Source organism: Rhodococcus sp. NPDC056516, assembly GCF_042794655.1.
Lineage (GTDB): Bacteria > Actinomycetota > Actinomycetes > Mycobacteriales > Mycobacteriaceae > Rhodococcus_F.
This window is the reverse complement of record NZ_JBHTTG010000005.1, coordinates 230686-287874: the sequence shown is the minus strand read 5'-3', so window position 1 is coordinate 287874 and position 57189 is coordinate 230686. Positions and strand designations below refer to the sequence as shown.

The 57189-nt window shown below is 62.1% G+C and carries 53 protein-coding genes and 1 pseudogene (1 of these 54 only partly in view); 31 read left to right on the top strand and 23 right to left on the bottom strand.

Annotated features, from left to right (window positions below):
* From ACFQ6Y_RS17135 to ACFQ6Y_RS17120, 4 genes are all read left to right on the top strand, one after another.
* Positions 1-161, top strand: partial view of a hypothetical protein gene (locus ACFQ6Y_RS17135; RefSeq protein WP_029254615.1) — the final stretch only. It extends 370 nt beyond the left edge of the window; 161 of the gene's 531 nt are visible here — the last part of the coding sequence; its start codon lies off the left edge, out of view; it ends in the stop codon at positions 159-161.
* A gap of 109 nt (positions 162-270) precedes the next feature.
* Positions 271-1701 carry a PepSY-associated TM helix domain-containing protein gene (locus ACFQ6Y_RS17130; RefSeq protein ID WP_378634946.1) on the top strand — a complete coding sequence of 477 codons (1431 nt, stop codon included), beginning with the start codon at positions 271-273 and terminating at the stop codon, positions 1699-1701.
* Between the two features lie 25 nt (positions 1702-1726).
* A complete protein-coding gene (locus ACFQ6Y_RS17125) occupies positions 1727-2227 on the top strand; it encodes a copper chaperone PCu(A)C (protein ID WP_019747182.1) in 501 nt (166 codons plus the stop codon).
* Positions 2220-3437: a Dyp-type peroxidase gene (locus ACFQ6Y_RS17120; protein WP_378634941.1), complete on the top strand. Its 1218-nt coding sequence runs from the start codon at positions 2220-2222 to the stop codon at positions 3435-3437. The genes ACFQ6Y_RS17125 and ACFQ6Y_RS17120 overlap by 8 nt, the downstream gene beginning before the upstream one ends.
* An 86-nt stretch (positions 3438-3523) precedes the next feature.
* Here the strand turns inward: ACFQ6Y_RS17120 and ACFQ6Y_RS17115 are convergent, their stop codons facing one another.
* Together ACFQ6Y_RS17115 and ACFQ6Y_RS17110 are read right to left on the bottom strand one after the other, a co-directional pair.
* The gene (locus tag ACFQ6Y_RS17115) at positions 3524-4660 is read right to left on the bottom strand and encodes a GIY-YIG nuclease family protein (protein ID WP_378634936.1); all 1137 of its coding nucleotides are present in this window, start codon (positions 4658-4660) and stop codon (positions 3524-3526) included.
* A 45-nt stretch (positions 4661-4705) separates the two neighbouring features.
* Complete coding sequence (locus tag ACFQ6Y_RS17110; RefSeq protein ID WP_378547441.1) at positions 4706-5293, bottom strand: TetR family transcriptional regulator; 588 nt, start codon at positions 5291-5293, stop codon at positions 4706-4708.
* 180 nt (positions 5294-5473) lie between these two features.
* Here ACFQ6Y_RS17110 and ACFQ6Y_RS17105 point away from each other — a divergent pair, with 180 nt between their 5' ends.
* The 3 genes from ACFQ6Y_RS17105 to ACFQ6Y_RS17095 all read left to right on the top strand — a co-directional run bounded on the left by ACFQ6Y_RS17105 (position 5474) and on the right by ACFQ6Y_RS17095 (position 8714).
* Positions 5474-7039, top strand: a complete 1566-nt coding sequence (locus ACFQ6Y_RS17105) for an LVIVD repeat-containing protein (RefSeq protein WP_378535552.1) — start codon at positions 5474-5476, stop codon at positions 7037-7039.
* Positions 7036-7698, top strand: coding sequence for a DUF305 domain-containing protein (locus tag ACFQ6Y_RS17100; RefSeq protein ID WP_378634932.1), 663 nt, complete (start codon positions 7036-7038; stop codon positions 7696-7698). The genes ACFQ6Y_RS17105 and ACFQ6Y_RS17100 overlap by 4 nt, the downstream gene beginning before the upstream one ends.
* Positions 7699-7790: 92 nt before the next feature.
* On the top strand, positions 7791-8714 hold the full coding sequence (locus ACFQ6Y_RS17095) for a DUF2797 domain-containing protein (protein WP_378547447.1): 924 nt from the start codon (positions 7791-7793) through the stop codon (positions 8712-8714).
* A 7-nt stretch (positions 8715-8721) separates the two neighbouring features.
* On the opposite strand, the gene ACFQ6Y_RS17090 is transcribed toward ACFQ6Y_RS17095, so the two are convergent.
* Positions 8722-9192, bottom strand: a complete 471-nt coding sequence (locus ACFQ6Y_RS17090) for a hypothetical protein (RefSeq protein ID WP_378535545.1) — start codon at positions 9190-9192, stop codon at positions 8722-8724.
* A 704-nt stretch (positions 9193-9896) separates the two neighbouring features.
* Between ACFQ6Y_RS17090 and ACFQ6Y_RS17085 the strand changes: the two genes are divergently transcribed.
* The 3 genes and pseudogenes from ACFQ6Y_RS17085 to ACFQ6Y_RS17075 all read left to right on the top strand — a co-directional run.
* On the top strand, positions 9897-10265 hold the full coding sequence (locus ACFQ6Y_RS17085; RefSeq protein ID WP_378448756.1) for a hypothetical protein: 369 nt from the start codon (positions 9897-9899) through the stop codon (positions 10263-10265).
* Positions 10266-10375: 110 nt separating this feature from the next.
* Complete coding sequence (locus tag ACFQ6Y_RS17080; RefSeq protein WP_378634925.1) at positions 10376-10741, top strand: pyridoxamine 5'-phosphate oxidase family protein; 366 nt, start codon at positions 10376-10378, stop codon at positions 10739-10741.
* Positions 10742-10819: 78 nt separating this feature from the next.
* Positions 10820-11563, top strand: a pseudogene (locus tag ACFQ6Y_RS17075) (HNH endonuclease family protein); the annotation flags it as partial.
* A 45-nt stretch (positions 11564-11608) separates the two neighbouring features.
* Here the strand turns inward: ACFQ6Y_RS17075 and ACFQ6Y_RS17070 are convergent.
* From ACFQ6Y_RS17070 to ACFQ6Y_RS17055, 4 genes are all read right to left on the bottom strand, one after another.
* Positions 11609-11779, bottom strand: a complete 171-nt coding sequence (locus ACFQ6Y_RS17070; RefSeq protein ID WP_378535541.1) for a hypothetical protein — start codon at positions 11777-11779, stop codon at positions 11609-11611.
* 346 nt (positions 11780-12125) lie between these two features.
* The gene (locus tag ACFQ6Y_RS17065; RefSeq protein ID WP_378535539.1) at positions 12126-12494 is read right to left on the bottom strand and encodes a hypothetical protein; all 369 of its coding nucleotides are present in this window, start codon (positions 12492-12494) and stop codon (positions 12126-12128) included.
* Between the two features lie 288 nt (positions 12495-12782).
* A complete protein-coding gene (locus tag ACFQ6Y_RS17060; RefSeq protein ID WP_378634921.1) occupies positions 12783-13901 on the bottom strand; it encodes an Ig-like domain-containing protein in 1119 nt (372 codons plus the stop codon).
* 55 nt (positions 13902-13956) lie between these two features.
* Positions 13957-15171: an Ig-like domain-containing protein gene (locus tag ACFQ6Y_RS17055; RefSeq protein WP_378634916.1), complete on the bottom strand. Its 1215-nt coding sequence runs from the start codon at positions 15169-15171 to the stop codon at positions 13957-13959.
* A gap of 296 nt (positions 15172-15467) precedes the next feature.
* Between ACFQ6Y_RS17055 and ACFQ6Y_RS17050 the strand changes: the two genes are divergently transcribed.
* Genes ACFQ6Y_RS17050 through ACFQ6Y_RS17040 form a run of 3 tightly spaced genes read left to right on the top strand, consistent with a single transcriptional unit; the run spans position 15468 to position 18075 of the window.
* On the top strand, positions 15468-16967 hold the full coding sequence (locus tag ACFQ6Y_RS17050; RefSeq protein ID WP_378634911.1) for a SulP family inorganic anion transporter: 1500 nt from the start codon (positions 15468-15470) through the stop codon (positions 16965-16967).
* 35 nt (positions 16968-17002) lie between these two features.
* Complete coding sequence (locus ACFQ6Y_RS17045) at positions 17003-17428, top strand: MerR family transcriptional regulator (protein WP_378535530.1); 426 nt, start codon at positions 17003-17005, stop codon at positions 17426-17428.
* A gap of 26 nt (positions 17429-17454) precedes the next feature.
* Positions 17455-18075, top strand: coding sequence for an L-threonylcarbamoyladenylate synthase (locus ACFQ6Y_RS17040; protein ID WP_003945756.1), 621 nt, complete (start codon positions 17455-17457; stop codon positions 18073-18075).
* 33 nt (positions 18076-18108) lie between these two features.
* On the opposite strand, the gene ACFQ6Y_RS17035 is transcribed toward ACFQ6Y_RS17040, so the two are convergent.
* The 3 genes from ACFQ6Y_RS17035 to ACFQ6Y_RS17025 all read right to left on the bottom strand — a co-directional run bounded on the left by ACFQ6Y_RS17035 (position 18109) and on the right by ACFQ6Y_RS17025 (position 21917).
* Complete coding sequence (locus ACFQ6Y_RS17035) at positions 18109-20022, bottom strand: alkyl/aryl-sulfatase (protein WP_378634907.1); 1914 nt, start codon at positions 20020-20022, stop codon at positions 18109-18111.
* Positions 20023-20121: 99 nt separating this feature from the next.
* The gene (locus tag ACFQ6Y_RS17030; RefSeq protein WP_378634905.1) at positions 20122-20685 is read right to left on the bottom strand and encodes a TetR/AcrR family transcriptional regulator; all 564 of its coding nucleotides are present in this window, start codon (positions 20683-20685) and stop codon (positions 20122-20124) included.
* The gene (locus tag ACFQ6Y_RS17025) at positions 20682-21917 is read right to left on the bottom strand and encodes a cytochrome P450 (RefSeq protein ID WP_378634902.1); all 1236 of its coding nucleotides are present in this window, start codon (positions 21915-21917) and stop codon (positions 20682-20684) included. Before ACFQ6Y_RS17025 ends, ACFQ6Y_RS17030 begins: the two co-directional genes overlap by 4 nt.
* A 95-nt stretch (positions 21918-22012) precedes the next feature.
* Here ACFQ6Y_RS17025 and ACFQ6Y_RS17020 point away from each other — a divergent pair, with 95 nt between their 5' ends.
* On the top strand, positions 22013-22858 hold the full coding sequence (locus ACFQ6Y_RS17020) for a hypothetical protein (RefSeq protein WP_378634898.1): 846 nt from the start codon (positions 22013-22015) through the stop codon (positions 22856-22858).
* Positions 22859-22971: 113 nt separating this feature from the next.
* On the opposite strand, the gene ACFQ6Y_RS17015 is transcribed toward ACFQ6Y_RS17020, so the two are convergent.
* Complete coding sequence (locus ACFQ6Y_RS17015; RefSeq protein ID WP_019747160.1) at positions 22972-23130, bottom strand: hypothetical protein; 159 nt, start codon at positions 23128-23130, stop codon at positions 22972-22974.
* Positions 23131-23335: 205 nt separating this feature from the next.
* Here ACFQ6Y_RS17015 and ACFQ6Y_RS17010 point away from each other — a divergent pair, with 205 nt between their 5' ends.
* Positions 23336-24097, top strand: a complete 762-nt coding sequence (locus ACFQ6Y_RS17010) for an SDR family NAD(P)-dependent oxidoreductase (protein ID WP_378634895.1) — start codon at positions 23336-23338, stop codon at positions 24095-24097.
* On the opposite strand, the gene ACFQ6Y_RS17005 is transcribed toward ACFQ6Y_RS17010, so the two are convergent.
* A complete protein-coding gene (locus ACFQ6Y_RS17005; RefSeq protein WP_378535516.1) occupies positions 24079-24216 on the bottom strand; it encodes a hypothetical protein in 138 nt (45 codons plus the stop codon). The genes ACFQ6Y_RS17010 and ACFQ6Y_RS17005 overlap by 19 nt on opposite strands.
* A 219-nt stretch (positions 24217-24435) precedes the next feature.
* Here ACFQ6Y_RS17005 and ACFQ6Y_RS17000 point away from each other — a divergent pair, with 219 nt between their 5' ends.
* From ACFQ6Y_RS17000 to ACFQ6Y_RS16990, 3 genes are all read left to right on the top strand, one after another.
* Positions 24436-25380: an alpha/beta fold hydrolase gene (locus tag ACFQ6Y_RS17000; RefSeq protein WP_378634891.1), complete on the top strand. Its 945-nt coding sequence runs from the start codon at positions 24436-24438 to the stop codon at positions 25378-25380.
* 262 nt (positions 25381-25642) lie between these two features.
* Positions 25643-26416, top strand: coding sequence for a VOC family protein (locus ACFQ6Y_RS16995; RefSeq protein WP_378634888.1), 774 nt, complete (start codon positions 25643-25645; stop codon positions 26414-26416).
* 81 nt (positions 26417-26497) lie between these two features.
* Positions 26498-27652: an alkaline phosphatase family protein gene (locus ACFQ6Y_RS16990; RefSeq protein ID WP_378535510.1), complete on the top strand. Its 1155-nt coding sequence runs from the start codon at positions 26498-26500 to the stop codon at positions 27650-27652.
* Here ACFQ6Y_RS16990 and murJ read toward each other — a convergent pair.
* The 4 genes from murJ to ACFQ6Y_RS16970 form a co-directional block, all read right to left on the bottom strand.
* Entirely contained in the window at positions 27638-29254 is a 1617-nt protein-coding gene (gene murJ / locus ACFQ6Y_RS16985; protein WP_378634885.1) for a murein biosynthesis integral membrane protein MurJ, read from the bottom strand. The two genes, ACFQ6Y_RS16990 and murJ, sit on opposite strands and share 15 nt — an antisense overlap.
* Positions 29255-29372: 118 nt before the next feature.
* A complete protein-coding gene (locus ACFQ6Y_RS16980; RefSeq protein WP_003945837.1) occupies positions 29373-30401 on the bottom strand; it encodes a beta-ketoacyl-ACP synthase III in 1029 nt (342 codons plus the stop codon).
* A 161-nt stretch (positions 30402-30562) separates the two neighbouring features.
* Positions 30563-31204 carry a response regulator transcription factor gene (locus ACFQ6Y_RS16975; protein ID WP_283307679.1) on the bottom strand — a complete coding sequence of 214 codons (642 nt, stop codon included), beginning with the start codon at positions 31202-31204 and terminating at the stop codon, positions 30563-30565.
* On the bottom strand, positions 31192-32430 hold the full coding sequence (locus ACFQ6Y_RS16970) for a sensor histidine kinase (protein WP_378634881.1): 1239 nt from the start codon (positions 32428-32430) through the stop codon (positions 31192-31194). The genes ACFQ6Y_RS16975 and ACFQ6Y_RS16970 overlap by 13 nt, the downstream gene beginning before the upstream one ends.
* A 109-nt stretch (positions 32431-32539) precedes the next feature.
* Between ACFQ6Y_RS16970 and ACFQ6Y_RS16965 the strand changes: the two genes are divergently transcribed.
* From ACFQ6Y_RS16965 to ACFQ6Y_RS16950, 4 genes are all read left to right on the top strand, one after another.
* Positions 32540-33322, top strand: coding sequence for an ABC transporter ATP-binding protein (locus ACFQ6Y_RS16965; RefSeq protein WP_378634876.1), 783 nt, complete (start codon positions 32540-32542; stop codon positions 33320-33322).
* Entirely contained in the window at positions 33322-35805 is a 2484-nt protein-coding gene (locus ACFQ6Y_RS16960; protein WP_378634872.1) for an FtsX-like permease family protein, read from the top strand. The genes ACFQ6Y_RS16965 and ACFQ6Y_RS16960 overlap by 1 nt, the downstream gene beginning before the upstream one ends.
* 21 nt (positions 35806-35826) lie before the next feature.
* Positions 35827-36459 carry a class I SAM-dependent methyltransferase gene (locus ACFQ6Y_RS16955; RefSeq protein WP_378634868.1) on the top strand — a complete coding sequence of 211 codons (633 nt, stop codon included), beginning with the start codon at positions 35827-35829 and terminating at the stop codon, positions 36457-36459.
* Positions 36460-36548: 89 nt separating this feature from the next.
* Positions 36549-38384: an acyl-CoA dehydrogenase gene (locus ACFQ6Y_RS16950; protein ID WP_347871955.1), complete on the top strand. Its 1836-nt coding sequence runs from the start codon at positions 36549-36551 to the stop codon at positions 38382-38384.
* Between the two features lie 69 nt (positions 38385-38453).
* Here the strand turns inward: ACFQ6Y_RS16950 and ACFQ6Y_RS16945 are convergent, their stop codons facing one another.
* Complete coding sequence (locus ACFQ6Y_RS16945; RefSeq protein ID WP_378634863.1) at positions 38454-39074, bottom strand: hypothetical protein; 621 nt, start codon at positions 39072-39074, stop codon at positions 38454-38456.
* Positions 39075-39253: 179 nt separating this feature from the next.
* On the opposite strand from ACFQ6Y_RS16945, the gene ACFQ6Y_RS16940 reads away from it, so the two are divergent.
* Both ACFQ6Y_RS16940 and ACFQ6Y_RS16935 read left to right on the top strand, forming a co-directional pair.
* The gene (locus tag ACFQ6Y_RS16940) at positions 39254-39976 is read left to right on the top strand and encodes an ATP-binding cassette domain-containing protein (protein WP_378634858.1); all 723 of its coding nucleotides are present in this window, start codon (positions 39254-39256) and stop codon (positions 39974-39976) included.
* Positions 39977-39981: 5 nt separating this feature from the next.
* Positions 39982-41994 carry a YhgE/Pip family protein gene (locus ACFQ6Y_RS16935; protein WP_378535491.1) on the top strand — a complete coding sequence of 671 codons (2013 nt, stop codon included), beginning with the start codon at positions 39982-39984 and terminating at the stop codon, positions 41992-41994.
* A gap of 1434 nt (positions 41995-43428) precedes the next feature.
* Here ACFQ6Y_RS16935 and ACFQ6Y_RS16930 read toward each other — a convergent pair.
* Both ACFQ6Y_RS16930 and ACFQ6Y_RS16925 read right to left on the bottom strand, forming a co-directional pair.
* Positions 43429-43965: a hypothetical protein gene (locus ACFQ6Y_RS16930; RefSeq protein ID WP_054781872.1), complete on the bottom strand. Its 537-nt coding sequence runs from the start codon at positions 43963-43965 to the stop codon at positions 43429-43431.
* 869 nt (positions 43966-44834) lie between these two features.
* The gene (locus tag ACFQ6Y_RS16925) at positions 44835-45413 is read right to left on the bottom strand and encodes a nucleotidyltransferase family protein (protein ID WP_378634852.1); all 579 of its coding nucleotides are present in this window, start codon (positions 45411-45413) and stop codon (positions 44835-44837) included.
* 64 nt (positions 45414-45477) lie between these two features.
* Here ACFQ6Y_RS16925 and ACFQ6Y_RS16920 point away from each other — a divergent pair, with 64 nt between their 5' ends.
* The 3 genes from ACFQ6Y_RS16920 to ACFQ6Y_RS16910 all read left to right on the top strand — a co-directional run bounded on the left by ACFQ6Y_RS16920 (position 45478) and on the right by ACFQ6Y_RS16910 (position 47277).
* Positions 45478-45723 carry a helix-turn-helix transcriptional regulator gene (locus ACFQ6Y_RS16920; RefSeq protein WP_378634848.1) on the top strand — a complete coding sequence of 82 codons (246 nt, stop codon included), beginning with the start codon at positions 45478-45480 and terminating at the stop codon, positions 45721-45723.
* The gene (locus ACFQ6Y_RS16915; RefSeq protein WP_007734564.1) at positions 45720-46208 is read left to right on the top strand and encodes a hypothetical protein; all 489 of its coding nucleotides are present in this window, start codon (positions 45720-45722) and stop codon (positions 46206-46208) included. Before ACFQ6Y_RS16920 ends, ACFQ6Y_RS16915 begins: the two co-directional genes overlap by 4 nt.
* Before the next feature lie 85 nt (positions 46209-46293).
* Positions 46294-47277, top strand: a complete 984-nt coding sequence (locus ACFQ6Y_RS16910) for an LLM class F420-dependent oxidoreductase (protein ID WP_024487540.1) — start codon at positions 46294-46296, stop codon at positions 47275-47277.
* Positions 47278-47281: 4 nt separating this feature from the next.
* Here the strand turns inward: ACFQ6Y_RS16910 and ACFQ6Y_RS16905 are convergent, their stop codons facing one another.
* Together ACFQ6Y_RS16905 and ACFQ6Y_RS16900 are read right to left on the bottom strand one after the other, a co-directional pair.
* Positions 47282-49486: a VanW family protein gene (locus ACFQ6Y_RS16905; protein ID WP_378634843.1), complete on the bottom strand. Its 2205-nt coding sequence runs from the start codon at positions 49484-49486 to the stop codon at positions 47282-47284.
* A gap of 294 nt (positions 49487-49780) precedes the next feature.
* Positions 49781-51136, bottom strand: coding sequence for an acetyl-CoA C-acetyltransferase (locus ACFQ6Y_RS16900; RefSeq protein ID WP_021343064.1), 1356 nt, complete (start codon positions 51134-51136; stop codon positions 49781-49783).
* Between the two features lie 130 nt (positions 51137-51266).
* Between ACFQ6Y_RS16900 and ACFQ6Y_RS16895 the strand changes: the two genes are divergently transcribed.
* Both ACFQ6Y_RS16895 and ACFQ6Y_RS16890 read left to right on the top strand, forming a co-directional pair.
* Positions 51267-52613 carry a 3-oxoacyl-ACP reductase gene (locus ACFQ6Y_RS16895; RefSeq protein WP_378448785.1) on the top strand — a complete coding sequence of 449 codons (1347 nt, stop codon included), beginning with the start codon at positions 51267-51269 and terminating at the stop codon, positions 52611-52613.
* A complete protein-coding gene (locus ACFQ6Y_RS16890) occupies positions 52613-53476 on the top strand; it encodes a MaoC/PaaZ C-terminal domain-containing protein (protein WP_378635690.1) in 864 nt (287 codons plus the stop codon). Before ACFQ6Y_RS16895 ends, ACFQ6Y_RS16890 begins: the two co-directional genes overlap by 1 nt.
* A gap of 100 nt (positions 53477-53576) precedes the next feature.
* Here the strand turns inward: ACFQ6Y_RS16890 and ACFQ6Y_RS16885 are convergent, their stop codons facing one another.
* Both ACFQ6Y_RS16885 and ACFQ6Y_RS16880 read right to left on the bottom strand, forming a co-directional pair.
* Entirely contained in the window at positions 53577-54176 is a 600-nt protein-coding gene (locus tag ACFQ6Y_RS16885; RefSeq protein WP_003945885.1) for a TetR/AcrR family transcriptional regulator, read from the bottom strand.
* Positions 54177-54248: 72 nt separating this feature from the next.
* The gene (locus ACFQ6Y_RS16880; RefSeq protein ID WP_378448787.1) at positions 54249-55427 is read right to left on the bottom strand and encodes a glycoside hydrolase family 3 N-terminal domain-containing protein; all 1179 of its coding nucleotides are present in this window, start codon (positions 55425-55427) and stop codon (positions 54249-54251) included.
* A gap of 102 nt (positions 55428-55529) precedes the next feature.
* Between ACFQ6Y_RS16880 and ACFQ6Y_RS16875 the strand changes: the two genes are divergently transcribed.
* Positions 55530-55997, top strand: a complete 468-nt coding sequence (locus tag ACFQ6Y_RS16875) for a universal stress protein (RefSeq protein WP_230815001.1) — start codon at positions 55530-55532, stop codon at positions 55995-55997.
* Between the two features lie 45 nt (positions 55998-56042).
* Positions 56043-57131 (top strand): isochorismate synthase MenF, encoded by a 1089-nt coding sequence (locus ACFQ6Y_RS16870; RefSeq protein WP_378634838.1) that lies wholly within the window; start codon positions 56043-56045, stop codon positions 57129-57131.
* Positions 57132-57189: the final 58 nt, after the last annotated feature.

The following is a 57189-nucleotide window of genomic DNA, read 5'->3' as shown; positions in this document are numbered from 1 at the left end:
TGGCGGCGTCGACGGTGGCCGCCATCGTCGCAGTGCTTCTGCGCCCGTGGGCACCTGAGCCCTCGCCGTTCACTGCGCGGACTCGATACCGCGCCAAAGTTGTTCTGCGTCAACTTCTCACCTCCGGCCTGGGCACTCGCGGCCCACCGGCATTCGTGTAACTCACCTTCCCTTTTCACTTCACGCACGTGAATACGTGCGCCACTTTGCTGTGCGCCTTTATTAACCGCCCGCGGTTAATAAAGGCGCACGGCGGGATCGAGTACACGCATGTCCGCACCCGAATTGGAGCGCGCACAGACGCGCGCGTCCAACGACAGTTCTCCCCCGAAGAAACAGGTTGGCGGCGCCAGACCCCTGATCCTGCGCCTGCACTTCTACGCCGGCATCCTCATCGGACCGTTCATTCTCATCGCCGCGCTGAGCGGCGGTATCTACGCGATGGCGCCCACCATCGAGAAGTTCGTTTACGACGACTACCTCCAGACCGACACCACCGGACAGATCGCGTCTCTGAACGACCAGATCCGTTCCGCTCAGCAGTACCGCCCCGACTTGACTGTCTCGGCAGTACGTCCGTCGCCTGGCGCCGGCGAAACCACCCGGGTCCTGTTCACCGATCCGTCACTGGGCGAATCGGAGAGGCTCGCGGTCTTCGTCGATCCGGTGCTCGCACAGCCGGTCGGCGAGTTGGCGGTGTACGGAAGCAGTGGTTCGCTGCCACTACGAACCTGGATCTCCCAACTGCATCGCCACCTACATCTGGGCGAACCCGGCCGCCTCTACAGCGAATTGGCCGCGTCGTGGATGTGGGTGGTCGCCCTCGGCGGTGTCTACCTCTGGTTCCGTCGATACCGCACCGCCCGGAACGCTCGACTGCTCACGATCGATCGAGCGTCCACCGGACGAAGCCGGACCCTGAACTGGCACGGTGTCGTCGGCATCTGGATAGCAGTTGCATTGGTCTTTCTCTCGGCGACCGGCCTCACGTGGTCGACGTACGCCGGAGAGAACGTCAGCAATCTGAGAACCGCATTGAGTTGGACGACGCCCTCCGTCGTGAAGACTCTCGGCGACGCTCCCCCACCGGCAACGGGCGGGCACGAGGGTCACGACATGGCCCCCGCCGCCACCGGCACGCTGACAGACACCAACGTCGGACGCGTCGACACAATCCTCGGTATCGCAAGATACAACGGGATCACCGGTCCGGTCGAAGTATCGATACCGGCGAACGCCGAGACAGCGTTCACCGTCGCCCAGACACGTCAGCCCTGGGTGTACAGCAACAACACCATCGCAATCGACGGAGCGACGCAAAAGGTCACCGACGAGTTGTGGTTCTCGGATTGGCCACTCGCAGCCAAACTTTCGGCCTGGGGAATCCAGCTCCACATGGGTCTGCTGTTCGGCCTTGCCAACCAGATCGCACTCGCCGCATTGGCACTCGCGCTGGTCAGCGTCGTGATCCGCGGCTACATCATGTGGTGGCGCCGACGCCCCACCAGAAGCTCCGACTGGGCAGTCGGCCGGGTCCCCGCCCGTGGCGGAATCCGCAACCTCTCCCCGATCAGCATCGTTGCGCTCGTCGCGATCACGGCGTTGGTCGGCTGGTTCGTGCCGCTACTGGGCATCAGCCTGCTCGCCTTCCTGCTGATCGACGTGTGCATTGCGGCGTTCAAACGCCGTGCCACCACCTGACACTTCACGAAATACGGAGATACACATGACTGTTCGTACAAAGATATTCGCAGCTGTTGCACTCACCGCGGCTCTCGCTCTGACCGGCTGTTCTTCCAACTCCGACAAGGAAACCGAAGCTGCACAATCGATCACCGTTCAGGATCAATGGGTCAAGGCGGCGCCGGAAGGAATGAGCGCGGCATTCGCCGAACTCGTCAACTCCAGTGACAAGGACGTGCGCGTGGTCTCGGCAACCAGCCCCGCGTCGTCGCGACTGGAACTGCACGAAGTTGTGACCGGCGACGGCGGAACCATGACGATGCGCCCCAAGGACGGCGGTTTCCTGGTCCCCGCCAACGGTTCCGCCTCCCTGACGCCGGGCGGTGACCACTTGATGTTCATGGACCTGTCCGCGCCACTGCTCCCCGGCGCAGAAACCGACCTCACCTTGATCTACGACGACGGTTCCAGCACCACGTTCACGGCCCAGATTCGCGACTTCTCCGGTAATCAGGAGAACTACGACCCGAATCACGGTGGCTGAGAACACGAACCCGCCCAGCCGAGCTCTCAGCCGGCGGCGCCTTCTCGGAGGAGGCGCCGCCGCGCTCGGCGTCGCGGGAATAACCTGGGGCGCAACCACAGTGGTCGAGCGCAGCGAACACGAGCAGCAAGCAGGCAAGCTCATGGAACCGTTCTACGGAGTCCACCAAGCCGGCATCGACACCACGCCACAAGCGCACGGCACCTTCATCGGGTTCGACCTCTTGCCGGGAACCGATCGAGCTGTAGTCGTCGGAATCATGAAGATGTGGTCCGAGGACGCGTCACGGCTCACCGCCGGCAACCCGGCGCTGGCGGACACCGAACGGGAACTGGCTGTGGATCCGGCCCGCTTGACGGTGACCGTCGGCTACGGCCCTGGCCTGTTCTCCAAGCTGGGATTACAGGCACGTCAACCGGATTGGTTCGAACCGTTGCCGAGCTACGCGATCGATCGACTCGACGATCGATGGGGCGGCTCGGACCTGTTGTTGCAGATCTGCGGCGACGACCCGGTGACCATTGCTCACGCTGTGCGAGTCCTGACCAAGAACGTCCGATCATTGACGACCATCCGGTGGACGCAAAAGGGATTCCGCAATGCTCGCGGCACCATGCCTGAGGGAACCACGATGCGCAATCTCATGGGCCAGGTGGACGGGACGGTCAATCCTGCTCCGGGAACAGTGGATTTCGATTCACTGATCTGGCACGACGGCGCAGGTCAGTCGTGGCTGGCGGGTGGAACCTCGTTGGTACTGCGACGCATTCGTATGGAAATGGACACGTGGGACGAACTCGACCGCTCGGGGCGCGAACTCACCATGGGGCGCACCTTGTCCAATGGCGCTCCGCTCAACGGAACCAACGAATTCGACGAAGCGGACTTCACTCTCACGGACAAGTTCGGCATTCCGGTTATCCCGCCAGGATCACACATCGCCAGAGCCCACCGCACACACGAGAAGGAGCAGTTCTTCCGTCGGGCGTACAACTACGACGACGCACCCGAGATCGGGCAGACCTCGAACTCGGGATTGATCTTCGCAGCGTTCCAACGGGACATCGCCGAGCAGTATCTACCGGTCCAACAGCGGTTGAGTGACTTCGACGCACTCAACGAGTGGACAACGCCGATCGGTTCGGCGGTGTATCTCATTCCGCCGGGATGCAGCGAGAACGACTATCTGGGAAGCGGATTGCTCGGATAGCGACGCTGGCGAGGGCGTCAACAACACTGTGGGGCGGGATCCGGTCGGATCCCGCCCCACAGTGTTGCCTACCTGGAACTGTTGCCTTACTTGGACTTACGAGGTCCCGGCATAACCGCACCTGGGCGGGCGGTGGTCAACCGCGTGACCCAACCACTGACGGGCCACTTCTTCAGGCCGACGTTGTGGGGGGTGACTTCGGTTCCGACGTACTTGGCAGCAAGCTCGTCGTCGACGGTTCCGTTGAACCGCCACAGCTGGCTTCCGTCGGCGTTGCGCGTGGACACCTCCCACGACTGAGCGCGGAATGCACCACGAATGATGCTGTCCGCAAACACCAGAACCGGGATGCCGATCTCGGCGCGGACAGCCGCCCCGGCAGACCACTCGGCGCGCGCGAGTTCGTAGATCTCTTCCTGCGTTGCTCCCGGACGAGCCGATGCCGGTACATGAAGGACGATGCTCGGTGTCGGGAGTTCCGGCGCGGGGTCCGCCGAGTACCGCAAGGCGAGTTCCTCGACGTGGGTCGCACGGGTGTCCTTGTCCGACGTGTCGCCAGCGAGGTTGGTCAGCCCGTCTCCCGCGTCGGTGATCCGCAATGCTTCCGCGATTCCGCGAACGATCTCTCCCGTGGTGGCGGCCGAATCGGTAGCGGCAGAGACCGAGCGGAGAAGTACGAAGTGCTCCACCGCCGAACCTGCGTCGTAAATTTCGCGGATCCGAGCGATCTTGGCTGCGGTCACTGCAGTATTCGCCTCGGCCGGGCCGTCCGCACCTTCGAGGTTCGCGAGTTCACCGAGCGCTTCGAATACCGGCGCGAACACCTGATTTCCCGTGCCGTGTCCGACATGGAATACCTGGTCGTTGCGTGGGTCGCGCAGCGCAAAGACATACTGCCCCAGCCGCTTCCCGACCTTCTCGGTAAACGGCTGCGGAGCCGGCTTCCGGACCACGACCTCGGTGGACAGAGTGCGCATCACGGCCAGACGGAGTGCGTCGGGCACGCTACTGGAGCCGGCAGCACCGGAAAAGATTGCCGCCGAAGCAGCGCTGATCGAGGTGAACGTGCGACCGACTTGCTTCTCGAGAGAGGCAGAGACCGTACCGACCGCAGTCAGTTTTGCATCGAGGGTGCCGTCACCCTCGACAAGGAACTCCTTGATCAACGGAGCAACGAGCAGGGTGGAGCCGATAGCGCGAGGAACTGTCCAGACAATAGCCATGGCACGAGCCTAGGCGATCACTTCGAAGCGCGAGGCGAACGCGTCTCAGCCCGCCGCTGCCGGTCCGGCCAGTCCCTGCACAAGAAGGTTCCACGCCGAGTGCGCGACTTCTCTTCGCGAGCTCTCGGCGGTCCGTTCCATGATCGCGGCAAACATGGCGATCGCCAGGATCACGTCCTCAGCAGTGACGGACTCGCGTATCTTTCCAGCTCGACGCGCCTCCGCGAGGCGTCCTTCGAGGAGATCGGTCAGGCGGGTGCCTGCCGAATTCAGTCGAGAGTCGCCGAAGGAGACGGGCTTGATGACCTCCACGAACACGATGGAGGTGGTGATCTGGTCGACCAACAAACGAAAAAGATCGTCGAGAGTCGAATCCGGATCGGCAGCCAGGTCTTGCAGTTCGACGAGGTTCTCGTCGAACACCGCGAGGGCAAGGCTTTCGCGAGTGGGAAAGTGCCGGTAGAGGCTGCCCTGGCCGACGCCTGCCGTGCGGGCGATCAGGCTGAGCGGAGCAGCAAAACCATGAGTGGCGAACACCTCGCGAGCTGCCGAGATGAGCGCCGCACGATTGCGCGCCGCATCTCTCGGCCCTCTGTTGAGGGATCCGCTATTGACGCGGCCAGACGATGTCACGCACACTACGATACCAACCGGACAGCATTGTCCGGTTGGTTGCGGCCCGACACCGGTTCACACCCCGACCCGACCGTCGTGAGCGCTCGAACACGCGCCTGCCCTCCGTGCTGCCTGTCCGTGAGGCACGTCTGTCCGTGAGAGATACGAAAGGCAATCCCGCACCGGGAGTTGGACTCGATGAAATCGTTCACGACCATCAGAACCAGATCTGCCATCGCGCTCGTCGCATTGATCACCATCCTTCCGGTGTGTGTTGCCGCTGCCGAACCCGCCGCTGCCCCCGGCTCCATCCTCGAGGCTTCAGGCGTCGGCTCGAATGCAGCAAGTCGCGCGGAATGCGGGCCCGGTTCGATGCCCGAGACAGGATTGCAGGGCGATGTGCCCGCCGAGGACCGAAACAGCGGACGCAGCCGAGACGGATACAGCTGCAACATGTCTCAGATCGGCGGCTACTCGGGTCGCGGCGGCGGAATCACGTCCACCAACTTCGAACACTGCTCGTACGTCGGCAGCTTCTTCCCCGGAAACCTCCTGGGCCCCGCGCAGGGTGTCCAAGTTCTCGACGTATCGAATCCTGCCAACCCCGCACTCACCGCTACCCTGACCGAACCCGCGATGCTCGCCGGAACGTGGGAGAGTCTCAAAGTCAACACCGCACGAAAGCTGCTGGTGGGCACGGGCGTTCCGCTCTTGACCGGCGTCGGCCTGATGTCGGTCTACGACATCTCCGATTGCGCGCACCCGAAACTACTCAACCCCGGCCCCGGAACCGATCTGGGAATGTTGCTGCCCATCACCAATCACGAAGGCGGATTCTCACCGGACGGCAACACATACTGGTCTTCCGGCACCGCGCCCGGTGTTGTGAGTGCCGTCGATCTCACCGATCCCGCCAACCCCCGCGTCATCTGGCAGGACCTCATCGGGTTGTCGACCCACGGCTTCGGCATCAGTCCCGACGGAAATCGCATGTACCTGTCGAACAATCTCGGCGGAATACATGTTCTCGACATCAGTGAGGTTCAGCGCCGCGTCCCGAATCCGCGAGTGCGCCAACTGTCCCAGCTCTCGTGGACCGACGGCTGGGCCACCCAACACAGCATTCCGGTCACCTACGACGGTTCGCCGTACCTGTTCACCGTCGACGAGGGTGGTTCCGGCGGCGTCAAATTGATCGACATCTCGAATGACAACGAACCGACCGTCGTCAACTCGGTGAAGCTGGAAATCAATCTGCCGGAGAATCAAGACACCGCGCTGGCGTCCGCTGCCGGTGGATCGCTGTTCGCGTACGAATCGCACTACTGTTCCGCCGATCGCCCAGTCGACCCGACGGCGCTGGCATGTGGATGGATCTCGAGCGGGATTCGGGTCTTCGATGTTCGAGATCCCTTCGACGTCCACGAAATTGCGTACTTCAACCCACCCGCCCGAACCGGCGACAATCTCCAACTCGCCAACTCGCCGCATGCTCTCGCCTCGCTCATCGGGGTACCCATTCTCAGCACGCCGGCAATTGCGCAGTCGATCGCGCAAGGTCAGTTCGACCCCGGCCAAGCGCTGAGTTCGCGGTCAGGCATGGTCGCTCTCGGCGACATCTCCACCGATTGGTGCTTCTCCCCACCCGAATGGCGAGGGACCACGTTGTGGGCGACGTGCGCCGACAACGGCTTTGTTGCCATGCAGCTCGAAAACGGCGTCTACACACCTCCCACCGACCAGAAAACAACTGTCGGATCATGACGGCTACGCGATCGGTCAAAGCCGTCGCGCTGGTCGCGGCGGCCCTGATGCTGCTCGTACTCGGCGCAGCATTGCGCCCCCTGTTTGCGCCCGAGAACCATACGCAGACAGCCGTTCTGAGCGAAACCGAAATCGGATTCGTGCACGACATGGCGACCCACCATCAGCAGGCCCTCTTCATTCTCGCGCGTCTGAGTCCCGATGTGGACCAGGCAGTGACGAGGCTGGCCCAACAGATCGACGACGTTCAGCGAACCGAGATCGGCGTCATGCTCGGTTGGCTCCGACTGGCGGGTGTACCACCGAACAGTAGAACGCCGATGGGGTGGATGGAAGCATCCGTCAGCGGCACCGGCGATGGCCATCATCACCCGGCACCCGATGCGCCCGACACAGACACCGAGGTCATGCCCGGAATGGCTACGACCGAGGAACTCGAGAGATTGGGCGCCGCTCAGGGCAGCGATGCCGAGGTCATGTTCCTTCAACTGATGGAACGCCACCACCGCGGCGGGATCGCCATGGCGCAGGCCGCCGATGCACTACTCGAGAGTGGGCCGGTGAAACAGTCCGCCCGAGACATGATCAACACCCAGAGTCAGGAATCCGGGCTGATGACACTGATGCTCGGGCAACGCGGGGCACAACCACTGCACTGAACCGCACGTGCACTGACTACCATAAGTGTCGACCTGCGAACTACCGCGCCAACCGCGACGACGTCTCGTCCAGAAGGAATCGACACTTCATCATGACCCTGCTCGTCCGCGGAATCGAATGGTCGAACCCGACAGCACCACGGATCCGATGCGTCGACGACACCACTTCCGCTACGACGTTCTTCACTCACGACTCGGTACTGCGATTCTCCGTCGACAAAGCGAAGGGCCGCCGTTGCCTCGGGTGGCGAGATCTCACCGCAGAAGGTTCAGGCCACTCGCCGTGTGACCGCGGGGCCACCGTCGTTGCTGGACGCCAATGCGATCGGTGCCGAAACCGTGAGGGGTTCACCACAGTTCATCAGGCACACGTCAGCGGTGCGCACATTCATCCGAACGTGCGTACCTACCTCGCACAACCACAATGGCTCTACGTCGACGTATTCGCCGGCGGTCAGATGAAGGTGGGGACGGCGTCCGAGTTCCGCAAGCATCCGCGAGTCGCCGAGCAGGGAGCAGTCTGCGCGTTGTTCGTCGCGCGGTCGACAGACGGTTACAGCATCCGTTCGCTCGAAGCCCGGGTGTCGGAAGAGTTCCACTTGAGCCAGGCCATCCGTACGTCTCGAAAGATCGAAGCACTGACGGGTTCTTTGGATCGCGAGAAACTCCGAAAGTCTTTGCATCACTTCGTATCGTCGATCAAAGACGAGTTGAAGGACATCGGGGCGGACATCGACGGCATCGAGATCCTGGAGGCTCCCGAAGAATGGACGGCGCCGGCGTGCGCCGACGTGGTCTTCGATGCGGCACCGTTGATCGCGTATCCGCACACTTTCGAGTCCGGGGAGCATTCTCTGTATTTGGAGGGCCTTGCCGGGTCGATCGCATCGCTGCGGATCGACACCGACCCTGAATCACCACGCTTTGTCGCGGACGTGTCCGGACTGGTCGGTCGAACCATCACCGTCGGCGAGTTCGTATCCCCTGGCGTGGCGATTCAGGAATCGTTGTTCTGAAGGGAAGTCAGCAGCTTCCTGCGGTCGCTGCGGCGAATCCGCGAGTGACCTCGGCCTGCTCGTCGGCAGACAAGCTCGACCATTCGGGATAAGCCTGGATGGACGTCATCATGTCGTTTGCCAATGATTCACGCGTCATACCCATTTCCTCGCCCGACTGGTCGATTGCCGGCTGGTACGCGTCGAGGTACCGGAGAACGTCGGCGCAGGCTTGCGCGTATGTCCGCGGCAGCGCCGAGCTTGCGTTCGGGTCCGAAGGAACCTCCACCGGAGCGCTCGACTCGACCGAAGGTGCCTCGGTAGTCATGTCCGACGACGTTGCCGGAGCCTCGGATGACGCCGTCGGCGTCGCCGTGGTGGTCGCCGAAGCGGAGGAAGTGAGTGTTCCGACCTCGGTCGGCTTGTCTCCGTCAGAACCGCAGGCAACCAGCGCCACCAGCGAGCAGGCACCGATGAACCCGGTGATCGTTTTCTTCATCCCTCAAGGATGCCAGAGGGCCACTGAGGTTCGAACGGACCGGCATCGCCGATCAGCGACAATCGCCCGCGCAGCCTGCCGAATCCGAGCGCCTCGTCCTCCCGTCTGCGGTATTGGACCGTATACCGCCTTCGCAAACCCATGCTACGGTGATTTAACTGCAAAGTAACTACGGGTGGGATTGTCCGGTCTGCCGCGTTCATCCGGAACGCACCGATCGGAAAGAGTTCGTCTTTAAGGGGCTGGAACGAGTGGGACTTTTTCGTCGACGAGGTTCCCGGGAGGATGATGACGATCGCGGGCAAAACCTCGATCGCAGCGATCCCGGGTACGCCGCCTGGTTCGCGAACGTCGGCGACGCGGGCGGTCAACCGATTCCGTACAAGCGACCACTGACTGCGCCGGTGTATCCACAACTCCAGCCGCCGGTCCCGGACTACGAGACAGACACGCGATGGCCGCTCAACGCACCCCCTGGAGACGGCTGGCTGCCCGCAGACCGCATCGACGAATTCGAGTCGTCGAACGGCCGCTCATCTGCGCATAGCGGAGCAAGCCCCCAAATCTCACAGGCTGAACAGTTGCCGCCCGGCCCACCCCCGACGCCGCAACCAACGATTCCACCTCGAAATGTACCGATGACTTCACCACCGAAGCATCACCTGGAGTCGCCCCGCGCGGCTCTGTCCAACCAAGGAGAAGTAATGAGCAACATCGACAAAATCCTCGGCGAATTGATGCGCATCGACGGTGCCAGCGGTGTAGCCGTCGTCGACGCCGACAGCGGAATGGTTCTCGGCATGAGCGGCAACCCGTCATTCAGCCTCGAGTACGCCGGCGCCGGCAACTCCGAGGTTGTGCGAGCAAAGCTCCGCACGATGAGTAACTTGGGGATTACCGACACCCTGGAAGACATCCTGATTACCCTGAGCAACCAGTACCACCTCATTCGTGTCCTCGAGACGCCCGGACTCTCGACGCTGTTCGTGTACCTCGTCCTCGACCGCGCACGTGCGAACCTGGCACTCGCTCGCCACAAGCTGGGCGAACAGACCCCCAAGATCGAGATCTGAAGCTTCCACACCTCCCGACAAGGCCCGGAGATCGCCGCACGGCGACAACCGGGCCTTGTTTGTTTCGCATCGTGACTTGTGTACCTCCGGCGGGCACCGATACTGAGACCGTGACTATCGCGGACACTCCTTGCGTGTGGTTGACCACCCTTCGAACTGACGGCTCGCCGCACACGACTCCGGTCTGGTTCTTGCTGCGTCAGAACACATTCTGGATTCCGAGCGCCGAAAGGAATCGGAAGGTCCGGAACTTGCTGGACGATCCTCGGGTCTCCTTGGCGGTTGACGGCTCCACACGCGACCCGTGGGTCGCACAGGGTCTCGCAACAATTCATCGCAACATCGACGAGTTCGGTGATCTCCTGCGACTTTTCGGCAAGAAATACGACGGATGGGACGCCGCAGATGAGACTCGCGACGGCCCGCGAGTTCTAGTCTCCGTCCCGGTGAAGCGGTGGCTACTTCGACCGGACTGACGGGAGGTGCCGGTTCAGCCCGAAATGTCGCGAATGACATACTTGTAGTTCATCTCTCGAAGAAATGGACTCTCGCACATGGCACGCACGGCACATCACAGGCGCGGCATCACCGGCGTCACCATCGGCATCGCTGCCGTGATCGTGCTGGGAGGCTGCGCCAATTCCAAGGCCGATGCACCCGAAACATCTTCTCTCGGTTCAGGAATCGGATCCGGCGTCACGACGACGGTCGCGACCGAAGCCTCGACTCCTTCGTCCGCCGCAATTGAACTGCTGGCACAGATCCCCGTCAAAGGACGCGCACCCAAGACCGGTTACGACCGCGCACTGTTCGGTACGGCCTGGACGGACGACGTCACCGTCGAGTTCGGCCACAACGGCTGCGATACGCGCAACGACATCCTGCGGCGTGACCTCACCGACCTGACATTCAAGGACGGCTCCAAAAGCTGCTCCGTCCAAACCGGCACGCTCCGTGACCCGTACACGAACAAGACCATCGCGTTCACTCGCGGCCAGGACACGTCTTCTGCAGTCCAGATCGACCACGTGGTCGCACTCTCGGATGCCTGGCAGAAGGGCGCACAGCAGCTCGATACGCAAACGCGAACCAATCTCGCCAACGACCCTCGAAACCTGCGCGCTGTCGACGGACCCACGAACCAGAAGAAGTCGGATTCCGACGCGGCGTCGTGGCTGCCACCCAACAAGGCCTACCGCTGCCAGTACGTGACTGCTCAAGTGGAAGTCAAAGCGGCATACGGTTTGTGGGTCACCCAAGCCGAACATGACACCATCGCCGACATTCTCACGACCTGCTGAAACTCTTACGGTGATCAGAGTCCAGTGATCAGTGGCCCTTGATCAGCGGCCCTTGATCAGATACCGCACAATCGCCATTCCGAGCGCGAGCCCCAACACGGTGGCCAGCGCTGCAACGAGACCGTGACCGGTCAGTGCAACGAACACACCGGTAACGATCGCGACAACGGCGATGATCCCCGCGTCCACTCTGCTTTGACCACGTTCAGGCATGGCACTCTCTCGTGCTGTCAGGTCCGTCCGCTCCCCTCGTAGCGGACGGACCCAGCGGCAATCTGTCGAAATGCGCGAACTTCTGGTGGCCTCACCGGGCTGACTTTGCGGGCGGTCCTGCGAGGCCGGCACGTCCCCCGGAGCCAACTCACATCGGTTCACGAAGTCCGTACCTTCGCAGAATATACCGAGTGGTAGGTAAATACCGAGGGCCAACGTCCCTGGTCGTCGACTCATGCGACGAGTGGTCGGCAACTCGAGACGAACGAGCGCATCCGCGAGCCGAGTGTTCAATCGAAATGGCAAGAACAGCCATATCCGATATTCATGTCAAACCAGGAGACGTCTATGACCCGAAAAGTGATCCGAGGTCCAACGATCCGATTGACGACACTCTCTTCCAATCAGCGCAATATGCGGTGGTGAAGCGAGAATCCGTCAAGAGAATCGTGACCGTCGCCGGTTCGAGGGTGCTTTCGAACTCGAGGACATTCAATTCACCGTCGCCGCCAACTTTTGCTCGGCCGTAAATGCATGGCATGTCAGCCGATTCGGGTCCAGAAGTCGTGTAGGTTCCCGGCAACACCTCCCACGGCACGTCGAACAGCCCGTGTCCGGGAATGCTTCCCGGCGCTGCTGAAGCCGTAGACGTCCCGATCATTGCCACACTGACAGCTACTGCCGCAGCGGACGCGAGCAAACCAACCTTGCGCATTTTCCCTACCTTGTTCATACCTGAACCGCAGCGGCGAGTTCGAAGGCTTGTTGATGTAAGAACCCGCGGATCGCGCAGTTCTTCAACCAACGGTAGTAAAAGGGCACGAGTTTTGGTGAGCTACCTTTTGTGGTTCCGGCCCGGTTTCCGTGACGGAGACTCCCATTGAGAAAAACAGGGAACGCCGGCGTTGCGGCTCTCGACATGATTCGAACCTGTCATTCCAGTATTCGACCACACACCCAGATTCGAGCCGAAACGTCGACGCTCCCCTGCCGTTTGGGTGACTCAGCCTCCGAGTGAGCCCGTCGGCAGCTTCGAGAAGATGTCACCGAGGCTTCCGGTTCCGCCCGGTGTTTCCGGATCCGTCGGATCCACCGGCTCGACGACGATGACACCAGGCACGGTGACGGTCACGGTCTTGTCCGCAGATTCCGAAGAACTGAACTTCTTGGTACCCAGAAACTTTGCGGTGATGCGATGCTCGCCCTGGTCGCGGAACGGCCAGACCAGTTCAGCATGGCCATTCGAATCGACTGCGGCGCTGCCGATCTTGGTATCGCCGTCGAAGAACTCGACTGTTCCCTCACCTGGATTCGGGTCGATGCTCGCCGCGATCTTGACGTCTTCGCCCGTCAGTGCCTCTAGTGCGACAGCGACCGTCGTCTCGGTCTGGTTGGTCGAGAAGACCTCTGTAGTCGAGAGGGCGCCGCGTCCGTCGCCCGAAGCAACACAATACCCAGCGGCATTGACCCATCGGGACTCGCCGAAGCTCATGCTTGTGTCTTTGATCTTGATAGTCGGGCTCGAAGCCCCTGCACGCAAGTGCGTCGTCGCATTGCCCTCGTCGGAGCGAGCTTCGAGTTTCAATTCGACTGCCGGCAGACGGAAGTCCGTGTTGGCCTTGACCTGCAGCCCTTCCTTGGGCTTGTTGTCGTTCGCGCTCGGACCGTCGTTGACAGTTTTGTTGCTGGTCCCGGTAATGCGCAAATATTCACCGGTGGCGTTCGCATTTCCGTCTGCACCCACACGGAGCAGTACCGCAGCTTCGCCGGTCAAGTTGGACGACGAATCACCGACGAGAGAGTACGAAACCAGTGTTGCCCCTTGCGGAAGCGCAACGTCGTACTTGATTCGACCGGTGTCCGAATCCGAACTACGCATGGTGCCGGGATGGAGTTTCACCGTGAACTGCTCGCCGGGACGCACGGACGTGGGCGCCGTGACCTCCATGTTGTCGGAGAACGACGAATCCCAATCGGTGGCGCCGTCGACCCGGCACTTGTGTTCGAAGGAAACTGTTCGTGTCACGGCATCTGATGCTGCTGCTGTCGGCGCGGACACAGCGAGGAGTCCGGCCGCGAGAGCGGGTACGGCTGCGCAAACAGCCAGAGAACGGGGGTTCATGTATTGCCTTTCAAAAGAACTCGGGCATCGAGTGTTCGGTGAAGTAGATCCGTGATCACTTGCCGCCGAGCGAACCCGTCGGCAGCTGCGGCAGAACGGACTCGAGGCTGCCCAGACCGCCCGGCGTGCCCGGATCGGTCGGGTTAGGATCGACCGGACCTGTTGAATCGCCGGTGACGGTGAGAATGTGTGCCGCAGACATGTGCTTCGCCTCGTCACCGGTAGCGGTGAACACCGCAGTCACAGACTTGATTCCAGCCTTACCGAAGGTCAGATCCAGGCGGGCGATACCGCGAACCACCGGCCGCGGTTCGCCGGCGGGCTTGCCGTCGACCATGAACTGGACTGTTCCCGTGGCATTTTCCGGTTCGACGTGAGTAGCGAAGGACACTTTGGTGCCGGTTACGGCGGTAGCCGGTCCTTCGAGTGTGGTCACGACGTCAGTGCCGGGCTCAGGATCTACAGGTCCCAGGTCCCCGTCGATTTTTGTCGACGCCAGGCCGCCGGCACCGGCATTGAGAGGGCCGGTCTCGCTGTCGCGGGGTGAGCAGGACGTAGGCGCCCAGATCGTTCCCGCGAGCCAGTGACTGACCTGAGGGAGGAAGGTCAAGAATGACTCCGGCCCACCGAAAGTACCTGCAGCGCCCGAGGTCCGGACATTGGTCTCGACCACGCCGGAAGACCCGGCCTTCACGGTAATCCTGATCTTCGGAAAGACGATGTTCGTCTCGGCACCGGACTGAGCATTGATCGCGAGACCACCGTGCGCTCCCGACGACGATGACGGACTGTTGCCGATCGCTTCGTTTGCGCCGGACAACCGGAGTATCGTGCCGTCAGGAGTGGGAGTGCCGTCTTCGTTTACACGAATCACCGAAGCAGGTTTCCCGGCAACGACATTGCCCGGATCGGTGACCACCGCCGAGACGAACTCCGCGTTGGCCGGAATCGGAAGATCGATCTTCAGACGTGAGATCTTCTTGACACTTGCGCCGCTCACATCGTTCGGGATCTGGACGCTACCCGGATCCACGTTGATGTCGAAGACTTGACCTGGCGCTACGACCGACGGAGCCGAGACCCGCACCGTGGCAGGCTTTCCGTCTGACGACGGCCCGGAGAACGCACTCGGAACTGCGCGGCACGTGACCTGAAAAGTTGTCGACGTGGTTTCTGCAACGGGTGCCGCGGTCGCCGGAATCACGGCCACCGCGGTTCCACCGGCAAGGAGGCCGGCTAGCAGCGCAGCATTCAGTAAGCGTTTTGACATGATGTCCTCTCGGAACAACCTGATTGACGTTTGCCGCCGAACTGTAACGGAGCGAACGCCCGAATTGGCCAGTTTTCGATCAACAAAAACCACACAGTAGGTAAATACTTGGTAAGGGTTACCGGCCGTCACATCTGACAGCCAACGCGAGCCTTCCCCTTCCGCTGAATCGAAACAATCGAGATTCATTGCAGCGAAATAGAATTCGACCGACACTCGCATCGCTGTCGCATTCTCGTTCACACTCTACCCTTACGGGAGGGTAGAGTCTGAGAACCTCGTCAGGACGGAATCTCATGGCAGTAACCACCGCTTCATCCACCATCGACAACTCGGTACGAACCGCGCTTCGGTCACCTCGCCGACTCAAAACCGAAGTCTTGGCCGGACTGGTCGTGGCCTTGGCATTGATCCCCGAAGCGATCTCGTTCTCGATCATCGCCGGGGTGGATCCGCGGGTGGGGCTGTTCGCGTCGTTCACGATGGCTGTGACCATCGCCGTCGTCGGCGGACGACCTGCCATGATCTCCGCGGCCACCGGCGCCGTCGCACTGGTCGTCGCTCCACTGACGCGCGAGTACGGAATCGACTACCTGATCGCGACAGTCCTCCTGGCCGGCCTCCTCCAGATCGTGTTGAGCCTCCTCGGCGTCGCAAAGTTGATGCGTTTCATCCCGCGCAGCGTCATGGTGGGATTCGTCAATGCACTGGCCATCTTGATCTTCATCGCCCAACTCCCCCACCTGATCGATGTTCCGTGGCTCGTCTACCCACTCCTGATGATCGCCCTGCTGATTCTCGTGTTCTTGCCGAAACTGACGAACGCGGTCCCGGCTCCGCTGGTGGCGATCGTGCTACTGACCGCCGCCACAGTCGTTTTCGCATTCGATGTTCCCGACGTCGGCGACGAGGGCGAACTTCCGTCGAGCCTGCCGACGCTACTGTTCCCCGACGTCCCTCTGGAAATGCACACACTGTCGATCATTGCTCCGTACGCGTTGGCCATGGCGCTCGTCGGACTCCTGGAATCGTTGATGACCGCCAAGCTCGTCGACGACGTCACGGATACCCACTCGAACAAGACCCGAGAAGGGTGGGGCCAAGGCGTCGCGAACATCGTCACCGGCTTCTTCGGAGGCATGGGAGGGTGCGCGATGATCGGCCAGACCATGATCAACGTGAAGGTCTCCGGCGCTCGCACTCGGATCTCGACCTTCCTTGCAGGCGTGTTCCTGCTGATACTCGTGGTCGGCCTCGGCAACATCGTGGCGCTGATTCCCATGGCCGCATTGGTGGCCGTCATGATCATGGTCTCGGTCGGAACTTTCGATTGGCATAGCATCAATCCGAAGACCTTGCGCCGCATGCCGATCGGCGAGACAACGGTCATGCTGGTCACCGTGGCTGTCACCGTCGCGACCCATAATCTCGCCTACGGCGTGATCGTCGGAGTGATTGCCGCGATGGTGATCTTCGCCCGCCGCGTCGCGCACCTCACCGAAGTTGTCGACGTAGCGCATCCAGACGAGGACACCCGTGTCTATGCGGTTCGAGGCGAGTTGTTCTTCGCATCGAGCAACGATCTCATCTATCAGTTCGACTACGTCGGCGACCCGAAGAGCATTGTCATCGATCTTTCCGAGTCTCATATCTGGGACGCGTCGACCGTGGCGACTCTGGACGCCATCACCACCAAGTACGCCGCCAGAGGCAAGAAAGTCGAGATCGTGGGCCTCGACGGCGCGTCGGCCGAGCGCCATCTGCGCCTGTCCGGTCGCCTGGGTGATGGTCATTGAGAGTATGGAGGCTCAGCGCGACGAAAGTGGGAGTGATGTCTGAGCCGGAACACGCGGGCCAGGGGCAGAACATGCAGATCGGTCAGGTTGCCGAGCGCACCGAACTGTCGATCAAGACGATCCGTCATTACGACGAGGTCGGTCTGGTGACCCCCTCCGAGCGGAGCGCCGGAGGTTTCCGCCTCTACACCGAGGCCGACGTCCAGCGGCTACTGGTAATCCGACGAATGAAGCCGCTCGGATTCAGTCTCGAAGAAATGAAACAACTCCTCGATTCTCTGGCAGTGCTCGGTGACGAAGGTTCGGACGCGTCGATGCGAACCGGTGCAACCGAATTCGTCACCGCCTGCCATACCCGAGCGGAAGAAAGCTGCATACACTTACGTAAGCAACTCGCCTACGCCGAAGAACTGACGGGATTACTCGCCGACCACAGTCTGAACGGTGAACTGCATTCGTGATCTGCCGACTGAACTAAGCTGAGTTGATGGCCCGATACTTCGACGTACATCCCGAAAACCCGCAGCCGCGCGCGATCAGCCAGATCGTCGAAATGCTGCGCAACGACGCGGTCATCGCCTACCCCACCGATTCCTGCTACGCCTTGGGCGCCCGAATGGACAATCACTCGGGCACCGATCGGATCCGCGAGATCCGTCATCTGCGGTCGGATCACCACTTCACACTCGTGTGTGCCGACTTCGCGCAGCTCGGGCACTTCGTCCACGTCACCAACTCGGCGTTCCGCGCGGTGAAAGCCGCCACCCCGGGCCAATACACGTTCATCCTTCCCGCCACGAAGGAAGTTCCGCGGCGGCTGGCACACGCCAAGAAGAAGACCGTCGGGGTGCGCATCCCCAGCCACCCGGTAGTGCGTGCGCTCCTGCAGGAATTGGGTGAACCGATCCTCTCCAGCACCCTTCTGCTGCCCGGCGCCGAGGAGCCGATGACGGACGGCTGGCAGATCAAGGAAGAACTCGACCACCAGCTCGACGCGGTCATCGACTCGGGTGATTGCGGAACTGAACCAACCACAGTGGTCGACTATTCGTCCGGTGTCCCCGAGATCGTGCGCGTCGGAGCAGGGGATCCTTCTCGTTTCGAGTGATCCCCGCCCGGGCCACATCATGGAGTCGATCAGTCACGGCGTGACGATATCGAACCACAGATCAAAATCCTCCAGCAGCGAGATGAACGTCTCCAGTTCCGACTGATCCCCCGCAGCCGTCGCCGTTCCGGAGGTGATGGATTCGGTGAGTGAGGTCGTCCCCAGATACACCTCGTTGAACACCGCACGGGTCAAGGTCAGAGTCAGGGCGGCCGACGAATCTGCCCTGTCCATGTCGTAGTTCAGCACGCCGTTGCGCACTGTGACCAGGACGTTGTCCTCGGTATCCGACAACACGAATCGCAACGACAGGTCGACGTCGGCGGCCTTCGGGCCGTCGAGGCGAACTGCCCAGAAGTCCAGCATCTGTTCGAGCGGCATCACTGCGACGACGGCCGGGCCGGTGGGGTTGTTGGACGGCATCGGTGCCAGCGGATGTCGCAACTCCATCGCTCCGACCAGATAGAAGTTGCGCCACGTACCGTTCTCGGCTTGGTAGCCGAGCTGTTCGTACGTGTCCGCCAACAACTCTCGCGCTTTCCGATTGCTCGGATCGGCGAAGACCAGGTGGTTCACCAACTCCGCCACCCAGCGGTAGTCTCCGTCATCGAACGCCTGCTTGCCCTTCGTCAGGAGCGCGTCCGGTCCACCGACGGCTTCGACGTAGCGCTTGCCGTTCTCCACCGGCGGATGAGGATTCAGGTGAGCGGGAACGCCGTCGAACCAACCGAGATAGAAGGTGTAGATCGCCTTGACGTTGTGACTGAGCGAGCCGTAGTACCCGCGGTTGTACCACTGCTTTCCGATGGCGTCGGGTACCTCGATCTGGTCGGCGATCTCGACGGGTGTCAGTCCCTTGTTGGCAAGACGCAACGTCTGGTCGTGGAGATACTTGTACAGGTCTGCCTGATCCGACATGAGCTTGCGAATCTTCTCATTGCCCCATGTGGGCCAATGATGCTGCGCGAAAATGATTTCGACGTCGGGAAAGAGCTCCATCGCCAGGCGAACGTAATGCGACCAGGCCTTGGCGTCGCGAGTCTTGGCGCCGCGCAACGTGTATAGATTGTGCATCGTGTGTGTGACGTCCTCAGCCGAACCGAGTCCCTTGAAATCTGGTAAATAGAAGAGCATTTCGGATGGCGCTTCGGTTCCCGGCGCGAGCATGAACGTCACGCGCACACCGTCGATGACTTCTTCGTGCACCGGTTCGGTGATGACGTCGGTCGGCACGGCGAACGTCGACGTGCCGTGCGAAGTGGACAGTCCGAGACCACCGGATACCTGCCCCTGTGGACCGGGACGCAAAAACGATCCGTACATGTACATTCCGCGACGCGTCATCGCCGTACCGGCAAGCACGTTCTCGGAGATCGCTTCTTCCGTGAAACTGTCGGGTGCATAGACTTTTACGGCACCGGACTCGATCTCTTCGTCGGTGACAAATCCTTTCACACCGCCGAAGTGATCGCCGTGGGAGTGAGTGAAGATGATTGCCTTGACCGGGACCTTGGGGCGGTGCTGGTAGTACAACTCCAACGCGAGTGCGGCTGTTTCCGCGGACATCAGAGTGTCACCGATAATCAATCCGGTGTCGCCCTCGATGATCGTCGTGTTCGACAAATCCTGGCCGATCACCTGATACAGGCGATCAGCGAGCTTGAACAGTCCGCCGCCCTTTCCCATCAAAGTCGCTTGGCGCCACAAACTCGGGTTGACGGTGTCCGGCGCGTCGCCGTCGGCGAACCCGTAGGCGTCGTAAGAGAAGATGAACTGCCCTTTGTCGCCCTTGACGAGCCCGCCGTCGATGAGCGGCGCCACCAGACCTCGTGAAATCAAATCGAAGTCGAAGGTGTCGTCGAAAGGAAGGTCACGGAGCACCTGAGCATTCGCCTGGCGAGTCGCATCGGTGGCGGGCTTGGGGTCGAGTTCGGACGGTGTAGTCATCTTCTCTTACGCTCCTCGGGAACTCGCGGTGGCCTGTGCCTGGATACCGGTTCATCCTCGATCCCGACAGCACCCACGCGCATCACCCGGAAGGGATGATCAGGCGGTCCTTCCTGCACTCAACAGTGCAGCGACGAACTCACGCACCAACGCCCGCTCGTCATTCTCGTCCGCCCCCGGCACCATGAGCAGCGAAAGGATCACTCGCACGATCCAGCGTGCTCGCGTGGCTGCCTCGGCACCGGTGTCACCGAGCGTCGCGACCCCCAACCCGTTGATGACATCGGACGAATTGGCAAGCTCACCGGCAAGACTCGCATCACCCGGGGTGAACCATGCAGCCAAAGTCGGAGTGCTGCGTACCGCGGACACTGCAGCGAGCATCGCCGTTTCGAGACGCTCGCTCGGATCATCGATGGCCGCTACCGATTCCGCGATCGCCGTTCCGAGCCTGCGCGCTTCGCGGTGAACGAACGCGATGTGTAGAGCCTGTCGATTCTCGAAGTACCGATACAAGGTGGCCCGAGAACATCCTGCAGCAGAGGCTATTTCCGCCATACCGACCGTTGCGACGCCCTTTTCGACGAACAATTGTGCCGCGCTGTCGAGGATCTTCTCGGCCGCCGCCAAAGCGCGGCCCTCACCGAGCCAGTCATTGCTCACGGCCGGCTAACCGACATCGGGGCGGTGAGCGGACGGCGGACGTAATTGCCTGGTGCGTACTGCATCGCGTCGATGTCGACGTGGAAGTCTGGAATCCGGGAGAGCAACTCTTCCAACGCAACTCGTGCCTGCATTCGAGCGGCCGACGCACCCAGACAATGGTGGGCGCCATGACTGAAGGTGAGTATCTTCTGTGGCCGGCGCAAGACGTCCAACTCCGCCGCGTCGGGTCCGTACTTTTCGGGGTCACGATTTGCCGCACCATACATCAGCAAAACCTTACGTCCTGACGGAATCACTTTGCCACCCAAGGCCACATCTCGCGTCGTGGTGCGTGCCAGACCTTGGACCGGCGAGGTGAGCCGAAGTAGTTCATCGACTGCGTCAGTGATCAATGCAGGATCGTCCAACAGGATCTGACGCTGGTCGAGGCGTTCGGTCAGCATCGCCACCGATCCGCCCAACATTCCTGTTGTAGTGTCGTTTCCACCGGCCACCATGGTGAAGGCAAAGCCCAGAATCGACAGTAAGCCGGACATGTCGCCTTCTTCACCGAGCCCAGCGGCGAGTAGGTGCGAAATAGTGTCGTCACCCGGTTCGACCTTGCGGCGTTCGATCAGCGAAGCGAAGTACATCATCAACTCACCGGTGGCGGCCTGCGCCGTCGTCGCCGCTGCGGCCACACCACCTGCCGAATTGGCAGCAACAATGGCCTCGGTCCAGCCGTCGAACTGATCACGGTCCGATTCCGGCACACCCAGATAATGTGCGACGACCATCGACGGCAACGGCTTGAACAACTCGACGACGATATCGCCGCTGCCACGCGCTTTCAACGCCTCGATACGTTCGACGACAAATTCGCGGACCATCGGCTCGACCGCCGACACCTGACGCGGGGTGAACCCCTTCGACACCATGCGCCGGAACTCCGACTGCGCGGGCGGGTCCTGCATCACGAACGGCGGATTGTCCTGCATCCCGATCTGCTCGAGTTCACCGTAGACAGTGGTCAATCCCTTTGCCGACGAGTACGTCTCGTAGTCGCGAGCGGCGTTGTAGACGTCTTCGTGACGGGTGAGCACCCAGTAGTCGTCCTGCGGCGCAGCTTCCGGCACAACGTTGTGAACAGGATCGTTCTCGCGTAACGCGTCGTACATTGCCCACGGCGAACGCCAGGACTCCCCAGTGGAAGGAACAAACCGTGGCGAATGTGACACAGAGATTGTCATGACTCGACTATGAGACAAATAGTCGAATGTGTCAAACAATCTCCATCCTCAATATCGAGTAAATCGCTTCCACGCAGAGCACTATCGTGTGTCGGGTGATCACGGATCCGAAGAATCATCCGAACAGCTCTGACACCGGACGTCGCGCAGTGGTTGCGGTCCTGCTCCCCCGCGAACATCTCCCCTTCATCAGAGACTGGTGCCTGCACCACATCGAGCAAGGCTGGGAGGTTGTTCTCTACGACAACACCGGTTCCGTCGGGTCCACTCGCAAGACAAGCGCATTCAGTCTCAACCGCTGGCACGGACGCAGCGAGGACAAGCGCGGCAACTCGTACGGCGCCTTCACGCGATCGATGTCGGACAGCGAGGTTCAGGTCGCATTCCGCAAGGAACTGCACGACCTCCCGGTGACAATCATCGACTGGCAACCGCGCGACGCGGACGGTCGGATCGTGCACGGACAGGTGGAGGCCTACGTCGATTACGTGACCCGATACCGCGACACGGTCGCCTGGGCAGCATTCATCGACGCGGACGAATACCTCCAACACGCACCAGGATTGGACTGGGGGACACTACTCGGCGGTGTTACTCGAGGGGGTTCGCACCGCGTTGTTCTCGATGCGCTGGTCTACGAATCCAGGTGGACGCGCGACGGGCAACTGCGAGAAGTCGGTACGCTCAAATGCCTTGGGCTACAAAGCCACGGCTGCAAGAACATACTCAGACTGTCGGAGATTCTGCGAGCAGACGTCCACTGGGCCTGGAAGACAACCGAACCCGACACAGTGGTCCGGCCGGACAGATCGCTTTACTACTTCCGCCACTACCGCGGTTCGGAAGCGACACTCGATTTCACTCCGTTGCCGAACTTCGGACCCCAGGTCTACGAAGAAGGTGTGGACATACCAGCGACAATCGAGGTATCACAAAAATGAATGTGCCTGCAAGACGCAGACATTCACATGAAGATAAACCTCCGGCCCGCGTCCACGAAGGCAATGCCTTCAGGACGCGGGCCGGAGGCCGTAAATCCGGTTCAGCGAAGCAATCAAGCCTTCGGCTGCGAGCTTCCTGCGCCACCGATTGCGCCGAGAAGACCAGCAACTGCGCCGATGCCGACGAGGACGCCGCCCAGGCCTGCAATGATCTTCTGGAAGTCGCCGAGCTGTGCCAGGTCCGTCTTGCTGCTGCCAGTGGTGAATGCCATGTCTAGCTCCTCATCATGGAATGTGTACGCGGTCCGCGCGCCCGGTATGTAACGGCGCTCACAATATACGTAAGACAGCCGAAATTTGAAGCGGTGCCGCCGAGTGGGACGTAACTCACATCTCATCCAGCGGGAACCCACGAGTAACAATGCGCGATTCGGACAACGCTTCGGGAACCGTTGAATGACGAGCAGGAGAACAGCAGTGGGCAAGTTGGATGGAAAAGTGGCCCTGATCACTGGCGCAGGGCAAGGAGTCGGCCAGGGAGTTGCGTTGGCACTCGCCAAGGAGGGCGCTTCTGTCGCGGTCGCGGGCCGCACTGAGTCGAAACTCGTCGTCACATGTAACGAGATCACCGAACGTGGCGGCCGCGCCGAACCGGTGCTCGTGGATATCGCCGACGCTGACTCCATCACTGCCGCTGTGTCGCGAACAGTGGAACTGTTCGGCGGCGTCGACATTCTGATCAACAACGCCAGCCTCAACCCGCTCGGCAACATCCTCGACCTCACTCCGGAGCGCCTTGCCGACGGACTGACTTCCGGTCCAGTCGCGACGCTGCGAACAATGCAAGCCTGCTACCCGTTCATGAAGGAGCGCGGCGGCGGGGCGATCATCAACATGGTCAGTTCCGTGGCCGTCCGCTGGGACGCTGCCGGCTACGGCGGATACGCGGCCGTGAAGGAATCCGTCCGAGCCCTCAGCCGCGCAGCAGCGTGCGAATGGGGCGTCGACGGGATCCGTGTCAACGCGGTGGCCCCACACGCCTCGTCACCCGGGTTACAGCGTTGGGCCGATGCGCGTCCGGAAGAGGCTGCCGCTTTTGTTGCCGGGATTCCACTGCGGAGGATCGGCGACTGCGAGACGGACATCGGTACAGCGGTGGCTTTCCTGGTCGGGCCGGATGCCGCTTATCTGACGGGAGCAACAATTCCGCTCGACGGCGGTCAGTCGCGCTGGGGCTGAGATGCGGCGTCGTCGAAGGCAAGCACCGCCGACTTGTCTTCGGCGATCGGGCGGCGGAAAACGAAACCGACCAGAACGGATGCCAAAACCAACGCGGCCAGCACAATGAGCCCGACCATCCACCACATGGTTTTCAGTATGCCCGAACCTCCCTCGGCCGGACGCGAACCGCGGCCGCGAAAAATCGATGACAACCACGAAAAGTGCTTGGCACCAGTCAAATTCCGTTTTGACCGTTTCGTGAGCTTCTGGACAATCCGTGATCGAGCACACAATTTCGCATCTCGAACTGGGACGAGTGCGTGACTACGACGACACCTCGGTGCATCCTGGCAGGTATGGAATCCGCTGTTTCGGCCCAACTTGCCGACGGAAGCACCCTCACGCACCCGTGGGGCGGGACAAGCAACATCACCGATCTTGGCGGTGATGTTCACTGGATCGACTTCGGCGGTCCCAGCGGAGCGCCGCCCATCGTCCTCGTTCACGGACTGGGCGGCTCACATCTCAACTGGGTACGGGTGGCACCGGCGTTGGCCGCACGCACGCGCGTGTATGCATTGGATCTCGCCGGATTCGGACTCACCTCTGCTGATGGGCGGCACACCGGCGTCGATGCCAACGCGGCGCTCCTGAATCGCTTTCTCGACGCAGTGGTGCGTGAGCCCGCCGTCCTGTTCGGCAATTCGATGGGCGGAATGGTCTCGGCAATGTCGACCCATGCCAGTCCCGAATCAGTGGCCGGCCTGGTCCTGGTGGATCCGGCACTCCCCCTTCCCGTCCAACTTCCCGACCTGACCGTCGCCGCTCAATTCGCGCTCTACTCGATGCCGTACGTCGGCGAGCAGGTTCTCGGCTTCGGACGCCGGAAGATGTCCGACCGGCAGTTGGCCGTACAGATGACCAGATTGTGTTTCGCCGATCCGACGCGAGCAGACCCCGCGGTTCTCGACGCGGGCGCCGCCTTGACGGCTATTCGCCGCAACGAACCCACTCAGGATGCCGAGTTCCTGCAGGCAGCACGATCACTGCTGATGACCCTCGCCCGCCCGGCTTCGTATCGAAAGACCCTGCGAGAGATCACGACTCCGACGCTCCTGATCCACGGCGACCGCGATCGTCTTGTCCCGGTCGAGGCCGCACGGGCGGCCGCTGCTGCACATCCACACTGGACCACCATCATTCTCGGCGACACCGGCCACACCCCACAGTTGGAGATTCCGGACGAGTTCACCCGTCATGCGCTCGCGTGGCTCGATCGCACGGGGCTGATCAGGAGCTGACCCGCACCGGCACTACGCCAGTAAAAAGTCTTTACCGATTGGGCAAGTGCCCCAATAATTTCGGCGTAGTCAGAACGATTCGGCGCAGATGATACTGGCGGGTCCGGTCCACCGGTGAACATGAAGCGGCCAAATACTCCAAAGCCCTCGATCCCTGGGAATGTGTCGGGGTGCGCGCGTAGCGTGAGAATCGCGCCTTCATCGGCCAGCCCGCTCTGTGTCCCTTGCTTGTGTATCCGTTTCGGTAAAGGAGAATTTTCAGATGCCCGCACGTACAGCGCTCGACGGAACTCCCTGTTGGATCGACCTGACCAGCTCCGACACGGCGGTTGCCAAATCCTTCTACACCAACGTGTTCGGCTGGCAGGCTGACACAAACGACGACCCGCAGTACGGGGGCTACGCGATCTTCAGCAAAGACGGGCAGCCCATCGCCGGGCTCGGCCCCCAGCAGGAGGGAAACCCGTACGGCGACGTCTGGACCACCTACATCTCCTCGGCGGATGCGGCGGCGTCGGCGTCCAAGGCGGAAGCCGCGGGCGGCACGATCATGATGCCGTCGATGCAAGTCGGTCCTCAGGGCAGCATGGCGATCGTGGGCGATCCGGCCGGTGCCGTCGTCGGCATCTGGCAGGCAGATCAGCACCACGGCTTCGGTCTGGTCGGCGAGGCCGGAGCGCCGGTCTGGCACGAGACATTGTCCAAGAACTACGCCGCGGTCCTGCCGTTCTACACCGACGTGTTCGGCTGGACCTACGAGTCCATCGGCGACAGCGACGAGTTCCGTTACTCACAGGCCAAGCAGGGCGACACCGTCGTCGCCGGTTTGATGGATGCCAGTTCGTTCCTCCCGGCGGAGGTGCCGTCGTTCTGGCAGGTGTACTTCGGGGCGGACGACACGGATGCGGCAGTCGCCAAGGTCGTCGAATTCGGCGGCAGCGTACTGCGCGATCCCGAGGACACGCCCTTCGGCCGCCTCGCATCGGTTGCCGATCCTCTCGGTGCCAAGTTCCAGATCTCGACGATCACGGAGTGAAGGCCGGTTTCGAGAAGCGCAGATTTGAACACTCGCCCAGAAGGTATGCAGTTTTCTGCGTCCAACGCCTAATCTCATGTGATGCCCGCCCCCGCCCCTCTCCTCGATGTGTACTCGCAGCCGACACTGTCGACGCTTGCGCCGTCGGTACTCGCTTCCCTCGGAGTGAGTGGCGAAGCGAACCGTCTCGATCTGCAACCCAGCAAGAAGACCGTCATTCTGCTGGTAGACGGGATGGGCGCGAATTTGCTCGCCCGCAACGTCGAACATGCACCATTCCTGAATTCACTCGCCGGAACGCCCATCCGGGCTGGATTCCCCACGACGACGGCCACCAGCATCGTCTCGCTGGGGACCGGTCTGCCTTCGGGAGCGCACGGCATCACCGGCTACCAGTCCTACGTCGAAGAAGCCGATTCGGTGTTCAACTGGCTGGGCTGGCACAGCGCGGGCAAGAAGGATTCGCAGACCGACTCCATCGTCCCGGAGACCTTGCAGCCGCAGGCAACGACCTTCGATCGCGCAGCGGCCGCCGGCATCACCGTCACTACCGTCGTTCCGTCGAAGTTCGACGGCAGCGGCCTCACCCGTGCCGGGATGCGCGGTGCCCAGTTTGCCGGAATCCAGGCATACGGAGACCTCCTCGCTCGCACCGTGGCGGCGTCGAAATCTGCCGACCGTACGTTCACGTACTGCTACATCAGCGAGATCGATGCACTCGGCCACGTCTACGGCCCCGAGTCCGAGCCGTGGATCTTCCAACTGATGCTTGTCGATCGACTGGTCGAACAACTCGCCACCGCTCTCGGTCCGGACGTGAGATTGCTGGTGACGGCTGACCACGGAATGGTCGACGTGTTGGACGAGAACAAGATCGACTTCGACAACACTCCGATTCTGTCCAAAAACGTACTCGCCCTTGCCGGTGAACCGCGTTGTCGTCACATCCACACCACAGAAGGCGCTGCACAAGATGTTGCGGACCGCTGGCGCGCCGAGCTGGGTGATCGCATGTGGATCGGGACGAGATCTGAAGGCATAGTCGCAGGATTGTTCGGGCCCGCAGTGCATTCCGAGTATCACGGGCGGATCGGCGATGTGATCGCCATTGCCTCCGGAGACGTAGCCGTCGTACGCCGATCTGTCGAGTCAGGACTGTCCGGCCTCCGTGGACAGCACGGTGCCCTCACCCCGGACGAACTGCTGGTACCGCTCCTGTCCTCAGGACAACAGTAGGGCTCGGGCCCGGCGAATCTCGGGAACACCGACCACCTTGCACGCGCCCAACAGGACAATGACACCAACGGCTGCACCCGCCGACAAGGAAACAGCAGCAGCGAGTCTGGGCTCGGGGATGCGATTCTGAACCACCACAACCAGAGCGAGCGCACAACCGCCTGCCAGCACTGTCGCCGTCGAAATCCTGCCGACAGTGGCCCGCACGTGACGGAATCCCAACAGCCCATATCGTTTTCGAAGCAGGACATGGCCGAGCACCGCTCCGAACACGTAGGAGAACGAGCCGGCGGCGCAGACAGCCAGGATCAGCGTTTCGTCACTCGCCGACAGTGATGCAAGAAGAACGAGTGTCGTCTTGGCAATCACCATCACAACGGCAATCACGGCGGGAGTTCGAGTATCGTTGTCGGCGTAGAACACTCGTAGCTGAAGCATGACCATCGCAAAGGGCACCAGGCCGAATGCACTGACTGCAAGGGCCGTCCCGATCAAACGGGCACTGCTGCCGTCCACCCGGCCGAAGAAGATCAGAGTGGTCAACGAGGGGCCGAACACCATGAGTGCCACGGTGACCGGAATCAGAGCCACCACTGAATACCGGGCTCCGCGGCCGAGATCGGATACGACGCCTACGTCATCCCCCGCGGCAACTGACCTGGCGATTCGCGGCATCAGTACCGTCAACAGAGACACTCCGAGAATTCCGTATGCCACTTGAAACAGCAGATCCGCATGTGTGTACATCGAGTAGACGTGACGTGAGAGCGTCACCTTCATCGTCACCCACACCCCGACCTGACCGGCAACAACGTACACCAGAACCCACCCGAGCAACGGCACCCCGACGCGCACCGGTCGCCAGGTGTGCGGTACGACCCGCACGCGAAGGCGCCACCGAAACCCGTTGCGGTGCAGCGCTAGAGCAACGACAGCGGTTTGCGCCACGATCCCGAGCAGAGTACCGACACCGATCACCAGAACCTGCGCCATTGTCATCGACTCTGGAGTCAAAGCCACCGGACCCGGGATGCACAAGAAGACTGCGACCGTCACCAGAAGGACGACGTTGTTGATCACCGGTGCCCAGGCCGGCGCGCCGAACACCGATCGAACACTGAGCACAGCCGTCATCATCGCCGTGATGCCGTAGAAGAAGATCTCCGGCAGAAGTAGATACGCGAAGAGCGTCGTGAGCTCGCGTTGAGCCGGATCATCGATCACGGCCGAGACCAGCGGCGGCGCGCACACCACCGCCACTACTGTCACGAGAGCAAGAGCAAGCGCTCCCACAGTGAGGACGCGTTGCGTCTGCGCTCGTTCGAGCGCCCGCCCACGGAGTCGTTGCCGCGTCAGATACGGAAGCAGGACACTGGCGAGAATTCCGCCGAGTAGGAGCTGATAGACCATGTTGGGGAAGCTGTTGGCCGCGTTGTACGCATCGCTGACGAGGGCAATGCCCAGGACTGCGGCAAGGGCAAGGGTGCGGACGAAACCGGTGATCCGGCTGACCGTGCTGGCGAGCGCCACTTGCCCGCCCATCTTCGCCAAGCTGCCGCCCGTCTCACCCGTACGTTCGGACTCCCTCACACTCTCGACCATCTCGCCAGGGTGCCACATCACAGGTTCCGACGAGCCGGCCTCGGAAACGACTGCCCTCCTGGAAACGACTGAGCGCCCCGAACCGAAGTTCGAGGCGCTCAGTACGTACGAGTGAAGATCAGGCGGATTCTGCCCCAGCCAACGGCGGCATGACGACAACCTGACCGGCGAAGGACAGGCCGGCACCGAAGGCGAGAAGCAAGGCCTTGTCGCCCGGCTTGCACTGTCCGTCGCGCAGCATCTGCTCCATGGCGAGCGGGATCGACGCCGCGGACGTGTTGCCTGTCTCGGCGATGTCGTTGGAGACCGGGAATCCCTCGGGCAGCTTCATGCTGCGAGCGATGACCTCGTTGATGCGCTGGTTTGCCTGGTGCGGGACAAAAGCGTCGATGTCCTCGATACCCAGCCCCGACTTCTCCAGGGTGCGAGTGGCGACCTTGCCCATCTCGAAGGCAGCCCAGCGGAACACCGCGGTGCCGGCCATCTTGATCCACGGCCGAGGTCCGGTCGGGTTCTTGGTGTAGTCGAGCCAGCTGGGCTCCTGAACGATGGCGTCGGACTGGCTGCCGTCCGAACCCCACTCGACCGGGCCGATTCCGACGGTGTCGCTCGGGCCGACGACAACTGCGCCTGCGCCGTCACCGAAGATGAAGCGAACGCTGCGATCGGTGGGCTCGGTGGCCTCGCTCATCAACTCGACGCCGACGACGAGAACGTGATCTACGGTGCCACCGCGAACGAGGTCACTGGCCACCGCAAGGGCGGTACAGAAACCGGCGCAACCTGCTGCGACGTCGAACGCAGCCGGACCCTTGATACCCAGCTCATGGGCAACGATGGATGCGGCCTGAGGAGTCTGCAAGTCCCACGTCGACGTCGCGATGATCACGGCGCCGATCTGCTCGGGTGCAATGCCGCTGACGTCCAGTGCCTTACGGGCCGCGCTGATCGACATGGCGAGGATGCCTTCGCCTTCGCCGGAGAACCGGCGCGACTTGATGCCCGATCGCGTCTGGATCCACTCGTCGGTGGAATCGATCAGCTCGCAGATCTCGTCGTTGGTCACGACTCGCTCCGGGCGGTGAACGCCGAGCCCGAGAAGGACGGACTGCCGACCTCCGGCCACACTGGCAATCGGCTTACCCATTGATCGATCTCCTCGTTGGTTTCTGGTGATGACGCGCATTCGACATCACACGTTACGTACAGGACATAAGCCCCTGCCTCTCAGGTCACCGTTCGATCACGGCAACAACATGAGGCTCGCTCACGTTACGCTTCGGTCAGGTATGTAGTCCAGATCCTCGATCAGGCGCGCAAATGAGCTAGAACTGCCAAAACACGACGATGCCCGCTTTCCGAAGCCGACAGGCCGAGTTTCGCGAAGATATTTCCTATGTGCTTGCTCACAGCGGTGTCGCTGACGACCAATTTCCTGGCGATTTCCTGATTTCCCAGCCCCTCTGCCATCAGCCCGAGAACTTCGGACTCGCGTGGGGTCAGTGATCTGATCGGATCGTCGGCGCGTCGACGACTCATCAGTTGGGATACGACCTCGGGATCCATCACGGTTCCGCCGTCGACGACCCGGTTCAACGCGTCGACGAACTCGGCTACCTTCCCGACCCGTTCCTTGAGCAGATAGCCGACGCCACCGGCGCCGCCTGCCAACAATTCACCGGCGTAACGATCCTCGACGTACGCAGAAAGGACCAGGACGGGAAAGCCCGGACGAAGCTTGCGCACCTCGATCGCCGCTCGAAGTCCCTCGTTGGTGAAAGTAGGAGGCATCCGGACGTCGAGCACCGCGGCGTCGGGGGCGGTCTCCTCGAACACCGCAAGGAACTGTGTGGCGTCGGAGACGGCAGACACCTCAAATCCCTCTCCGCGTAGCAGCAGTGCAAGCCCTTCGCGCAGGAGAGCGTCGTCCTCGGCAATCAGAATCCGCACGGTAGTTCCACCCTCATCGTTGTCGGTCCACCCTCCGGGCTCTCCAGTGCGGCGGTTCCTTCGAAAGCCTCGACCCGGCGCCGGATGCCCGCCACGCCGCCGCCCGGCCGTTCGTTCGCACCGCCGTGACCGTCGTCGATCACGTCGATGAGCATCGTCTCACCCAACGAGTCCGTCGACGCTTCCGTCCGTGCCGTGACGGTGACACTGCGCGCTCCGCTGTGTTTTGCGACGTTGGTCAAAGCCTCGGCGACGACAAAATACGCGGCAGCCTCGACGGCAGCCGGGGCACGGCGGAGATCGTCGATCTCGAGCACACAGGGCACACTGGAGCGCCCCGCGAGCGCGGAGATCGCGCCCTCGAGGCCGAGCTCGTCGAGGATCGGCGGATAGATGTCGTGCACCAACGTGCGCAGTTCACTCAACGCCTCGGTCGCGGCATCTTGCGCCCGATGCAGTTGCGGCAGAGCCTGGTCCGGGTTGATCTGCAACGACCGCTCCGCCATCCCCAACATCATCACCACCGCGACCAGACGGTTCTGCGCACCGTCGTGCAGATCCCGCTCGATGCGCTTGAGTTCGGCCGAATGCGCGTCGAGCGCTGCAGCGCGGCTGGCCGTCAGGGCGGTGACGCGCTTCGATAGGTCCGAACGCGTATCCGGCGCAAGCAAAGTCGTGGTCGACCAACTGATCCACTTCGCCATCGCGGGGATCAACCACCACGCGATCAGGAAGTACAGGATGCCGATCAACGGCATCCCCGCAGCGCCCAACCACGACGTCACGGGGTACGGGTTGTTGACGGGTTCGCCCGCGGGCATCTGCTGCCAGTACAGCGGGACGGCAATCGCATTGAGTGCACCGAGTGGCAGAGCAATGGTCAGCATTGCCGCGACGAAAGCACCCAGACCATGAATCGACAACCAGGCCGCGTCGCGCCTCGTCGACTGATCGGTAAGGAACCGGCGCCAGTCCCCGAATGTCGGATTGCTGGGCATCGGTGGGTATCGCTGCAGAACAGGGCGCCCGGTGTACGCAGTGGTGCGTTTGCGAGCCAGCCCCGCCCACCACCGGAGCACTCGCACGTACGACGGCAACAGCAACCAGCCGACGATCAGAATCGAGAGCGACAAGAGAATGAGGCCGACCATCAGCAAGAACAGGGAGACCACAGCTGCCGCACCCTCGACGAGCACGTATACCGCAGCCCTGGTTCTCTTCTTCACTGCCCCAGCATGCCGCACCGCACCGCACGATCCACTACAGCTGGCTACACCATTGATTCGGGACTCTGCTGGATGTCGACGAATGCCGAATCTCCATAGCGTTCTTCCCATGAAGAATCGACACTCGGTCCTCGCCCCGCCGGCCCCTGATGCCACGGGAGCTCGAACATCTGCCGTGCGACTCGAAGGCGTCAGCAAGGTCTACGGCAACGGCCGCGGCGCCGTGACCGCCCTCGACAACGTCAGCCTCACTCTGCCGCGCAGCACCTTCACCGCCGTGATGGGCCCGTCCGGCTCGGGCAAGAGCACTTTCCTGCACTGCGCCGCAGGGCTCGACCGACCGAGCAGCGGATCGGTGTGGCTGGGCGACACCGAGATCTCACAGCTGAAGCCGAAGGCCCGCAGCATCTTCCGACGCGACCACATCGGTTTCGTCTTCCAGGCGTACAACCTGCTCGGCGCTCTCGACGTCGAGCAGAACGTCACACTCCCCCTACTCCTCGCCGGACGACGAGCCGACAAGCAGTACCTGACCTTCGTCCTCGAATCCGTCGGGCTCGGATCACACCGAAAGCGCAAACCCTCAGAACTGTCCGGCGGTCAGCAGCAACGCGTCGCCATCGCGCGCGCCCTCGTCACCCACCCCGACGCACTCTTCGCCGACGAACCGACCGGCGCCCTCGACTCCCGCAGCGCCAAGCAGGTTCTGGAATTGCTGCGCCGAACGGCCGCCGAGTTCGACCAGACCATCGTCATGGTCACGCACGATCCGGTGGCCGCGTCGTACGCCGATCGTGTGCTGTTCCTCGCCGACGGGAAACTGGTCGGGCACATCGACCGCCCGACACCCCAGCAGATCGCCGAGCGCATGACACACCTCGGGGACTGGTGATGATGAAAGCGCACACGTTTGCCCATCTGAAAGCGCATCGCTCCGGTTTCGTCGCCGTGTTCGTCTCCGTATTCTGCGCGGCTCTCCTCACCTGCGGTCTGGGTGTGCTGCTGGAATCCGGAGTGCGAGGCGGAGTCTCACCACATCTCTACGCCGGCGCCGACGCCGTGGTCAGCGCACCGCAGGCACTCGAGGTCAAGGAAGATGCCGATCAGCCTTTTGCCGAGAGAGTTCTCCTCGACGGTGACGCGGTCCGCAAGCTCAAGACACTCGATGTCACGGTGGTCCCCGACATCTCAGTCCCCGTCAGCACCGCCGAGGGCGTCGTACTCGACGCACATCCTTGGAACACAGCACAATTGGCGCCGTATTCGCTCGCCGAGGGTCGCGCTCCGCAGAGCCGCGACGAGGTGATCTCGACCACCGGCGCCGCGCTCGGCGAGCGAATCACGCTGGCTCACGGCGGCATAGTGGACGAGTACACCGTTGTCGGCGCAGCAGATTCGTCTTCGGTGCCTTCGCCCGACCGTCCGGCACTGGTCTTCCTCGACGACAATGAGGCCGACCGGTTGTGGCCGCACCAGAACTCGGTCACCGCAGTCGGATTGATCGCCCCCGAAGGCGTGAATGCCGCCGCTCTCGCTCGCGAGGCACTCACCGGGACCGGCGCCGAGATCTCGACCGGCACCGCACGCGGAGGCATCGAATTCCTCGACGCCGGTGCTGCGCGGACACAGTTGATCGTGCTCTGCGCCACGTTTGCGGGCCTTGCGTTGATGGTCAGCATGTTCGTCGTTTCGAGCACGCTGTCGCTCTCGATCAACGCCAGGCGCCGAGAGTTCGCTCTGCTGCGTGCAATCGGAGCCACCACTCGGCAAATCCACGTCATGATCGGGCGTGAAGTGCTGCTCGTTGCTGCAGCTGCTGCGGCCCTCGGCGCGGTGCCCGGATACCTGCTCGCCCGAGTTCTGGGCGCACAGTTCGCCGACGCCGGGGTCATGCCCACAGATTTCGCGTTGGCCTACAGCCCCCTTCCGTCGATCGCGGCATTCCTGATCTGCGTACTCACTGCCCGCGCTGCCGCTGCGATTGCTGCCCGTCGGCCGGCAAAGCTCGACCCTGTCGAAGCACTCCGCGAATCCGAAAGCGGCCCGGCGAAACTGGGCCGAGGACGCATCATCACCGGGCTGATCTTCGGCGCCGCCGGCCTCAGCGCCTGCGTCCTCCCTGCTTTCCTGCCCGGCAGCGTGGCGGCCGCTGGAGCCGGTTCGAGCGCACTGTTGTTGATCTTCTCGGTCGCGCTGCTCGGCCCCTTGTTGGTGCGCGGCATCATCAAGGTGATCGGCGGTCCGCTGCGCCGCAGTGGGTCGGCGTCCAAAGTTCTCGCTGCCGCCAACGCCGAATCCAATTCGAGACGGCTCTCGTCGGCGGTTGTTCCGTTGGCTCTCGCAATCGCATTGGGCTCGGTGCAGTTCTTCAGCCAGAGCACCGTCGCCGCCGAGGCGACCAACCAGTCGATCAAGGGCGTCACCGCAGACCTGATCGTCGGCGCACCAGCCGGTATCGATCCCTCGCTCCTCGACTCGATCGCATCGGTGCCCGGAGTGAGTGCGGCAAACCCGGTGGTCCGCAGTCAAGTCCTGCCGGTACCCAGCGGTGAGGAAGGCGGCTCAGCCGACAGCGCGATCGCGGCCCAGGGCATCGACGCCGCCAGCGCCGACGCGACCCTCGATCTCGCGGTGACCGAGGGCGACCTCAGCGCTCTGACCGGCGATACCGTTGCTGTGAGCGAAGACGGCGCCTTCACACTCGGAGCCAAGGTAGGCCAGCGCGTCGACCTCTATCTGGGTGACGGAACACTGGTGCATCCGATGGTCGTCGCAAAATATGGGCGCGGCCTCGGATTCGGGGACGTGACCATGCCGATCGAGACTTTGCGTCAGCACTCCACCGACGCTCTGATCGACACCGTTCTGATTGCTGCCGAACCCGGACGGTCGGCTGAAGTACAGCAGTCGTTGCAATCTTTCCCCTCGATCGCCGCGATGAACCAGGACCAGTTCGGGGCCGCAGGCGAAGATCAGCGTCGCATGCAGTCGTGGGTCAGCATCCTCGCCGTCCTGGTCCTGCTCGGCTATCTCGCAGTCGCCGTCGTGAACACCCTGGTCGCCGCCACTGCCGAGCGTTCCCGCGAGTTCGCGCTCCTTCAACTGGTGGGTTCGCGGACGAGGCAGGTCCGAGCAATGATGCGCATCGAGTCGTTGATGGTGGTGGGAATCGCCGTCGTGGTCGGATCACTGATCGCCCTGCCGCCGCTGATGGGCATTGCCGTAGCGGTGTCCGGGCAGCCGATCCCGGCGATTTCACCGGCGATCTACGGTTCCATCGTCGCGGTGACCGCTGTTCTGGGATTTGTCTCCATCGCGATCCCGACGAGCGCCGCTCTACGCAAGAACCCGATGGACGGAGTGCGTAACCACTGAGTGGCACTACCGTCGTCATCTATGGATGCGGCGGCCTGGGACAAGAAGTACGAAGAAACCGAGCTCGTCTGGGGCGCTCCTCCCAACGAACTGCTGGTGGAATACGCGACGGCCCTCCCCCACGGCCAGGCACTGGACCTGGCGTGTGGCGAGGGCCGTAACGCGTTGTGGCTCGCGACCCGCGGTTGGGAGGTCACCGGCATCGACTACTCGGCCATCGCGATCGAGAAAGCCCGCACGATCGCGGCCCGCTCGTCCCGATCGGTTCTCGACCGGCTCGACTACCGATGCGGCGACGTCACCGTCGCGGATTACGCCTCGAGGAACGGGCAGGAATACGACTTGGCCCTGCTTCTTTACCTTCATCTGCCCGCACCACAACGCACCCTGGTTGTGAACCGTGCCATAAATTCTCTGAAACCTGACGGAATCCTCATGATTTTGGGTCACGACCGAAGCAACATCGACTACGGCGTCGGCGGGCCGCAAGATCCCGAAATCCTTTACACACCAGAAGAATTGATGCAGGAATTCCGCGGAAAGCTCGAGTTCGAGATCGCCGGAAATCCCCACAGGCACACCGAAACGGGACTCGCGGTCGACGCGCTTGTCGTCGGACGCAAATCCGGTGTTGGCAATGCAAAGAACGGCTAGTAACATGTATTAAGTTACCGACGAGTAATAAACTTCGGGCGGTACTAGGAGTGCTGGACCGCACCACCTCACTGGGAGAAGCAGAAGACATGGGCCATTACAAGAGCAACGTTCGGGACCTGGAGTTCAACCTCTTCGAGGTTCTCGGACTGGAGAAGCCACTGAGCGAAGGCGCTTGGGGCGACCTGGATGCCGACACTGTCCGCAACATGCTGGCAGAGGTCGCACGCCTGGCCGAGGGACCGCTGGGCGAATCTTTCGCCGACGCGGACCGCAACCCCCCTGTCTTCGATCCCGAGACGCACACCGTTGCACTGCCGGAATCCTTCAAGAAGTCTTTCAAGGCTCTCTGGGACGCCGAGTGGTACCGCATGGGACTGAGCGAAGAGGTCGGCGGCGTGCCGGTTCCCCGTTCCGTCGTGTGGGCCATCGGTGAGCTGATCCTGGGCGCACAGCCCGCAGCGCACATGTACCAGGCCGGACCCGCCTTCGCGGACGTGCTGTTCAACAACGGCACCGAAGAGCAGAAGAAGTGGGCCGCCACCATCGTCGAACGCGGATGGGGCGCCACGATGGTCCTCACCGAGCCCGACGCCGGCTCCGACGTCGGTGCCGGACGCACCAAGGCAATCAAGCAGGACGACGGCTCCTGGCACATCGAGGGCGTCAAGCGCTTCATCACCTCGGCCGACTCGGACGACCTGTTCGAGAACATCTTCCACCTCGTTCTCGCTCGCCCCGAAGGCGCCGGACCCGGCACCAAGGGCCTGAGCCTGTTCTTCGTCCCGAAGACGCACTTCAACTTCGAGACCGAAGAGTTCGGCGAGCGCAACGGCGCCTTCGTCACCAACGTCGAGCACAAGATGGGCCTGAAGGTCTCCGCCACGTGTGAGGTCACCTTCGGCGGCCACGGCATCCCCGCACAGGGCTGGCTGGTCGGCGAGGTCCACAACGGCATCGCCCAGATGTTCGACGTCATCGAGCACGCTCGAATGATGGTCGGCACCAAGGCAATCGCCACCCTCTCCACCGGTTACCTCAACGCTCTCGACTACGCCAAGCAGCGTGTGCAGGGCGCAGACCTGACCCAGATGACCAACAAGGCCGCGCCCCGCGTGACCATCACGCACCACCCCGACGTGCGTCGTAGCCTGGCAATGCAGAAGGCATACGCCGAAGGCCTGCGCGCTGTGTACCTCTACACCGCAGCACACCAGGACGAGGTTGTCGCCAAGCTCGTCTCGGGCGCAGACAAGGACACCGCGTTCCGCGTCAACGACCTGCTGCTCCCGATCGTCAAGGGCGTCGGCTCCGAGCGTGCGTACCAGTACCTGACGGACAGCTTGCAGACCCTCGGCGGCTCCGGCTTCCTGCAGGACTACCCGATCGAGCAGTACATCCGCGACTCCAAGATCGACTCGCTGTACGAAGGCACCACGGCCATCCAGGCTCAGGACTTCTTCTTCCGCAAGATCGCCCGTGACCGCGGCGTCGCGCTCGCTCACGTTGCCGGACAGATCAAGACCTTCATCGACAGCGAAGCCGGCAACGGCCGTCTGAAGGCGGAGCGCGCACTGCTCGCCACCGCACTCGAAGACGTCCAGGCCATGGCTGCCACGCTCACCGGCTTCCTCATGGGAGCTCAGGAGCAGCCCACCGAGCTGTACAAGGTCGGCCTCGGCTCAGTCCGCTTCCTGATGTCCGTGGGCGACCTGCTCATCGGCTGGCAGCTGCTCCGTCAGTCCGAGATCGCTCTCGCAGCACTCGACAACGGCGCTTCCGACAAGGACAAGAGCTTCTACGAGGGCAAGGTCGCCATCGCGTCCTTCTTCGCCAAGAACGTCTTGCCGGAGCTCACCGCTTCGCGCGAGATCGTCGCGAACACCGAGAACGACATCATGGAGATCGACGAAGCAGCATTCTGATTCGCTCCTGATTCATGAAAAGTGCCGGTCCCGAGAATGTTTCGGGGCCGGCATCTTTGTTGTCAGCGGTCATCTGCGCTCGATGGTGGGGCAACTGATCTGAGCGGACAGGACCGACGTCGTCGGCTGTTCGCCGGCTCTCGCCGCCGTTCCGGTCATTGCGATTGCCAGACGCGTTCGGTCCGAGGAACCGGTCATCTCGAAGGGCGAGTCGTCACTGATACCGAAGGACACGAACTCTCCGCTTTGATCGGAGAACTTCACTATCGCTCCGGATCGCCCTTGCTCCGGACTCTCGTTCACCATGACGTACAAGTGAAAATCGCGTCCCGGATATTCGCCGCCTCCGTCGTATTCGTAGAACGAACTCGTATGCACCTCGTACGTCCATTGACGGTAGCCAGTTGGAGTGGCATCTCCGGAACCTGTTTCGAGACACGTGACAGATCCGGGCACCGAGACTTTGGCAGCGCCCGTCCAAGCACCCGACAGCTTGATCGCTCCGTATGGTGCATCCTCGGCAGGCAAGGTCGGAACAGTCGGAGGACCAGCAGCCGGATTGCGTCCGGTGAACGCGAAACGCTCTTCGCTGGACACGAACGGGAGCGACTCGCGCTCACCGGCACAGGAGACAACCGACAGGGCGGCCATGACAAGCAACACGCACATACCGCGTCTACGAACCGGCACCTCGACTCCCCCTGTCCGTTTCCAACAGAATACATACCGTTCGGTCTCCAAGTTGTCAGACGTGTCCGACACATCCCGTTCGTGAGACCGCTCGCCCCCTACCGATGTGATTGGGTGAGCACGAACGTCCACTGAACCAGCACTCGGTTCCTTCGAAGGCCGAGTAGATCAACAGACAGGTGATCATCGTGGTCGCACCAGAGCACGCACAACCCGATTACGCCCCCGACCTGGCATTGACTGCCACGGAGTTGGCGCTCGACGGCCCATGGGGGCCGGTGTTCGGACCCGTCAACCTCGAAATTCGTGCGGGCGGTGTGACCATCCTCGAAGGCTCGGCCGGTTCAGGACGTACGTCCTTACTTCTGACACTCAGCGGGCGAATGAAAGCCAGTTCCGGATCGCTCTCCGTCTTCGGCCGAACCCGTCCCCGTGAGATCTTCGAGATCGCCGGGGTCGCCGGGTTCGAGGACATCGACGAGCTTGCCGAGTCCGTCACCGTTCGCGATCTGATCACGGAGCAGATCCGGTGGGACGCACCCTGGTACAAGCTCATCGGACGTGCCGGGGACCGAGAACTCGAAGCCGTGTGTGCCCCTGTCTTCGGTGACCATCCGTTGCCTGCACTCGGCCGATATGTCAGCGACCTCGGCGAACTCGAGGCGACCCTGCTACGCATCGCCGTCGCGAACACGAAGAAGCCGGCCGTGCTGGTCGTCGACGATCTCGAACAGGTGCGGCGTGACTCCGAGCGCGCATATCTCGTCGAGCGACTGGTCGAGATGGGGAGCTACCAGACCATCATCGCGTCGACCGTCAACCCGCTGCCTGACGGATCACCCATCGATGCCGTCACCTTGCTCCAAGAAGTCACCAATCCCGACCAAGAAGGGGCGAGGTAATCGCGATGCTCGCTGGAATGTCTCTCGGAACCGAACTCAAGCGGTTCTCCCGCGGCGCGATGCCCAGGATTGCACTCGTCACCATCATCTTGATGCCGCTCCTGTACGGCGCGATGTACTTGTGGGCCTTCTGGAATCCGTTCGGTGAGGTGAACAAGGTCCCCGTAGCTCTGGTCAACACCGACCGTGGCGCGATGGTCCAAGGGCAGGAACTCAACGCGGGCGACGAGGTCAGCCAAGCGCTGCTCGATTCCGGTGAGCTCGATCTCCATCTGGTCTCACAGCAGGAAGCCGCGCAGGGAGTTTCGGACGGCACCTACTACTTCTCTCTCACTCTGCCCGAGAATTTCAGCGAGGCCGTTGCATCCCCGACCTCCAAGGACCCCCACAAAGCGCAGTTGCAGTTCACCTTCAACGACGTCAACAACTATCTCGGCACCATCATCGGTCAAAATGCCGCCCAACAGGTCCTCAGCCAAGTCAGCGACAAGATCGGCGCGCAGTCGGTCGAGACGGTTCTGGTCGGATTGACCGACGCGGGTGCAGGTTTGAAGCAGGCCGCCGACGGAGCGCTCCAGCTCTCGGCCGGAGTGAACACAGCCAACGCCGGAGCCGGCGAATTGGCGTCGGGCTCGAAAACTTTGGCAGACAACATGGTTACCGCACGCGACGGTGCAGCCACTCTTGCCGGCGGCACGGCGCAACTCTCGACCGGCATCAATACCGCCACGGACGGTGTCCTCGCACTGACCGACGGTTTGGGGCAACTCGATCTCGGAGCCGTCCAACTGGGCGACGGCGCAAGCCAACTCAGTGGTGGCGTCACCCAGGTCGTCGACCAACTGAGCGTCCTCGGGAACACACAGGCAGACGTCGCACAGCTGGTCGGGCAGGCCGTGGCAAGCCTTCGGCTGAACCCGGATCCCGTCAGCCAACAGATCGCCAATGCCCTCGCGCCTGCCCAGGACATGCTGCGCACTCAGGGTTTCGGTGAAGCGACCATGGGCCAACTGGGCGAACTCAAGAGCGGTGCACAACAACTCGCTTACCAACTCGACGATCCGTCGAGCACCTTCCGAGCCGGGCTCAATGCCGCGGCCAACGGCGGCGGTGAACTCCGCAACGGTCTGGTGCAGCTTCGTGACGGCGGTCAACAAGTCAACGACGGCGCTCAAACCCTCAGTAGCGGACTGGTTCAACTCACTGACGGCAGCGTCCAACTTTCCGACGGTGCGGCCAAACTCGCAGACGGCACCGAGCAACTCCGTGCCGGATCCTCCGAACTTGCAACCAAACTCACCGAGGGCGCGGGCCAGATTCCCAGTTGGACCGATCAACAGCGAACCGCAACCGCTCAAACCCTCTCCAGCCCGGTCGAACTGCAGGAAACTTACGAGAACCGGGCAAGCACCTTCGGCACCGGATTTGCTCCGTTCTTCCTGCCCCTCGCGCTGTTCGTGGGCGGCATCATCACCTGGATGCTGCTCAAGCCGCTCCAGAACCGGCCCATCGCAAACGGTCTCGGCGCGCTGCGAGTGGTCCTCGCCTCGTACTGGCCGGCACTGCTCATCGGCATCTGCCAGGTGATCGTGATGTACCTGGTCGTGCACTTCGCCGTCGGTCTGCACCCCACGCACGCCCTCGGTACCGTCGGGTTCCTGATGCTCATCACCGCCACCTACATGGCGTTGATCCAGGCGTTCAACGCCATCTTCGGAGTATCCGTCGGACGCGTCATCACCCTGGCCTTCCTGATGCTGCAACTGGTTTCGGCCGGCGGCATCTATCCCGTCGAAACAACCGCGAAACCGTTCCAGATCATCCACCCGTTCGACCCCATGACCTACGCGGTGAACGGGCTACGACAACTCACCGTCGGCGGTATCGACTCGAGGCTGTGGGTCTCGATCGCCGTCCTCGGTGGCCTCCTCGTCGCCTCACTCGGCGCCAGTTCACTTGCTGCACGCCGAAATCGGCAATGGACCATGGACAGGTTGCATCCGCCGATCGAGGTCTAGGTTTAGGTCTCAGGCCAAGGCTCCACGGTCAGTGCAGGCCATTCCCTGCGCCACCGTGCCGCCTTGGCCTCGTAAACCTCTCGCGGCGCCAGCACCGGGTGGGGCGGACGATCATGTTTTGAAGCAGCCTCGCACGTGATGCAGACCCTGCCAGGAACCTTTACGACAGGGTCTGCATTCGGCTATCTCATATATCGTCGGAGCTGCCGATCAGCTCACGTCGAATATTCTATTTCGCGCTCATCGATCGAGGCTTGCCCACCCGCCGCCTTCCATTGATGCGGTCCACAACCCGACCAACGTCAGCCCGTAAAACGCTAGCGTGTTCTTGACACTTCCGGTCCAGAAATCAGACGACATGAGTTCACCCTTCTTTACGAGAGTCCGACAAGGAATTGTTGAAGCGGAAACCTAAGGGCGTAGAACGTCATGGTTGCAAGTTCAGCCAGGTCCGTGCTCATTGCGTTGAGCGACATCTAGTTTCTCCTCAGATTGAACAGGGTCACCGGGGGTAACCGAATGACAGTTGGAGCGGGATATCCATCAGATATGTAAATAACATCGGAAGCATCTGTTCTACGGTCTGCCCCAGCGACGCGGTACCTTGCTGCACGGATCCCATCAGCCCTCTCCTCCACTCGCGGACATGTCGAGCGAGATGGCGTTCAATCCATCAAGCCCGTCGCCTAACGATGTTGCAAAGGACGGGATAAATGCCCGCAGGAGGGCCATGAACTGACCTAACATTTGTTACTCCGTTTCCAGTAGGTAATTGCTTTGACTGTGGCGCGGGGCCAGGTCGGTTTATCCGGCACAACAGCGGTTGCCAAGCGAGGTTTTGGGGAAGCCCGCAACTCCTCGTGGTGCCGACAACTGTACCCAAAATTTGCAAATTAGGAACTCGTTCTAGGAATTTTTCTTGCCATAGATGGAATTCATTTAGTTAGCACTAAAGTCCTAGTACTATAGTTCGATTCATTAAATCTTTAGGACTAGAAATTTTGCACCGAAAGCGAGATGGAACCGCTTGCAGGATCAGAAAGCCACCCGAATCACGGATTCAGGTCGCGCAGCCAACTTCCCGATCACGGCTTCACGAACACTATTCGGTGGCACAAGAATTGATTGCGAGCCAACCTTACGGCGATTGCCCATAAGCCCTGACTTCGAGACGATACCGATGCCGTCCAATCCGTGCCGGACGACCGAATTACATCGAGCAGGCTGCGAGACAAAGCCGCAGAGACAGGCCTGCATTCGTCACAGCCGAAGCAGCATTCGCCATCTCCCTGGCGACACCCGCGCCCATTGTCACAATTGCCGAAACACACACCCGAACTCGCAACACGGCGTCATACGGCGAACGGGTTGGAGCACGGAGACCCGCACTCCAACCCGTCCAGGTTCTTACGATCAACCTTGCAGCCGATCGACTTACTGGTAGTAGAAGTTCACCTTCGAGGCCCTATCCGAAAAGATGAACGCATTGCCATGGAGGAGGAACTCCCCTGCATCGATGACGGCGTCCGCCCCGCCGCCCGACCACTGCCCTGTGCGAGTTGTTGTGCCGTCCAACACGGTCGGAGTGTCGGTGGACATCCTGACCTCACCACCGCTCGTCACGGTGCTAGCCATCGCCGAGTCACCCTGCATGCACCATCCACCCGCGGCATTCGTTGTGGCGGTGAAGGTCGTGATCGGAGTCGTGCTGGAGGATGAGCTGTATAGCTTGCCAGTGACCTGGGCGCCCACTACCGCTTTGGCACCAGAAGGCACGCCCGCCACGTGGGCGTCCGGGCCGACGTAGAAATTGCCACATACCTGATACGCAGAGGATGCGGAAAGAGTTACGGCGGAGCCAGCAGCGCCGACGGTGGCAGCGGATGCAATACCGGTTCCGGCGAGCACCATCGCACCGGCTGCGGTACCGAGCAGGACACCTCTGACGGAATTCTTGGCAGTCAACTTCACGAATTCTTCCTTCGGTTGAATTGATAGACCCCAGGCGTTCAATTCATAGGCGAGAGCGCGGAGTCCTTAACGCTCCAACCCGATCTGTTCTGACCATCTCTTATCACCAGCCGACCTGCTATCTTCGGGGCTATCGCCAACTTCGCATTTATGGCCCTGCTCGCAGGGCTACAACTTTCCCTAAAAGGGAATGCCCTGGTGAGAGCTCGCATTGAACAGGACCCGAAGCTCTGGTGACGTGAGTCACTGTACTCACATTTTGTCCATTCGGGAACAGGTTCTAGAAATTTGTCTTCCAACCTCGATATTTTTCTCAATGAAACTTCAAACATCGGATGCAAAGCGTTTAAACCGACAATCCAAATAGTCGAGAAGTTTGAAAAGCCACGACAGTCGTCGAGCAGAAAATATTCCGATATGTCGCACGTTGCACGAAAAGTCACATAGACAAACCACACTTTCACCGTAGAATGTTCATTTGTTAGTGATGATTGCTATTCACATTGGAGAAGCCTTATTAGCACTAAAGAATTAGACGTAAAGTATTAGAAACAATCCACCAAATATCGGAAGAGATTTTCACCATGAGGGGACCCAGACAATCATTGATGAACGTCGCAGCACACAGAAAGTTCGTGAAATTAGCGCAGACGATTCCGAAAGGCGCAAGGTCTTGCGGGGTTCAACTACCAGAACTACAGCTGGATGCGTTGAATCCGGCCGGTTGTCTCCATGCACGGACGGACGAGACAGCAGGGTCGACACGGATCGGCCACAGTTCGTGGCCGTGGCGGACGCACTGCGACCAGGGGAGACACGCCTCTCACGCCCAAATCGGCAATGGGCGGGTTGCATCCGCCGATCGAGGTCTAGGTCGAGCTCTCAGGCCAAGGCTCCACGGTCAGCGCAGGCCATTCCCTGCGCCACCGTGCCGCCTTCGCCTCGTAAACCTCTCTCGTCGCCAGTATCGGGTTGGGGCGGACGATCATGTCGAAGAGATCGTCGTATCCATGCGGGGCATACACGTCCAAGGCCCCATCCGATCCCTTGGTGATCCCGAAACAGCAAGTTATGGAAGCGAAGTGGTCGATGGCGTCGCGGCAACTGGTGAATGGAACGCCAGGAATCCCGAAATGCTGCTCGTACCACAGGTGCACGCGGGCTTCATTGCGCACTTCGACGTCGGCATCCACATCGGCGAACAGTTCTGCGGCCGAACGAATTACACGATCTTCCGCTTCGTAGCTCAGATCGTCGGCGTCGAAATAGAAGAGGTCGTAGTCCTTGATTCCGACTCCGGGGTCACGGCCGTCGATGTGATTCCAGACGGTTTGAAAAAGCCCACCTGCGGTCAGGTACCACTCAGCCAACTCCAAGTTCGGCGCCCGATCCACGATCGTTGCGACCACCGGATTTGCCAGGGCGATCTCGAGAAATCGTTCACGCATGCCGTCAGCTTTCCATATGACAAGCAAACTTGACATCATCTGACAAGTATTCTTTACTTTTCCCATGACTGGCAAGGCTGGCAACAACAACGTGCGGGAACACCGACGCCTCGCCGGCCTCACCCAGGCACAACTGGCCACGGCAGGTCAGGTGAGCAGACAGAGCATCGTCTCCGTCGAACGCGGCGACTACGCACCGAGCGTCTACCTGGCACTTCGCCTGGCACTGGCGCTGGGGACCACCGTCGAAGCACTCTTTCCCCTACCCGAATCGGCACTCACCGCAGAAATTCCAGAGGAGACGGCATGAGCACCATGATGAAGGCAATGCGGTTCGTCGGCGATCTGGACGACGACTTCTACAAGGACGAGCGTCAGCGCGACGTCTGGAACGAAGCCTCGGCGGTGGGACTCCAGAGTGTCTTCTGGGCAATATTCGTCAGCTCGGCGATTCTGCCCTGGGTCGCCGGCCGAACAGGGGCGTGGATCTCGCTCGCGTTGCTGATCGTTGCGTTGTTCGGCTCGTTGATCACGATCATCTATGCACTTCGGTGCGACGTCGATGTCTACGTATTGTCCAACTACAACCGCCCCCGGGTCGTGATCGGCATCGCGCTGTACCTCGTCGCCGCAGTCGGCATCATGGCGCGTCTCAAATTCGATTCCTACGAAGAATCGTCTACCTGGGTCGGCGCTCTCGTCGGCGGAATTGTCGGTGGCGGCATCGCAATCGCGGCAGTCAAGCTTCACCAGCAGCGAGCCAAGCGACGCGAAGCGGCCGAAGAACTTCTCTGAATTCCGGAAGTCTGCCCAGCACAACAGAATCCATAGAGTTGGTAAAATCGTGCCAGGTCAACCGATCGCGAGTAACGTCGAAACGGTGAGCACTCGCCTCGGATACCAGATGCCCAACTTCAGCTACGGCGGTCCGGTCAAGGACCTCTTCCCCACCGTCATAGCGCAGGCCCGCGAAGCCGAAGCCGCAGGCTTCGACACTGCATTCGTGATGGATCACTTCTACCAACTCCCCGGAATCGGAGCGCCGGACGCCCCGATGCTCGAGGCCTACTCCGCGCTCTCCGCGCTGGCGACGGCCACCGAGACAATCCAGTTGTCTGCACTGGTCACGGGAAACACCTACCGCAATCCGCCCATGCTCGCCAAGACCGTCACCACCCTCGACGTGGTGAGCGGCGGTCGGGCCATCCTGGGCATCGGCGCCGGTTGGTTCGAACTCGAACACAATTCGTTCGGATACGAGTTCGGAACTTTCACCGAACGCTTCCAGAAACTCGACGAAGCACTGCAGATCATCGCGCCGATGCTCCGCGGTGAGCGTCCCACCTTCGACGGCAAGTGGTACCACGTCAAGGACGCCATCAACGAGCCCCGCGTCCGCGACGACCTGCCGATCCTGCTCGGCGGCGGCGGCGAGAAGAAGACGTTCGGGCTCGCCGCTCGCTTCGCGGATCATCTCAACATCATCTGTGACCCGTCGGAACTGCCGCGCAAGATGGAAGCACTTGCGGCACGCTGCGACGAAGCCGGCCGCGACCCCGCGACCCTCGAGACCAGCTTCCTGACGTTCATGATGATCGACGAGGACGGCGACAAGGCTCGCGCGCATCAGCGAACGTTCCTCGCAGAGCGTGGTCTCGACATCACCACGGCGCCGGAAGACGTCGTCGCCAAGGCCACCGAACGTCACTTCGTGGGCAGCCCGGACGACGTCGCCGAGCAGGTTCAGACGCGCATCCTCGACCACGGCATCGACGGCGTCGTGATCAACCTGATCACCAACGGCGAAGAGCCAGGCATCGTCGACCTTGCGGGCCGCACCCTCGGCCCACTCGTCGGCAAGTAGTTCCCTACTCGCACTTCACGATCGGCACCGGGTCGTACTTGACGGTCCGGGTGTTCGAGGAAATCTCGGCGCCACTCGCGTGGTCGGTGATCACGCGAGTGTCACTGACCGTGAATCCGGGCGCACCGCTCGAAGCCACACAACCAGGCCCCTCCGGCAACGTCACGGTGTTCGGTGACGTCGGCGACGTACGCGGGCCGGTCGTCGAAGCGACATCGACGGTTTTGGTTCCCCAGATCCGAACGGTGATGTTCGACGACGTCGCAATCGTCTCGATCATCACGCCGGTCTTCGCCGGATTCCGGAACTGCAAGTCGATCGCACCATCGAAGATTGTCGCCTCACGAGCCTCCGGGTACCGCGAGATGTAGTAACTGTGCTCGGTGTGCGCGACGTCGTCCATGCCGGCGAAGTACGTCGCGTTGTAAAGCGTCGTCGCGAGCTGGCTGATACCGCCGCCGACAGCCTTGTCCGGGCGACCATTGTTGATGATCCCCGACTCGACGTATCCCTGAGCTGCACCGCGCGGGCCCGTGTACTCGTTGAGCGAGAACGTATCCCCGGGCTTGATGACCGCACCGTCGATCTCCGACGCAGCCAGGCCGATGTTGACGCCAGACGCGTATTCGAAACCACCGGTGGTGAATTCGCCGATCACCTCGTTGATGCCGAGGGCCTCCGCGGCTTCGGTGGTCAACGCCGGCGGGACCGGTCCGTAAACGGCGGGCGTTGCCCGAGAAGCCGTGCTGCCCAACAGAACCGGAAGTTCCTTGACCGTGTCCGGCCAGTTGATCAGATCACCGACGACACCGGGCACAACCGACGGTTTGCCACCGGCGAAGGTGAACGACGCGTCCTTGGGTTGTACTTCCGTCGACGCCAACTGCGGAGTCAGAATCTTGATCGCAGCATCCGTGTTGTACTGCGGAGCCAGCCCACCCGAGCCGTCGGGTGTGAAGGTCAGAACCTCGCCGATCTGATCGACGCCGAGTGTCGCGACCTTGCCGTCACGGCCGTTGACCACGACGTCACCCGAGACAGCTGGAATAGCGATCTCCTGCAGCGCACGATCGACACCGGCCTGAGTGACCGTCACCGGAACCTCGTCGACCGGAAGATCGACGACGCCACCATCGGACCATTCAGCGGCGAAGGTCGAACCCGCCTGCTGCGTTTCGAGCGCCTGACCGGCAGCGGGCGAAACACCAGTCGCCTTCCCGTTCTCGAACACGACTGCACCTTCGACGGGCGCACGATCGCTGTTCGCCGCGAGCTGCGCCATCGACGCATCCAACGCACCCTGGTCGATTGCCGACACCACGGGCACCTCGCGGGAGCCGAAGAACGACGTGATGCGGGTGATCGGGTTGATGGGCTGAGCGTTCACGCCCGACAGCGTCGCCGACCAGTCGACGTCCACACCCGCAGACGCGGGAACGATCTCGGAGTCGACGCCGCCTGCATGTACCGCTACCGGTTCGACGAGCCTCGGGCCGAGTTGGGCGCGCAGCGTGGCTTCCGCGTCGGCGGGCGTGAGATCACCGATGTCGACCCCGGCGACCTGCGTGCCTCGGGGTGTTTTCCCCGACGACGTGAAGATATCCACTCCGTAGGCGATCACTGCGACGGCAAAGATGGCGCCGACTGCTATCGCCGGTTTGACCCACTTACGGGAAGACGCCGGAGCGGGCGCCACTGGTCGCTGCGGTGGCGGGGGTGCAATTACCTCTGGTTCGCGGACAACAGGCTCGTACTGCTGCTGGATGGGTTCGAATTGCTGCGTGTCGTACTGCTGCACGAACTCGGGGCGTGGCGGCTTCGGGGGAACCACCACTGCTGGAGGCTCGAACTGCTGCGTCTGCTCGTCGATGGCTTCTGTCGCCGGAGCCGAATCGACTACTTCCGTCGGCGGTGCGTCCTCCGCTGGGACGACAGGGATGACGGTGGTGACCTCGTTTGCCGATTCGTCGACTGTCGGTTCCGTGGAATCGATTGCGTCTTCATCGACAGGGTTTGGCGCTTCGACTTGTTCAGGCTCTCCTGCTTCAGCCTCGGAGACTGGCTCGGTGTCCTCTGAGGTATCGGGTTCCTCGACCGACTCGGTCTCTTCGACCGCCTGAGGTTCCTCGACCGATTCGAGTTCCTGCTCTGGGAGGGACGAGTCCTCGCTGTTCGTCTTCTCGACGGACGGACCCTCTTCGTCACTCACCTGTTGGCTCCTCGCTGCATCAACCGTCGCTGCGGCGCTCACCGACAACTCAACACAGGATATCCGGACATACGAGAGCCCCGTGTTGCTGCCAGGTCGGGGGTCAGGCAGCAACACGGGGCTGTCATGAATATCGGTAGCTATTCTGCAGCGTTACACGCCTTCGCGAAAAAGTTTGCAAAGAGTTCGGGGATCCGGCCACCCCTCGTGGCCGGATCCCCGATTACGCATCCCCTCGCGCCGATCACTGCAGGTGAGCGCAGTTTTCACACGCGTGGGGAGATTGTGGAGCGGTTACCGCTCGATAATCGCCGTGACGCCCTGGCCGCCGGCGGCACAGATCGAGATCAGGCCGCGGCCCGAACCCTTTTCGGCGAGCATCTTGGCGAGGGAAGCGACGATACGTCCGCCGGTTGCCGCGAACGGGTGACCTGCAGCCAAGGACGATCCGTTGACATTGAGCTTGCTCCGGTCGATCGAGCCCAGTGCGCCGTCGAGGCCGAGGCGTTCCTTGCAGTACTCGTCCGATTCGAAAGCCTGCAGGGTTGCGAGAACCACTGAAGCGAAGGCTTCGTGGATCTCGTAGTAATCGAAGTCCTGCAAGGTGAGGCCGTTGCGGGCCAGCAAACGCGGGATCGCGTACGTGGGAGCCATGAGCAGCCCGTCCTTGCCGTGGACGTAGTCGACGGCAGCGGTTTCGGAATCGACGAGGTGCGCCAGAACCGGAAGATTGCGCTCGGCTGCCCACTCGTCGGTGGAGAGGAGCACTGCCGAAGCGCCGTCGGTGAGCGGCGTCGAGTTGCCGGCCGTCATCGTCGCGTCGCCGAGCTTGGTACCGAATACGGGCTTGAGCGTGGACAGCTTCTCGACGGTAGAACCGGGACGGAGGTTGTCGTCGCGGGTCAGACCGAGGAACGGGGTGACGAGGTCGTCGAAGAAACCGCGGTCGTAGGCAGCCGCCATGTTCTTGTGGCTGGCCGCGGCAAGTTCGTCCTGGTCCTCGCGCTTCACGCCGAATTCCTTGGCGGTGATCGCAGCGTGGTCGCCCATCGACTTGCCGGTGCGAGGCTCGCCGTTGCGCGGAATTTCGAGGCCGAGCATGCCCGCACGAACATTGCCGAGCAGCTTGATGCGGTCGCCCGTGGACTTCGCGCGGTTGAGGGAGAGCAGGAACTCGCGTGCCTGATCGTTGACGCCGATCGGAGCATCGGACGTGGTGTCCGTGCCGCCACCGATGCCGGAATCGATGCGGCCGGCCGAAATGGCGTCTCCGACGGCGATGATCGACTGCAGTCCGGTGCCACACGCTTGCTGAAGGTCGTACGCCGACGTGTACGGGCTCAGCGCGCTGCCGAGAACGGACTCGCGAATGAGATTGAAATCACGGCTGTGCTTGAGTACGGCGCCGCCGACGACCATGCCGAGCTTCTCGCCCTGCAGATTGAATCGGCTCACGAGACCGTCGAGCGTCGCAGTGAACATGTCCTGGTTGGACGCCTGTGCGTACGCCTTGTCCGAGCGTGCGAACGGAATGCGATTTCCGCCGACGATCGCAACCGGACGGCGCTGACCTGCGGACTTCGCAGCGGCTGCGGCCGGGGCAGTGCGCGGTGCGGCGGGCTTTGCATTTGAACGGGCTTTGCTTGTCACTTGCGTCTCCAAGGATGGTGCGATTACCTGTTGAAGACTATTCTTACTCAGTAGTAAGTTACTTGTCTATCGCCGCATTCTTCAGATTGCCCGGTGAGAGACAACCCGAAACACAACAGAAGGTAGGACCGTGGCAGCCAGCAAGGGAGCTCCCGACCTCTATTCACAGTTCCTCTCGTCCGCCCCCGGCGCATTCATCGCGTCGAAGGCCGGCCTGCCCAGGCCCGAGAACCTGCGTCGCTACAAAGCAGGGGAACCCGCACTCGCCGGACCTGTCCTCATCGGCGGCAAGGGTCGGCTCGCAGAACCACTGCGCGTACTGCTTTCCGATTACCCGGCAGCCCAGGCGCACGACAGCAGCTTCGGCGCACTCGTGTTCGACGCAACCGGAATCACTCAGGTCAGCGAACTCGAGCAACTGTTCGAGTTCTTCCAGCCCGTGATCCGCAACCTCGCACCGTCGGCTCGCGTTGTCGTTCTCGGCACGACGCCGGAAGAAACGTCGAGCGTCGACGAGCATGTCGCGCAGCGCGCTCTGGAAGGCTTCACCCGCAGCGTCGGCAAGGAGATCAAGCGCGGCTCCACCGCTCAGCTGGTCTACGTCTCCCCCAAGGCATCCACCGGACTCTCCGGCGTGGAATCGACTCTGCGCTTTCTCCTTTCGGCAAAGTCCGCCTTCGTCGACGGCCAGGTCATCGTCGTCGGCGCTGAAGATTCCGTCGCGCCCGCAAGCTGGGACAAGCCGCTCGAAGGCAAGGTTGCCGTCGTCACCGGCGCAGCCCGCGGTATCGGCGCCACCATCGCCGAGGTCCTGGCCCGCGACGGCGCGCACGTCGTCTGCGCTGACATCCCGGCCGCCGGCGAAGCGCTGTCCGAGACCGCGAACAAGGTCGGCGGCACGTCCCTCGCCCTCGACGTCACGGCAGCCGACGCAGCCGAGGTCCTCGCAGCTCACCTCCTCGAGCGTCACGGTGGAGCGGACATCATCGTCCACAACGCCGGCATCACCCGCGACAAGACCCTCGCCAACATGGACGAGGGCCGCTGGAACATGGTCATGAACGTCAATCTTCTTGCACCGCAGAAGATCACCGAGCACCTCGTCGAGAAGGGCGCCCTCAAGGAAGGCGGCCGCGTCGTCGACGTCTCCTCCATCGCCGGCATCGCGGGCAACCGCGGCCAGACCAACTACGGCACCTCCAAGGCCGGCGTCATCGGTCTCGTACACGCCGAAGCTCCCGTCCTGGCGAAGAAGAACATCACCATCAACGCTGTCGCACCGGGCTTCATCGAGACCGCCATGACCGCAGCCATCCCCTTCGCCACCCGCGAAGCCGGCCGCCGCATGAGCTCGCTCCTGCAGGGCGGCGAGACCGTCGACGTCGCCGAGACCGTCGCATACTTCGCCAGCCCGGCCTCCAATGCCGTTACGGGACAGGTCGTTCGCGTCTGCGGCCAGAGCCTCCTGGGCGCATGATGGCAACAAAGACCGTCGCGCTCACCGAGCAGCCGAAGACCCTCGACATCTACTCCCGCGCGGTACTGGGATTGTTGCCGTGGAACAAGTCCAACTCGCGCTCGGTGCCACAACAGACTTTCACCCTCACCGGATTGAAGGTCGACACCGACAATCTGGCGGCGTACTGCCGTGTGACCGGACTGCGGTTCGGCGACACTCTGCCGATCACCTATCCCTTCACCTTGGCTTTCCCGACCGTGATGAAGCTGATGGTGTCGAAGGACTTCCCCTTCGCCGCCGTCGGTTCCGTCCACGCCGAGAACGTCATCGAATCGCTGCGGCCCATCTCCGTCAGCGAACCGCTGGACCTCTCGGTACACGCCGAGAACTTGCGTGAGCACCGCAAGGGCCTGCTGATCGACGTGGTCACCGAAATTCGGGTGGGGCGGGAACTGGTCTGGCGACAGACCTCGAGCTTCCTGAACCAGCAGAAGACCTCGCTGTCCGGCCAGCCCGGACCGGAGCCAAAGGCCGACGAGGTTCCGCCGATGCCGATGAGCACCATCCGCGTCGACCAGACCACGATCAGCAAGTACGCCGCAGTCTCCGGCGACCGCAATCCGATCCACGTCTCCTCCCTGGGCGCCAAGGCTTTCGGTTTTCCGAAGACCATTGCTCACGGAATGTGGAGTGCCGCAGCCCTTCTGCGGACCGTCGAGGGTTCCGTTGCGGACAACGTCACGTACAGCGTGCGTTTCGGCAAGCCGATTCTGCTACCGGCGACGCTGAATGCCTACGCTGATCGCACCGATGACGGCTGGGATCTGTCGCTGCGTCACCCGAAGAAGGGTTACCCGCACGTCACGGCGACGCTGCGCTGACCTGAGCTTTGTCGGGTTCCCACCCGCCCCAATTGAGCGAACGTACCTTTCGGCGCCTTGGATGCGCTGAAAGGTACGTTCGCTCAGATTGGCTTGAGGGCTACTCGGACTTCTTCTTGCCCGACAGACCGCGCCACGCGAGGGATTCGAGTAGGTCCGCTGCGGCATCCACTTCGATTTCCCCACCCGCGACTCGGTCGGCTACTGCCTCACCGGCGCCGACGAGCGCGATGGCGATGATCCCGTAATCGTGCGCGGCATCAGGATCCTTGGTGCTGGACTCGAGTAGATGCGCGGTCAACTCGATCAACCGATCGCGACTGGACTGCACGGTTCCCGCAAAAGCCTGCTGCCCGACGGCCTGACGGTAGAGCACCATCCACGACTTGCGATTTGCGCCCACGAACCCGAGGAAGCCCTCGAGAGCGGCGCGCAATTGTTCACGCGGAGTCAGGTTGGGCGCGCCGGCCGGGGCGAGGGCCTCGAGGAAGCGGAGTCCTTCACGATGAATGCACGCCGCGAACAGCTCTTCCTTCGAGCCGTAGTACAGGTACAGCATCGGCTTCGAGATCTCGGCTTTGGCCGCGATGGTGTCCATCGAGGTTTCGTGAAACCCCCTGTCGGAGAACACGTCCACAGCTGCGTCGAGCATCTGCTGCTCACGCACTGCGCGTGGCAGTCGCTTGGTACCGCCGGCCATGCTTCCTCCAACCACAGGGTAAATGTCGATCTTACTCTACGGTAAGATTGTGCGTCGAATCGCAGCTTCGACTCAGCAGGTCACGGCACCTTTGGCCGCGGCAACCGTGACGACGGCCTGATCGACTCGCGCCTGCGGAAGCGCACCCGACGCGACGGCCTGCTCGAGATGGTCGAGAACCCGCGGTACGTCATCGGTGGTCAGCCACAATGCCTGATCGACTCCTGCCGCAAGTGCAGCCTGAACTGCGTCGGCAATATCGTATCGGTCGGTGATCGCCTGCATACCGCTGAGGTCGTCGGTGAACACCGGACCGGTGAACGGCGCTGCGCCGTAACCCACTCCGTCGCGAAGCAACGCAACGGCGGCGGGGCTGATGCTGGCAGGCGTGCCGGGCTCGGTCAGACCGGGAACCTCGAGGTGACCCATCATGACGCCGACTCCGGTTCCCGACAGTTCGCGGAAGGGAATCAGGTCCGACGCGATCAGATCCTGCAGCGGCGGCGTGGTCACCTCACCGCGGTGCGAGTCACCCGACGCGCTGCCGTGCCCGGGAAAGTGCTTGATCACCGGGAAGATTCCGGCGTCGCGCATGCCCTGCGCGTACGCACCGGCGTAGGCAACCACGGTCTGGGGGTCGTCTGAGTACGAGCGGTCACCGATCACGGAGTCGTCGGGTTGGCTGCTGACGTCGACGTCGGGTGCGTAGTTGACGGTGATCCCGAGATCCTTCAATCCGCGTCCACGCTCGAGCGCCATCTGGTACGTCTGTTCCACTGTCATGGTCTGCGCAGTTTCCCTGGCCGACGGATCGGGTCCGAGGATGTCCGCGACGCGGGAGACCCGTCCACCTTCCTCGTCGATCGTCACCATCAGGGGCAACTTCGACGCCGAAGCAACCTGCGGCACTTCGCGATTGGTGAGCATCGACTGATCGGTCCAACTTCCGACGAAGATGCCGCCGATCTCCTCGTTCTGCACTATCGACAACGCGTCGTCGGTCCCGGTGACGCCGACGTTGAGCAGCTGGGCAAGTTTCTGACGCAGGGACAGCGAGGCCAGAAGGTCGCTACCGCACGACGCGGCGACGGGTGCGGAGCTCGATGCCGCAGGCGTCGACGTGATCTCGGTGCTGGTGCTGGTCGGGGCGCTCGAAACAGGATCAGCGGTCCCGTTTTCGCCTGAGCATCCCGCAACCAACCCTCCGCATAGAGCAATGGTCGTCGCAGCCTTCAGAAACTTGATCCGCATATCTCGACCGTAACGGACCCGGTACCCATACACTCCCTCACGGGCACATCGGGACGGTAGCCTGGAAGAGAACCGATTCCCCCCGCTGACGAGGAGGTCGTGATGCCACAAGGTCTGATGCTCATCGCGTACGACGGTTCCGACAACGCCAAGCGCGCCGTCAACTATGCGGGGCGTTTCCTCTCCGCCAATCGTGCTGTTCTCGTCACCGCCTGGGAGCCGATGGTCCGCCAGGCCGCTCGCATGTCCGGCCTGTCCGGGGTGATGCAACCGGAGTGGGTTCCCGACGACGACGTCGAGGACATCGCGTACACCGACGCCAAAGTCACCCTCGCCGAGGGCGTCGCGCTGGCTGAAGCCGCGGGCCTGACCGTCGAAGGTAGGAGCGCCGAGTGCCGCTCCGCGATCTGGTCTGCAATCGTCGAAACCGCAGACGAATTGGACGTCGACATCATCGTGACCGGCACCCGCGGTACGACGGGTTTGCGGTCGCTCTTGCAGAGCAGCGTCGCGGATCATGTTCTGCGTCACAGTCATCGGCCGGTGTTGATCGTCCCTCCAGGGAAGTGACCTTCGCGCATTCCTGATCCGCGGCCGACTAGTGTCGAATGCACCATGGACGGTTTTGTTCTCTCGCGCCCCGATCACAGCGTTGTCACCCGCGGCGTACGACGCAGCTTCGACAGCTCCGACGCGGCTGCCAACGCTTTGTCGGCAGGTTCGGCAAAGCTGATCGTCGGTGCTCTCCCATTCGACCCGGCTGCCGCAACGGCGTTGTACGAGCCTGCCGAGGCAACGATCACGCCCAGGCAATGGCAACCGGTTGATCCCCAGCCGCTGCCCACGACCCGGGTGGGCCGAGAGATCCCGTCGTCGTCGGAGCATCTTCGTCGGGTGGAAAAGTTGATCGGACGCCTCCGCAGTGGAGAGGTCGACAAAGTTGTCGCGGCTCGCACTGTGGAGCTTCGGACGCAGACCCCGATCTCCCCGGCTGCGCTCGCCGCACGCATGGCGGCGCTCAATCCCGTCGCCAACACCTTTGCCGTCGATCTCTCTGCGGCGGGAGCCGAATTCGAGGGCCACAGCCTGGTCGGCGCAACGCCCGAGGTGTTGGTCAGTCGACGCGGGCGCGTCGTGACGTGTCGCCCGTTGGCCGGGACCGCAAAGCGGTCCACCGACGCCGATCGAGACCGCGAGGCAGGCGAGAGCCTTCTGCATTCGACGAAGAACCTGGCCGAGCACGCCTTCGTGACCTCATGGATCCGCGAGATCCTGCAACCGATGTGCAGTGACTTGTCGGTACCGGCGATACCCGAGCTGACCACTACCCACGAGGTCTGGCACTTGGCCAGCCCGATCCGCGGCACGCTGCGAAACGACACAACTGCGCTCGATCTCGCCATCGCCCTGCATCCGACGCCGGCACTGTGCGGAACACCCACTGACGCGGCACTGAAAGTCATCCGCGAGACCGAGGAGCCACGCCGTTTCTACGGCGGCGCCGTCGGCTGGTGCGACGATGCCGGCGACGGAGATTGGGTGGTTGCCATCCGCTGCGCCGAGATCGGTGCAGACGGCCTCAGTGCTTGGGCCAGCGCGGGTGGCGGAATTGTCGCCGAATCGGACCCGCAGGACGAACTCGACGAGACATCCACGAAACTGCGCACTCTGTTGACCGCGCTTGGCGCCGAAACCCTCGACTGACCAGCACGTCACGAGGGTAATCGTCCGGATTCTCGAGTGCGGGTGATACCTTGACCCG

Excerpts from the sequence above, each read along its gene's own strand:
- ACFQ6Y_RS17130 (WP_378634946.1), top strand. The coding sequence starts at position 271 with ATGTCCGCACCCGAATTGGAGCGCGCACAGACGCGCGCGTCCAACGAC.
- ACFQ6Y_RS17125 (WP_019747182.1), top strand. The coding sequence starts at position 1,727 with ATGACTGTTCGTACAAAGATATTCGCAGCTGTTGCACTCACCGCGGCT.
- ACFQ6Y_RS17115 (WP_378634936.1), bottom strand. The coding sequence starts at position 4,660 with ATGGCTATTGTCTGGACAGTTCCTCGCGCTATCGGCTCCACCCTGCTC.
- ACFQ6Y_RS17105 (WP_378535552.1), top strand. The coding sequence starts at position 5,474 with ATGAAATCGTTCACGACCATCAGAACCAGATCTGCCATCGCGCTCGTC.
- ACFQ6Y_RS17100 (WP_378634932.1), top strand. The coding sequence starts at position 7,036 with ATGACGGCTACGCGATCGGTCAAAGCCGTCGCGCTGGTCGCGGCGGCC.
- ACFQ6Y_RS17095 (WP_378547447.1), top strand. The coding sequence starts at position 7,791 with ATGACCCTGCTCGTCCGCGGAATCGAATGGTCGAACCCGACAGCACCA.
- ACFQ6Y_RS17090 (WP_378535545.1), bottom strand. The coding sequence starts at position 9,192 with ATGAAGAAAACGATCACCGGGTTCATCGGTGCCTGCTCGCTGGTGGCG.
- ACFQ6Y_RS17085 (WP_378448756.1), top strand. The coding sequence starts at position 9,897 with ATGAGCAACATCGACAAAATCCTCGGCGAATTGATGCGCATCGACGGT.
- ACFQ6Y_RS17070 (WP_378535541.1), bottom strand. The coding sequence starts at position 11,779 with ATGCCTGAACGTGGTCAAAGCAGAGTGGACGCGGGGATCATCGCCGTT.
- ACFQ6Y_RS17065 (WP_378535539.1), bottom strand. The coding sequence starts at position 12,494 with ATGCGCAAGGTTGGTTTGCTCGCGTCCGCTGCGGCAGTAGCTGTCAGT.
- ACFQ6Y_RS17060 (WP_378634921.1), bottom strand. The coding sequence starts at position 13,901 with ATGAACCCCCGTTCTCTGGCTGTTTGCGCAGCCGTACCCGCTCTCGCG.
- ACFQ6Y_RS17055 (WP_378634916.1), bottom strand. The coding sequence starts at position 15,171 with ATGTCAAAACGCTTACTGAATGCTGCGCTGCTAGCCGGCCTCCTTGCC.
- ACFQ6Y_RS17050 (WP_378634911.1), top strand. The coding sequence starts at position 15,468 with ATGGCAGTAACCACCGCTTCATCCACCATCGACAACTCGGTACGAACC.
- ACFQ6Y_RS17045 (WP_378535530.1), top strand. The coding sequence starts at position 17,003 with ATGTCTGAGCCGGAACACGCGGGCCAGGGGCAGAACATGCAGATCGGT.
- ACFQ6Y_RS17040 (WP_003945756.1), top strand. The coding sequence starts at position 17,455 with ATGGCCCGATACTTCGACGTACATCCCGAAAACCCGCAGCCGCGCGCG.
- ACFQ6Y_RS17035 (WP_378634907.1), bottom strand. The coding sequence starts at position 20,022 with ATGACTACACCGTCCGAACTCGACCCCAAGCCCGCCACCGATGCGACT.
- ACFQ6Y_RS17025 (WP_378634902.1), bottom strand. The coding sequence starts at position 21,917 with ATGACAATCTCTGTGTCACATTCGCCACGGTTTGTTCCTTCCACTGGG.
- ACFQ6Y_RS17015 (WP_019747160.1), bottom strand. The coding sequence starts at position 23,130 with ATGGCATTCACCACTGGCAGCAGCAAGACGGACCTGGCACAGCTCGGC.
- ACFQ6Y_RS17005 (WP_378535516.1), bottom strand. The coding sequence starts at position 24,216 with ATGGTCGGGCTCATTGTGCTGGCCGCGTTGGTTTTGGCATCCGTTCTG.
- ACFQ6Y_RS17000 (WP_378634891.1), top strand. The coding sequence starts at position 24,436 with ATGGAATCCGCTGTTTCGGCCCAACTTGCCGACGGAAGCACCCTCACG.
- ACFQ6Y_RS16995 (WP_378634888.1), top strand. The coding sequence starts at position 25,643 with ATGCCCGCACGTACAGCGCTCGACGGAACTCCCTGTTGGATCGACCTG.
- ACFQ6Y_RS16990 (WP_378535510.1), top strand. The coding sequence starts at position 26,498 with ATGCCCGCCCCCGCCCCTCTCCTCGATGTGTACTCGCAGCCGACACTG.
- murJ (WP_378634885.1), bottom strand. The coding sequence starts at position 29,254 with ATGGTCGAGAGTGTGAGGGAGTCCGAACGTACGGGTGAGACGGGCGGC.
- ACFQ6Y_RS16980 (WP_003945837.1), bottom strand. The coding sequence starts at position 30,401 with ATGGGTAAGCCGATTGCCAGTGTGGCCGGAGGTCGGCAGTCCGTCCTT.
- ACFQ6Y_RS16965 (WP_378634876.1), top strand. The coding sequence starts at position 32,540 with ATGAAGAATCGACACTCGGTCCTCGCCCCGCCGGCCCCTGATGCCACG.
- ACFQ6Y_RS16960 (WP_378634872.1), top strand. The coding sequence starts at position 33,322 with ATGATGAAAGCGCACACGTTTGCCCATCTGAAAGCGCATCGCTCCGGT.
- ACFQ6Y_RS16955 (WP_378634868.1), top strand. The coding sequence starts at position 35,827 with ATGGATGCGGCGGCCTGGGACAAGAAGTACGAAGAAACCGAGCTCGTC.
- ACFQ6Y_RS16950 (WP_347871955.1), top strand. The coding sequence starts at position 36,549 with ATGGGCCATTACAAGAGCAACGTTCGGGACCTGGAGTTCAACCTCTTC.
- ACFQ6Y_RS16935 (WP_378535491.1), top strand. The coding sequence starts at position 39,982 with ATGCTCGCTGGAATGTCTCTCGGAACCGAACTCAAGCGGTTCTCCCGC.
- ACFQ6Y_RS16925 (WP_378634852.1), bottom strand. The coding sequence starts at position 45,413 with ATGCGTGAACGATTTCTCGAGATCGCCCTGGCAAATCCGGTGGTCGCA.
- ACFQ6Y_RS16920 (WP_378634848.1), top strand. The coding sequence starts at position 45,478 with ATGACTGGCAAGGCTGGCAACAACAACGTGCGGGAACACCGACGCCTC.
- ACFQ6Y_RS16915 (WP_007734564.1), top strand. The coding sequence starts at position 45,720 with ATGAGCACCATGATGAAGGCAATGCGGTTCGTCGGCGATCTGGACGAC.
- ACFQ6Y_RS16890 (WP_378635690.1), top strand. The coding sequence starts at position 52,613 with ATGGCAACAAAGACCGTCGCGCTCACCGAGCAGCCGAAGACCCTCGAC.
- ACFQ6Y_RS16885 (WP_003945885.1), bottom strand. The coding sequence starts at position 54,176 with ATGGCCGGCGGTACCAAGCGACTGCCACGCGCAGTGCGTGAGCAGCAG.
- ACFQ6Y_RS16880 (WP_378448787.1), bottom strand. The coding sequence starts at position 55,427 with ATGCGGATCAAGTTTCTGAAGGCTGCGACGACCATTGCTCTATGCGGA.
- ACFQ6Y_RS16875 (WP_230815001.1), top strand. The coding sequence starts at position 55,530 with ATGCCACAAGGTCTGATGCTCATCGCGTACGACGGTTCCGACAACGCC.
- ACFQ6Y_RS16870 (WP_378634838.1), top strand. The coding sequence starts at position 56,043 with ATGGACGGTTTTGTTCTCTCGCGCCCCGATCACAGCGTTGTCACCCGC.